Source organism: Streptomyces pseudovenezuelae (assembly GCF_029892565.1).
Classification (GTDB): domain Bacteria; phylum Actinomycetota; class Actinomycetes; order Streptomycetales; family Streptomycetaceae; genus Streptomyces; species Streptomyces pseudovenezuelae_A.
In genome coordinates, this window is the sequence record NZ_JARXVH010000009.1 from 225,523 (window position 1) to 283,193 (window position 57,671).

The 57,671-nt window shown below is 71.1% G+C and carries 51 protein-coding genes, 1 tRNA gene and 1 pseudogene (2 of these 53 only partly in view); 32 read left to right on the forward strand and 21 right to left on the reverse strand.

The features are described from left to right. Positions 1-1,646: the 5' portion of a diguanylate cyclase CdgB gene (gene cdgB, locus M2283_RS28600; RefSeq protein WP_280879290.1), read on the reverse strand. 46 nt of this gene lie to the left of the window's left edge; only the first 1,646 of its 1,692 coding nucleotides appear in the window; its start codon is at positions 1,644-1,646; its stop codon lies off the left edge, out of view. 327 nt (positions 1,647-1,973) lie between these two features. Here cdgB and M2283_RS28605 point away from each other — a divergent pair, with 327 nt between their 5' ends. Further along, a complete protein-coding gene (locus M2283_RS28605; protein WP_432423135.1) occupies positions 1,974-2,558 on the forward strand; it encodes a flavin reductase family protein in 585 nt (194 codons plus the stop codon). Positions 2,559-2,639: 81 nt separating this feature from the next. After that, a complete protein-coding gene (locus M2283_RS28610; protein ID WP_280879291.1) occupies positions 2,640-3,116 on the forward strand; it encodes a GNAT family N-acetyltransferase in 477 nt (158 codons plus the stop codon). Between the two features lie 11 nt (positions 3,117-3,127). Here the strand turns inward: M2283_RS28610 and M2283_RS28615 are convergent, their stop codons facing one another. Beyond that, complete coding sequence (locus M2283_RS28615; protein ID WP_280879292.1) at positions 3,128-4,015, reverse strand: sigma-70 family RNA polymerase sigma factor; 888 nt, start codon at positions 4,013-4,015, stop codon at positions 3,128-3,130. 121 nt (positions 4,016-4,136) lie between these two features. Continuing rightward, on the reverse strand, positions 4,137-4,565 hold the full coding sequence (arfB, locus tag M2283_RS28620) for an alternative ribosome rescue aminoacyl-tRNA hydrolase ArfB (RefSeq protein WP_280879293.1): 429 nt from the start codon (positions 4,563-4,565) through the stop codon (positions 4,137-4,139). A gap of 187 nt (positions 4,566-4,752) precedes the next feature. Between arfB and M2283_RS28625 the strand changes: the two genes are divergently transcribed. Continuing rightward, positions 4,753-5,328 carry a TerD family protein gene (locus M2283_RS28625; RefSeq protein ID WP_280879294.1) on the forward strand — a complete coding sequence of 192 codons (576 nt, stop codon included), beginning with the start codon at positions 4,753-4,755 and terminating at the stop codon, positions 5,326-5,328. A 412-nt stretch (positions 5,329-5,740) separates the two neighbouring features. Then, positions 5,741-6,613, forward strand: coding sequence for a helix-turn-helix domain-containing protein (locus M2283_RS28630; protein ID WP_280879295.1), 873 nt, complete (start codon positions 5,741-5,743; stop codon positions 6,611-6,613). On the opposite strand, the gene M2283_RS28635 is transcribed toward M2283_RS28630, so the two are convergent. Beyond that, positions 6,591-7,244, reverse strand: coding sequence for an ABC transporter substrate-binding protein (locus M2283_RS28635; RefSeq protein WP_280879296.1), 654 nt, complete (start codon positions 7,242-7,244; stop codon positions 6,591-6,593). The two genes, M2283_RS28630 and M2283_RS28635, sit on opposite strands and share 23 nt — an antisense overlap. Before the next feature lie 77 nt (positions 7,245-7,321). Further along, positions 7,322-7,633 carry a twin-arginine translocation signal domain-containing protein gene (locus M2283_RS28640; protein ID WP_280879297.1) on the reverse strand — a complete coding sequence of 104 codons (312 nt, stop codon included), beginning with the start codon at positions 7,631-7,633 and terminating at the stop codon, positions 7,322-7,324. A 195-nt stretch (positions 7,634-7,828) separates the two neighbouring features. Here M2283_RS28640 and M2283_RS28645 point away from each other — a divergent pair, with 195 nt between their 5' ends. Further along, entirely contained in the window at positions 7,829-8,356 is a 528-nt protein-coding gene (locus M2283_RS28645; RefSeq protein WP_280879298.1) for a GNAT family N-acetyltransferase, read from the forward strand. A 23-nt stretch (positions 8,357-8,379) separates the two neighbouring features. Here M2283_RS28645 and M2283_RS28650 read toward each other — a convergent pair whose 3' ends face one another. Further along, positions 8,380-9,825, reverse strand: a complete 1,446-nt coding sequence (locus M2283_RS28650) for a M1 family metallopeptidase (RefSeq protein WP_280879299.1) — start codon at positions 9,823-9,825, stop codon at positions 8,380-8,382. 53 nt (positions 9,826-9,878) lie between these two features. On the opposite strand from M2283_RS28650, the gene M2283_RS28655 reads away from it, so the two are divergent. Then, positions 9,879-10,379, forward strand: a complete 501-nt coding sequence (locus M2283_RS28655) for a hypothetical protein (protein WP_280879300.1) — start codon at positions 9,879-9,881, stop codon at positions 10,377-10,379. 118 nt (positions 10,380-10,497) lie between these two features. Beyond that, on the forward strand, positions 10,498-10,965 hold the full coding sequence (locus tag M2283_RS28660) for an SRPBCC family protein (RefSeq protein WP_280879301.1): 468 nt from the start codon (positions 10,498-10,500) through the stop codon (positions 10,963-10,965). Between the two features lie 40 nt (positions 10,966-11,005). Here M2283_RS28660 and M2283_RS28665 read toward each other — a convergent pair whose 3' ends face one another. Continuing rightward, on the reverse strand, positions 11,006-11,701 hold the full coding sequence (locus M2283_RS28665; RefSeq protein ID WP_280879302.1) for a pentapeptide repeat-containing protein: 696 nt from the start codon (positions 11,699-11,701) through the stop codon (positions 11,006-11,008). Between the two features lie 134 nt (positions 11,702-11,835). Here M2283_RS28665 and M2283_RS28670 point away from each other — a divergent pair, with 134 nt between their 5' ends. The 3 genes from M2283_RS28670 (at position 11,836) to M2283_RS28680 (ending at position 15,645) form a co-directional block, all read left to right on the forward strand. Then, a complete protein-coding gene (locus M2283_RS28670) occupies positions 11,836-13,005 on the forward strand; it encodes an FAD-dependent oxidoreductase (RefSeq protein WP_280879303.1) in 1,170 nt (389 codons plus the stop codon). 85 nt (positions 13,006-13,090) lie between these two features. Then, entirely contained in the window at positions 13,091-14,071 is a 981-nt protein-coding gene (locus M2283_RS28675; protein WP_280879304.1) for a zinc-binding dehydrogenase, read from the forward strand. A 71-nt stretch (positions 14,072-14,142) separates the two neighbouring features. Then, on the forward strand, positions 14,143-15,645 hold the full coding sequence (locus M2283_RS28680) for an MFS transporter (protein ID WP_280879305.1): 1,503 nt from the start codon (positions 14,143-14,145) through the stop codon (positions 15,643-15,645). 94 nt (positions 15,646-15,739) lie between these two features. On the opposite strand, the gene M2283_RS28685 is transcribed toward M2283_RS28680, so the two are convergent. From M2283_RS28685 to M2283_RS28695, 3 genes are all read right to left on the reverse strand, one after another. Next, positions 15,740-18,964: a Tat pathway signal protein gene (locus M2283_RS28685; protein ID WP_280879306.1), complete on the reverse strand. Its 3,225-nt coding sequence runs from the start codon at positions 18,962-18,964 to the stop codon at positions 15,740-15,742. Between the two features lie 90 nt (positions 18,965-19,054). Next, complete coding sequence (locus M2283_RS28690) at positions 19,055-20,473, reverse strand: NAD(P)/FAD-dependent oxidoreductase (RefSeq protein ID WP_280879307.1); 1,419 nt, start codon at positions 20,471-20,473, stop codon at positions 19,055-19,057. Between the two features lie 9 nt (positions 20,474-20,482). After that, positions 20,483-21,136: a rhomboid-like protein gene (locus M2283_RS28695; protein ID WP_280879308.1), complete on the reverse strand. Its 654-nt coding sequence runs from the start codon at positions 21,134-21,136 to the stop codon at positions 20,483-20,485. Here M2283_RS28695 and M2283_RS28700 point away from each other — a divergent pair. Beyond that, a complete protein-coding gene (locus M2283_RS28700; protein WP_432423136.1) occupies positions 21,135-22,061 on the forward strand; it encodes an aminoglycoside phosphotransferase family protein in 927 nt (308 codons plus the stop codon). The genes M2283_RS28695 and M2283_RS28700 overlap by 2 nt on opposite strands. Positions 22,062-22,123: 62 nt before the next feature. Here M2283_RS28700 and M2283_RS28705 read toward each other — a convergent pair whose 3' ends face one another. Further along, the gene (locus tag M2283_RS28705; RefSeq protein ID WP_280879310.1) at positions 22,124-22,672 is read right to left on the reverse strand and encodes a DUF1062 domain-containing protein; all 549 of its coding nucleotides are present in this window, start codon (positions 22,670-22,672) and stop codon (positions 22,124-22,126) included. A 218-nt stretch (positions 22,673-22,890) separates the two neighbouring features. On the opposite strand from M2283_RS28705, the gene M2283_RS28710 reads away from it, so the two are divergent. Beyond that, positions 22,891-23,379: a GNAT family N-acetyltransferase gene (locus tag M2283_RS28710; RefSeq protein WP_280879311.1), complete on the forward strand. Its 489-nt coding sequence runs from the start codon at positions 22,891-22,893 to the stop codon at positions 23,377-23,379. Positions 23,380-23,422: 43 nt separating this feature from the next. After that, complete coding sequence (locus M2283_RS28715; RefSeq protein ID WP_280879312.1) at positions 23,423-24,478, forward strand: DUF4037 domain-containing protein; 1,056 nt, start codon at positions 23,423-23,425, stop codon at positions 24,476-24,478. Here M2283_RS28715 and M2283_RS28720 read toward each other — a convergent pair. From M2283_RS28720 to M2283_RS28730, 3 genes are read right to left on the reverse strand one after another with little or no spacing between them, the layout of a single operon-like run. Continuing rightward, a complete protein-coding gene (locus M2283_RS28720; RefSeq protein ID WP_280879313.1) occupies positions 24,465-26,408 on the reverse strand; it encodes a glycoside hydrolase family 9 protein in 1,944 nt (647 codons plus the stop codon). The genes M2283_RS28715 and M2283_RS28720 overlap by 14 nt on opposite strands. 44 nt (positions 26,409-26,452) lie before the next feature. Next, positions 26,453-27,823, reverse strand: a complete 1,371-nt coding sequence (locus M2283_RS28725; protein ID WP_280879314.1) for a sensor histidine kinase — start codon at positions 27,821-27,823, stop codon at positions 26,453-26,455. Further along, positions 27,820-28,509, reverse strand: a complete 690-nt coding sequence (locus M2283_RS28730) for a response regulator transcription factor (protein WP_280879315.1) — start codon at positions 28,507-28,509, stop codon at positions 27,820-27,822. Before M2283_RS28730 ends, M2283_RS28725 begins: the two co-directional genes overlap by 4 nt. A 175-nt stretch (positions 28,510-28,684) precedes the next feature. Between M2283_RS28730 and M2283_RS28735 the strand changes: the two genes are divergently transcribed. Both M2283_RS28735 and M2283_RS28740 read left to right on the forward strand, forming a co-directional pair. Further along, complete coding sequence (locus tag M2283_RS28735) at positions 28,685-30,343, forward strand: sensor histidine kinase (protein ID WP_280879459.1); 1,659 nt, start codon at positions 28,685-28,687, stop codon at positions 30,341-30,343. A 24-nt stretch (positions 30,344-30,367) separates the two neighbouring features. After that, positions 30,368-31,024, forward strand: coding sequence for a response regulator transcription factor (locus M2283_RS28740; protein ID WP_280879316.1), 657 nt, complete (start codon positions 30,368-30,370; stop codon positions 31,022-31,024). Between the two features lie 37 nt (positions 31,025-31,061). On the opposite strand, the pseudogene M2283_RS28745 reads toward M2283_RS28740, so the two are convergent. Next, positions 31,062-31,943 (reverse strand): annotated as a pseudogene (locus M2283_RS28745) (iron-siderophore ABC transporter substrate-binding protein); the annotation flags it as partial. Between the two features lie 137 nt (positions 31,944-32,080). On the opposite strand from M2283_RS28745, the gene M2283_RS28750 reads away from it, so the two are divergent. Further along, positions 32,081-35,140 carry an AfsR/SARP family transcriptional regulator gene (locus M2283_RS28750; RefSeq protein WP_280879317.1) on the forward strand — a complete coding sequence of 1,020 codons (3,060 nt, stop codon included), beginning with the start codon at positions 32,081-32,083 and terminating at the stop codon, positions 35,138-35,140. Here M2283_RS28750 and M2283_RS28755 read toward each other — a convergent pair. The 3 genes from M2283_RS28755 to M2283_RS28765 form a co-directional block, all read right to left on the reverse strand. Continuing rightward, a complete protein-coding gene (locus M2283_RS28755) occupies positions 35,089-35,634 on the reverse strand; it encodes a sigma-70 family RNA polymerase sigma factor (protein ID WP_280879318.1) in 546 nt (181 codons plus the stop codon). The genes M2283_RS28750 and M2283_RS28755 overlap by 52 nt on opposite strands. Positions 35,635-35,799: 165 nt before the next feature. Next, entirely contained in the window at positions 35,800-36,573 is a 774-nt protein-coding gene (locus M2283_RS28760) for a hypothetical protein (protein WP_280879319.1), read from the reverse strand. 11 nt (positions 36,574-36,584) lie between these two features. Then, positions 36,585-37,394 carry a transglycosylase SLT domain-containing protein gene (locus M2283_RS28765; protein ID WP_280879320.1) on the reverse strand — a complete coding sequence of 270 codons (810 nt, stop codon included), beginning with the start codon at positions 37,392-37,394 and terminating at the stop codon, positions 36,585-36,587. Positions 37,395-37,712: 318 nt separating this feature from the next. On the opposite strand from M2283_RS28765, the gene M2283_RS28770 reads away from it, so the two are divergent. The 8 genes from M2283_RS28770 (at position 37,713) to M2283_RS28805 (ending at position 46,160) form a co-directional block, all read left to right on the forward strand. Then, complete coding sequence (locus tag M2283_RS28770) at positions 37,713-38,285, forward strand: hypothetical protein (protein WP_280879321.1); 573 nt, start codon at positions 37,713-37,715, stop codon at positions 38,283-38,285. Continuing rightward, complete coding sequence (locus M2283_RS28775) at positions 38,282-38,569, forward strand: hypothetical protein (protein WP_280879322.1); 288 nt, start codon at positions 38,282-38,284, stop codon at positions 38,567-38,569. Before M2283_RS28770 ends, M2283_RS28775 begins: the two co-directional genes overlap by 4 nt. A gap of 86 nt (positions 38,570-38,655) precedes the next feature. Further along, the gene (locus tag M2283_RS28780) at positions 38,656-38,970 is read left to right on the forward strand and encodes a hypothetical protein (protein WP_280879460.1); all 315 of its coding nucleotides are present in this window, start codon (positions 38,656-38,658) and stop codon (positions 38,968-38,970) included. 17 nt (positions 38,971-38,987) lie between these two features. Further along, positions 38,988-39,761: a hypothetical protein gene (locus M2283_RS28785; RefSeq protein ID WP_280879323.1), complete on the forward strand. Its 774-nt coding sequence runs from the start codon at positions 38,988-38,990 to the stop codon at positions 39,759-39,761. 1 nt (position 39,762) lies between these two features. Further along, positions 39,763-40,986 (forward strand): hypothetical protein, encoded by a 1,224-nt coding sequence (locus M2283_RS28790; protein WP_280879324.1) that lies wholly within the window; start codon positions 39,763-39,765, stop codon positions 40,984-40,986. Positions 40,987-41,188: 202 nt separating this feature from the next. Beyond that, positions 41,189-42,682, forward strand: coding sequence for an SCO6880 family protein (locus tag M2283_RS28795; protein WP_280879325.1), 1,494 nt, complete (start codon positions 41,189-41,191; stop codon positions 42,680-42,682). Positions 42,683-42,741: 59 nt separating this feature from the next. Beyond that, a complete protein-coding gene (locus tag M2283_RS28800; RefSeq protein WP_432423139.1) occupies positions 42,742-44,373 on the forward strand; it encodes an ATP/GTP-binding protein in 1,632 nt (543 codons plus the stop codon). Next, on the forward strand, positions 44,370-46,160 hold the full coding sequence (locus M2283_RS28805) for a TraM recognition domain-containing protein (protein ID WP_280879327.1): 1,791 nt from the start codon (positions 44,370-44,372) through the stop codon (positions 46,158-46,160). The genes M2283_RS28800 and M2283_RS28805 overlap by 4 nt, the downstream gene beginning before the upstream one ends. Here the strand turns inward: M2283_RS28805 and M2283_RS28810 are convergent. Both M2283_RS28810 and M2283_RS28815 read right to left on the reverse strand, forming a co-directional pair. Further along, on the reverse strand, positions 46,081-47,334 hold the full coding sequence (locus M2283_RS28810) for a DUF418 domain-containing protein (RefSeq protein WP_280879328.1): 1,254 nt from the start codon (positions 47,332-47,334) through the stop codon (positions 46,081-46,083). The genes M2283_RS28805 and M2283_RS28810 overlap by 80 nt on opposite strands. Further along, positions 47,331-47,723, reverse strand: a complete 393-nt coding sequence (locus M2283_RS28815; protein ID WP_280879329.1) for a hypothetical protein — start codon at positions 47,721-47,723, stop codon at positions 47,331-47,333. Before M2283_RS28815 ends, M2283_RS28810 begins: the two co-directional genes overlap by 4 nt. 166 nt (positions 47,724-47,889) lie before the next feature. Here M2283_RS28815 and M2283_RS28820 point away from each other — a divergent pair, with 166 nt between their 5' ends. The 5 genes from M2283_RS28820 (at position 47,890) to M2283_RS28840 (ending at position 55,249) form a co-directional block, all read left to right on the forward strand. Next, positions 47,890-48,924 (forward strand): C40 family peptidase, encoded by a 1,035-nt coding sequence (locus tag M2283_RS28820; RefSeq protein ID WP_280879330.1) that lies wholly within the window; start codon positions 47,890-47,892, stop codon positions 48,922-48,924. A gap of 29 nt (positions 48,925-48,953) precedes the next feature. Then, the gene (locus tag M2283_RS28825) at positions 48,954-49,427 is read left to right on the forward strand and encodes a DUF4913 domain-containing protein (RefSeq protein WP_280879331.1); all 474 of its coding nucleotides are present in this window, start codon (positions 48,954-48,956) and stop codon (positions 49,425-49,427) included. Between the two features lie 291 nt (positions 49,428-49,718). Then, entirely contained in the window at positions 49,719-50,912 is a 1,194-nt protein-coding gene (locus tag M2283_RS28830; RefSeq protein ID WP_280879332.1) for a hypothetical protein, read from the forward strand. 1,213 nt (positions 50,913-52,125) lie between these two features. Further along, entirely contained in the window at positions 52,126-53,778 is a 1,653-nt protein-coding gene (locus tag M2283_RS28835; protein ID WP_280879333.1) for a glycosyl hydrolase, read from the forward strand. Positions 53,779-53,821: 43 nt separating this feature from the next. Further along, complete coding sequence (locus tag M2283_RS28840) at positions 53,822-55,249, forward strand: hypothetical protein (protein WP_280879334.1); 1,428 nt, start codon at positions 53,822-53,824, stop codon at positions 55,247-55,249. Between the two features lie 31 nt (positions 55,250-55,280). Here the strand turns inward: M2283_RS28840 and M2283_RS28845 are convergent. Continuing rightward, positions 55,281-55,354, reverse strand: a tRNA-Thr gene (locus tag M2283_RS28845). Positions 55,355-55,575: 221 nt separating this feature from the next. Here M2283_RS28845 and M2283_RS28850 point away from each other — a divergent pair. From M2283_RS28850 to M2283_RS28860, 3 genes are all read left to right on the forward strand, one after another. Then, entirely contained in the window at positions 55,576-56,712 is a 1,137-nt protein-coding gene (locus M2283_RS28850; RefSeq protein WP_280879335.1) for an ABC transporter ATP-binding protein, read from the forward strand. 253 nt (positions 56,713-56,965) lie between these two features. Beyond that, positions 56,966-57,421, forward strand: a complete 456-nt coding sequence (locus M2283_RS28855; RefSeq protein WP_280879336.1) for a hypothetical protein — start codon at positions 56,966-56,968, stop codon at positions 57,419-57,421. 120 nt (positions 57,422-57,541) lie between these two features. After that, positions 57,542-57,671: the 5' end (the start) of a nucleotidyltransferase family protein gene (locus M2283_RS28860; RefSeq protein WP_280879337.1), read on the forward strand. Its footprint extends 614 nt past the window's final position; 130 of the gene's 744 nt are visible here — the first part of the coding sequence; its start codon is at positions 57,542-57,544; its stop codon lies off the right edge, out of view.

Here is a 57,671-nt window from a genome sequence, read left to right on the forward strand (position 1 = left end):
TACATCCGCTCGTCAGCGGACTTCAACACCTCGTCCGCGGTCATGCCGCAGTGCGCCCACCCGATGCCGAAGCTGGCACCCACGCGCATGGCGCGGCCGTCGACGCGGATGGGCTGGATGATCTCGTTGCGCAGCCGTACGGCCAGGTCCTGGGCGTCGGCGCGGCCGAGGCCGTCGGCCAGGACGACGAACTCGTCGCCGCCGAGCCGGGCCACGGTGTCGCCGTCGCGCACGCCCCGGGACAGCCGCCGGGCGACCTCGATGAGAACCGCGTCACCCGAGTTGTGCCCGAACCGGTCGTTGATCGACTTGAAGCCGTCGAGGTCGCAGAAGAGGACCGCGAGTCCCTTGCTGCCGTCGTCCCGATCGCCCTCGCCCTCGGGGGCGACGGTGTGCACGTGGTGGTCGAAACCGTCGAAACCGTCCAGTGCGGCGGACCCGCCGATGACCTCAAGGCCGCCGCCGGGCCGGTAGTCGAAGCCGTGCCCGTTGGCGTCGTAGGCCGGATGACCGTAGGCCGCGTCCAGGGTCTCCAGGGCGCCGGGTGTGGTGGCGCGCTGACAGAGGCGGCTGGAGAGGCGGGAGCGCAGCTCGGCCGAGTTCGGCAGGCCGGTGAGGGAGTCGTGGGAGGCGCGGTGGGCGAGCTGCAGCTCGCGGCGCTTGCGCTCCTCTATCTCCTCAACGTGGGTGAGCAGGAAGCGCGGGCCGTCGGCGGCGTCCGCGACGACCGAGTTGCGGAGGCTGGCCCAGACATAGGTGCCGTCACGGCGGCCGAGTCTCAGCTCGGCGCGACCGCCCTCGGCGGAGGTCCTCAGGAGCGTGCCGATGTCCTCGGGGTGGACCAGGTCGGAGAAGGCGTAGCGGCGCATCGCGGAGGCGGGGCGGCCCAGCAGGCGGCACAGGGCGTCGTTGGTGCGGAGGATCCGGCCGTGCTGGTCGCCGCCCATCTCGGCGATGGCCATGCCCGAGGGGGCGTACTCGAAGGCCTGCCGGAAGCTCTCCTCGCTGGCCCGCAGCGCCTGCTGCTCCCTTTCGAGCCTGACCAGCGCGCGCTGCATGTTGGCCCGCAGACGCGCGTTACTGATCGCTATCGCGGCCTGGAACGCGTACATCTGGAGCGCTTCGCGACCCCAGGCGCCCGGCCGGCGGCCGTTGCGCGGCCGGTCCACGGAGAGCACGCCGATCAGTTCGCCGCACGCGCCCCCGGGCACGCCCGGCGTGAACAGGGGCGCGAAGAGCCGGTCGGAGGGGTGCCACTCGTCCTCGAAGCGGGGCGCGGGCCCGTCCGTGTACCACTGCGGTACGTCGTCGTCGTCGAGGATCCAGCCCTCGGTGTGCGGGATGAAGACCAGGTCGCCCCAGTGCTCACCCATGCCCAGCCGGCGCTCCCAGGAGTCGCGCGAGCCGACCCGGCCGGTGATCAGCGCCTCGGCCGCGGGGTTGCCCGCGAAAGCGGCGACCACGAGGTCGCCGTCGGGGCGGACCAGGTTGACGCACGCCAGCTCGTAGCCGAGGCCGTTCACGACTCCGTCGGCCACGGTCTGCAGGGTGTCCGCCAGGCTGCGCGCGGTGTTCATGTCGGCCATGACCTGGTGAAGTTGTCGCAGGGACGCAAGGCGGACGTAGGGTTCCGACTCGGTTTCCATGATCGCCCTCCCCCCGAGTCCTCGCAGCGAATCAAGGGTGCTCATCGGCGTATCGGTCTGGCAGCTTTCCCCGCCACTGAATCACAGCGCGCTGCCCACTCGGTACACAGGGTCAACAATTAATACCCCTTGTGACTCAAGTCACAGCTAAACATGAACAATTGAGTGGGGTTTCTGCGTTTTCCCTGTGCGTTCGCTGAACGCAATGTTTGTACGTATGTGAAGGTCCCTGTCACTCATCCGTCGCCGGTGCGACATTGGTCCTAGGACCCGTCTCGGACCGAGGCCCGATGTGCCGCGCGCAGGGAGGACATTAGCGTTTCGTACGTGCCGAACACTCCCCCTGCCACGTCCCCGCCCGTCCCCCTGCCCGCCGCCCGGCATCCTGAGGGCGTGAGCAATGACGAGTTCCGCGCCGCCATGTCCCGGCTGACCGCGGGCGTGGTGCTGGTGACCGCACAGGAGCCTTCGCTGGACCCCGACGACCCGTCGGCGCCGCCGGGCGAGGACGTCGGCATGACGGCCACCGCGTTCCTGTCGGTGTCCCTGGAGCCGCCCCTGGTCCTGGTGAGCGTGCGCGAGGGCTCCCGCATGGACGACCTGCTCGCCGAGCAGGACCTGTGGGCGGTCTCGGTCCTCTCCGAGAGCCAGCGCCATATCGCCGGCCGGTTCGCCATGAAGGGCCGCATCAGCGACCGCCTGCTCTTCGAGGACATCCCCTACACCCGCGGCAAGGCCACCGACGCCCCCTTGGTGGGCGGCGCCCTGGCCACCTTGGAGTGCCGGACGGAACAGCGGATCACGTCCGGCGACCACACCCTGGTGATCGGCCGCGTCCTGACGGCGTCCGTACCGAGCGCGGACGGGGGCCCGCTGGCCTACTTCCGGGGGCGATACCGGCAGTTGGGGTGAGCGGCGCAGGCTTGTTCCGCAGCCGGGGTGAGCACGTAAATTCCATGGCACGCGCGCGTGGGGCCCGCCTAGGGTGCGCGCATGGCGACGACGACACCCGGACCGCACCTCGAAGAGATCACCCCGCGCACCTTCGGGGCCGCGACCGGCATCCGGGTCCGCCCCGACCAGGAGTTCGCCGTCTCCCCGGTGATGCAGTCGCTCGCCGAGGCGTACGTCCATCCCGCCGGGGTCGCCTGGCCGCGGCTGATCGTCGACGGCGAGCGCCCGGTCGGCTTCCTCATGGCGTTCTTCGACATCGACTGGCACACCGACGGCAGCCTCTTCCGCTCCGGCCTGTGGCGCCTGAACATCGCCGCAGACGAACAGGGCCGTGGATTCGGCCGGTTCGCCGTGGAGTCCGTCGCCGCCGAGATCCGCCGCCGGGACGGCAAGGAGCTGTACGTCACCTGGCACCCCGGCGAGAACGGCCCGGAGAACTTCTACCTCGGCCTCGGCTTCCGCCCCAACGGGGAGCTGTCCGAGGGCGAGACGGTGGGCGTGCTGGACCTCACCTAGCGGACTGCGGATCAGCGGAGCCTGACGTCGAGGCGGGCCACCCGGTCGGGGTCGGTCACGATGTCGATCACGGCGATCCGGTCCCGTACGAAGGTGAAGGTCAGCGCGCGTTCCACGTGGTCGTCGACGAACGCGGCGATGCCCGGGACGCCGTCGACCAGCGCGAGCCGCGTCACGCGTGCGTAGCGCCCGTAGCTCGTCGCGCCCTTGGCCACCGCCGCCGCACCCGTGGTCACCCCGGTGTCGGCACGCGCGATGACGTCGGGGTCGAGCAGTTCGACCAGCGCCTCGAAGTCGCCCTCCCGCGTGGCCGCCAGGAACGCGTCCACGACCTGCCACTGCCGGGCCCGGCGGGCCTGTTCGGCACCGGGAGCCTCGGCGCCCCGCACCCGGCGCCGGGCCCTGCTGGCCAGCTGCCGCGCCGCCACCGGGGAGCGCCCCACGATGGTCCCGATCTCCTCGTACGACACCCCGAACAGGTCGTGCAGCACGAACGCGAGCCGCTCGGGCGGGGTCAGCGTCTCCAGTACGACGAGCAGCGCGACGCCCACCGAGTCGGCGAGCAGTGTGTCCTGCTCGGGGTCGGCGGCCACGGCCGGCATAGGCGCGTCGGCCTCCAGCGGCTCCTCCGCGCGGGACCTGCGCGAGCGCAGCATGTCCAGGCAGACCCGGCCCACGACGGTCGTCAGCCAGCCCCCGAGGTTCTCCACCTGCCGGGCATCGGTACGCCCGAGCCGGAACCACGCCTCCTGCACCGCGTCGTCGGCCTCGGCGAGCGAGCCGAGCATGCGGTGGGCGACCGCGCGCAGATGATTTCGGTGTGACTCGAATCTCAGGGCGAGGAATTCTCTTTCCGCCGCGTTTCTGTCGGGTCCACCAAGAGATTCATTCGCGTCCATAGCCACAGCCCCTTGCCCCCGGTCGGGTATCCGTCGTCGTCATCGACATGACGGACGGGACGCGGGCGATGTGACAAAGGACGTTCTACGACTTCGGCTTACGGGGGCCGCGCCGGAGCCGTCAGCCCCAGTTCCGCCCGGTGCGGCCCTGCTTGGTGTCGGAGCGCTGCTTCTTCTCGCGCAGGCGGCGTTCGTTGATCCCGCGCGGGATACGGGTGGCCCGGCGCGGCTTGGGCGGCGGGGCGGTGGCCTCGGCGAGCAGCGCGGCCAGCCGTACGGCAGCGGTCTCGCGGTTGCGCCACTGGGACCGGTGCTCGGAGGAACGGACGCTGATCACACCGTCGACGAGCCGCCCGGCCAGCCGCTCCAGCGCGCGTGCCTTCCACACCTCGGGCAGCGACTCGGTCTTGGCGAGGTCGAACCGGAGCTCCACCTGGGAGTCGCTGGTGTTGACGTGCTGCCCGCCGGGTCCGGAGGAGCGCGAGAAACGCCAGATGAGCTCGGCCTCGGGGAGCGAGACGGAGCCGCGGATGGCATAGGGACCGGACATGACTCCATGGTCGCGGCTCTGTCCGGTCCACGTCACCCGGTTTTCACGGACAGGCCGCCGAACGGTTGGTAAAAAAGGTAAAGGGGTGCGGAACCTTGGGGACCCCCCGCGGCGTTCATACGGGTGACGGTAGCTTCGTCCACAGTGCGAAGCCCGTACGACGTAACGAGGGAAGGGACTCCCAACAATGGCTGTAAGCCTGTCCAAGGGTGGCAACGTCTCGCTCACCAAGGAGGCCCCGGGCCTGACGGCCGTCACCGTGGGCCTCGGCTGGGACGTCCGCACCACCACCGGCACGGACTTCGACCTCGACGCCTCGGCGATCGCGGTCAACCCGCAGGGCAAGGTCTACTCGGACGGTCACTTCGTCTTCTTCAACAACAAGCAGACCCCGGACCAGACCATCGTCCACACCGGCGACAACCGCACGGGTGAGGGCGACGGCGACGACGAGGCGATCAACGTCAACCTGGCGGGCCTCCCGGCCGACGTCGAGAAGATCGTCTTCCCGGTCTCCATCTACGACGCCGAGAACCGCTCGCAGAACTTCGGCCAGGTCCGCAACGCCTACATTCGCATCATCAACCAGGCAGGCGGCGTCGAGATCGCCCGCTACGACCTCTCGGAGGACGCGGCCACGGAGACGGCCATGGTCTTCGGCGAGCTCTACCGCAGCGGCGCCGAGTGGAAGTTCCGCGCCGTCGGCCAGGGCTACGCCTCGGGCCTGGTGGGCATCGCGCAGGACTTCGGCGTCAGCGTCTGACACCCTTCGCCGCCGCTGAGCCGCGCCGCCTCTCAGCTGCGCAGGCTTTGAGCTGAGTTGAACCGGAGCCCCCTGGTCACCATGACCGGGGGCTCCGGTCGTTTTCCGTGCCCTTGGGGGAGGCTGGGCCACCTCCACCGGAACCCGGCGGACCGTGCTCCGGTGGAACCGTGCTCCGGTGCGACGGGACGCCTTTCCCAAGGAACACATGATTGAAAGAACCCTCACCAAGCCCCACCCAAGGCCCCAAGGTGCAGGTCACCCGCGCGAGTGAACATCACCAACTCAGCTGGATTCGGGGCCGGTTGCCTGCCTTACAGCCGGCGCAACACCACCGCAGACATGCGACGGCCCTCGCCGGGACTGCAATCCCATGCGAGGGCCTGACCACCGAGGAAGAAAAGGCTTCCCGATGGACACCCAAAACCCTAGCGCGCCGCCGCACGCCCAGTCCCGTATCACGGGCAACAACCACCCGATCCGGCACCCTCACACCGGCGGGGGTTTGATCCACGACCACACCCGCCACAACACCCGTTTCACGGTGATCGGCAACCACCTCACCCAGCACGAGAAGCTGTCGCTCCTGGCCATCGGCCTGGGCGCACACATCCAGTCGCTGCCACCAGGTGCCCGAGCCGACATCAAGACCCTCACCGCCCACTTCCCCGAGGGCTCGACCCGCATCGCCGCCGCACTACGGGAGTTGGAAACCCACGGCTACCTCCGCCGCACCCGCGAACTCGTCCCCGACGGCCGCATCATCACCCGCACCATCTCCTGCAACCAACCCCGCCACCACGCCACTTCCCACACCCCCCAGGCGACCCCACCCCACAAGAAACGAGCACCCCGCAAGGCACTCCCACCCGTACCGCACCCGGCCTACCCCGCCCCCACCCTCATCCAACAGGCCACGGACCTCCTCGCCGACCTCCACCGCCACGACCCCCGCCTCCTCCTCTCCACCTGCGACACAGCCCACCTGGCCCAAGGCGTCGCCGCCTGGCTCCAACGCGACATCACCCCAACCGCCCTACGCCACACCCTCACCACCGACCTGCCACCCGAAGCACTACGACGCCCCGCCGCCCTCCTCGCCCACCGCCTCACCGCCCAACTCCCACCCCCACCCCCCTTCCGCGCCCCAGCGCCCGGCCGCTGCCGCCACTGCCGATCAGATCTCCTCCGGACGATCTCCACGGACAATCTGCCGCGCTACCGGGACACCGAAAAACGCGGCCTCATGAATTCCCACAGCCCTATGGGGCGACGAAGGTTTTGATCAACGCCCGGAAGCGTTCGACCTCCTCGCGGTCGCGCAGGAATTCGCGGAATCCGTTCAGTGAGGTGTTGTATTCGGTAATTCGCTGCCGGCCGCCGGGAGGCGTGACGTCGCGGCGAGTGGGCCACTGGAATCCCGTGCTCTGTCGTTCCACGGTCAGCTGCCACGCGATATAGAGCTTCGCGGCCGCCGGGTGGCTCGCCTTTCGGAAGATCGCCGCCGTTTGCGGCCAGCTCATGAACTGGTCCGTCCGCGGTACGACGTAGCGAAGGGGCTGCCCCGGGACGGGTAGGAACGGCGCGAGGCTGGAGAGACTCGCGGTGCGCCGGCCGCTGACCGTCGACGCTATGGCCACCCCTCCGTTCGCGACGATCAGCGGGTTCTGCTCCATGAACTGCTCCATGTACCGCAGCCCGTACTTCTGCGTCACCAGGTAGAACGCGAACAGGATGGCGTCTTCCGAGGTGGGGTCCGGAACCGCGATCTTGTCGCGGAACGCGGACGCCAGAAAGTCACTGGCGTCTCTGGGCGCCTCGGCCTCGGTGAGGAGGTCGCTGTTGCTGACGCGGCCGAAGGAACGGCCCAGGAGGCCGATGTAGGCGTAGTCGGAGTCCCGGTACTGCGAGAACACCGCTCGTACAGGGTCTGCAGCTGAGCGACGTCCGGCTCCAGACCGCCGAGGGCCAACTGCCGATTGATCAGAGCGCTTTACACAGGGCTGTAGCGGACGGTGAAGACGGCGTCGATTCCGGGAAAGGCGGTGACGAACGCCTGGCGGGTCGCGGCCTCCTGATTGGGAGAACTACCGCCCGCCCACACGACAAGCTTGCCGCCCTCGTCGAGCGCGTCCTGGTACAGCTGCTGCAGATACTCAGCCGAATCACCGCTCACCGCGGCCGGCGCCGCGAAAGCGCCGTTCTGCGTGAATGCCGCGACGCCCACGCCCACCGCGCCGGCCGCAGCGTATTTGAGGATGCCACGTCGGCCTATACCACGCGTCACCGAATCAGAAATGTTCAATGTGCGCTCCGTTGGGTTGGGCGTCTTCGTTGACGTGAATACCCTGACACGGCATCGCCGACCTGAGAGCCGATGACAGGTTATTGACAGCCAGCCCATTCACCTCTGCCCGTTCGGGCACCGATATCAATATTCCGTAAGGGCTTTCCCGGAACGGATGCCCGCCGGCCCCCGCCCACCGATAAATTGCCACCCATGCACCTGACCCCTCTCGCCCTGACCTCCGACCACGACATCCCCGCTCCCCTCCTCACCGAGCTCACCGCCCTCTACGCCTCCAACCGGGAGTTCCACGCGCTCAGCGGTGACTTCCCGGATCCGGACGACATTCGGCCCGAGCAGGTGGCGGTCGCGTTGGCGGACGAGTTGGCGAATCCGGGGGTGGAGGCGCTATTGGCTCGGAGCGAGGGGCGGCTGGTGGGGGTTGTGATCACGCTCGCTCGGCATCCTGACCCGGCTGATCCCGATCCTTGGATCGGGCTGTTGCTGATCGATGCCGGTGCTCAACGGCGGGGGTACGGGCGGCAGTTGGCCGGGCTTGTCGAGGAGCGGTTCCGGGCGGCCGGGCGTGCCGCCGTGCGGCTTGCCGTGCTCGATGCGAATCCGAAGGGGCTCGCCTTCTGGACGGCCCTGGGGTACGAGGTGATCGGGCATCGGGCCGATCTCCAACTGGGCCGACCGTGTGCCGTGTTGCGGAAGGAGTTGGGCGAGCCGCCAGCGTGAGCCGCAGGCCTGAGCCGCCGCCGTCAGGGGTGGCTCGGCTTGCCGTTGCCATACAGCCAGTCCTTCCAGATCTCCTCGAAGTCCTTGGCCGGCGCCATCTTCTCCACGTACGCCGTGAAGTCCGCCGTGTCCGCGTTGCCGTGGCGGTGGGTGGCTGCCCAGCCCTGCACGATGTCGTAGAAGGTGTCGTCGCCCACCGCCTGGCGGATCTTGTGGAGGACCATCGCGCCGCGTAGGTAGACGGGGGTGTCGGAGATGTGGCCGGGGCCGCTCGGGCGCGCGGGTGGGAAGGCCCACAGGTCGGCGTAGTCGTCCTCGCCGTCCGAGTAGAGGTGGCTGAAGGTCTCTTCGGCCGTGTCGCCTTCGTGGTCCTCGTCCCACAGCCACTCCGCGTAGGTCGCGAAGCCCTCGTTCAGCCACATGTCTCGCCAGGTCTTCGGGGTGACGGAGTCGCCGTACCACTGGTGGGCCAGTTCGTGGACGAGGGTCTCGGTGTCGGGCGAGCCGGGGAAGACAGGGCGGTTCTGGGTTTCCAGGGCGTATTCGGCGTCGGACGGGCGGTCGACGATCGCGCCGGTGGAGGAGAAGGGGTACGGGCCGAAGTTGTACTGCGCCCAGTCCATGATCTCGGGGAGCCGGGCCAGTACCTTGCGGCTCGCCGCTGTCTGGGTCGGGTCCACGGCCGTGTAGACCGGCAGGCCGTCGGATGTCGTGGAGCGGGTGATGTCGTAGTGGCCTACGGCGATCGTGGCGACGTAGCTCGCCATGGGTTCGGCCGTGTGCCAGGTGAACGTCGTGCGGCTCTTGGTGGTCGTCTCGCCCTTCAACTCACCGTTGGAGATTGCCTGCAGGCCCTTGGGGACGGTTACCGCGATGTCGTACGTCGCCTTGTCCGACGGGTGGTGGCTGCCGGGGAACCACGTCGTCGAGCCGATCGGCTCGCCCAGGGCCAGTGCGCCGTCGGTCGTGGAGAGCCAGCCCTCCTTGGAGCCGTCCGGGTCGGTGATCGTCTGTGGGGTGCCGGAGTAGTGGACGGTGGTCCGGAAGGTCTCGCCCTTGTCGAGGTCGTCGTGGGGGCGGACGGTGAGTTCCTGGCCTGCGCGGTTCCAGCGGGCGGGGCGGCCGTCGACGGTGACGTCCGTCACGTCCAGGCCCCTGAGGTCGAGGTCGAAGGCGGAGAGGTCCCGGGTGGCTCGGGCGGTGACGGTCGCCGTGCCGGTGAGGGGGGTGGCGGGGGTGGAGCCGTCGCCGGTGGCCGGGGTGTACGCGATCTTCAGGTCGTAATGCGTGACGTCGTAGCCGCCGTTGCCCGCTTTGGGGAAGTACGGGTCCCTTACGCCGGAGCCGCCCGGGGTGCCCTGGACTCCGCCGGAGCATGCGGTGAGGGTCAGGGCGAGGAGGGCGGAGAGGGTGGTGGTCACGGCCGGGACAGGGCGGACGACCGGGACAAGCGGCGCGGATCGGGGCACGTCCGTGATCCTAGGCGGAGGGGCGACCGGCACGGCGTGACACCATCGCATACGTGCTCGACATCGGCTACGCCCTCTCCAACCGCTTCCCCGACCCGCCCCAGACGGACTACCGCCGCGTGGACGTCCACGCCCTGCGGCACGACCTGTTCTGCGGAGACGTCTATCTCGCCGACACCGAGACCGACCGGGAACTGTCCACAGCCTGGGGATGGGTACCGGTGCTCGACTTCGCGTGGGCGTTGTGCGACATCGTGGAACGGCTGGACAAGGACCCGGCGGGATCGCGTGCGGCGCGGCCGCAGCGGGAGGAGCTGGACTTCACGGAGACCACCGACCGCATGCTCTTCGAGCGGCGGTTCGGGTGGGTGGACGTCGAGTCGGACTGGATGCCGGCCGACGAGACTCCGCTGTCCTTCTCCCACTCCGAACTGCGGCGCGAGGCACGGGACTTCCTGCAGGACCTGATCGCCGACCTGGTGGACATGCACGAGGACCTCGGCGAGAACCCTGCGGTCTGGGCGCTGCAGGCCAAGTTCCCCCGGGTGAAGTGAGGACGGCTCCTTCGCACGCACGAGGAGCGGGGGCAGAGTCCCGCCGATAGGCTGAAGTCGCTCGGAAAACCAGTGCGCACTCCGCAGAGGCTTCAGCGATCGCAGCACAGGAGGAACCGTGGCCGGTCAGTTCGAGGCGACAACCGAGATCAACCGCTCCATCGAGGACGTCTTCGCCTTTCTCGCCGACGGCACGAACGACCCCAAGTTCAGTCCTCGGGTCCAGTCGATCAAGAAGACGCCGGAGGGACCGACGGCCGTCGGCACGGTCTTCACGAGCACGGTCAAGGACGCCGGCATGAAGACGGGCCGGACGTTCCGGATCACCGAGTTCGAGGCACCCCACCGGATCCGGTGGGCGGAGACCTCCAAGAACGCCGTGACGGCGGACGAGGGTGGCTACGACCTGGAGTCCACCGGTCCCGACACGACCCGGGTGCGGATCTTCAACGTCCTCGAAGGCCACGGCATCGGAAAACTGCTGGTCGGCTTCGCGGCGGCTGCGGCCCGCAAGGACGGGCCCGCGTTCGGGCAGCGGATCAAGGCCGCGGTGGAGGCGGAGACGAAGCCCTCCCAAGGGGCCTGAGGCTCCCAAGAGTCCTAGGGGGTCCTAGGAGTCCTCGCCGTCACCCCTCCACCCTGATCCCCAGCTCCCCCGCCAACACCGCCGCCAGATCGACCAGTTGGGCCGGGCTGATCGTCGACCCCGCCAGTCGGTCCACCCCGCGTGCGATGTCGACTTCCGCCGCGCCTCTGAGGTCCACGTCCTTCAGGACCGCGCCCGTGAGGTCCGCCTGTCTCAGTGCGCAGTCCACGAACTCCACGCGCTCCAGGCGGGCGCCGCCGAAGTCCGGTTCCACCAGGACGCAGGACTCGAAGACGACGTCCTTGAGCTTCGCCGTGCGCAGGTTGAGGTAGTCGATCTTGCCGCCGCGGATCACCACCCGCTCCAGTACGGCGCCGTGCAACTGGGTTCCGCCCAGGCGGGCGTCGATCAGCTCGACGTCACGGAAGGTGGACTCGGCGAGGTCGGTGCCGACTCCTCGTAGGCCGGTCAGGACCGAGTCCAGGAAGCGGGCGTGACCCAGTTTCGTCTCGTCCAGCGCGCACCCCGTCAGCGCGCAGTCCATGAAGCGGGCGCCCCCGCCGTCCTGCCCGACGAAGTCCAACTCCCGGAACTCCAGGCCGTCGTAGTCCCCGTCCGGCGCCAACTCCCCGCCTCCGAAGGGCTCCAGCGCGGGCAGACGGATCTCCGGACGCCGGGCCGCCTTCACCCCCGTAGCACCCGTTCCGCCCGCACCACTCGTCGCTCTCCTCGCCATGCCCCCCATCCTGCACCCCGCCACTGACAATCCCCCGCCCAGCCCCTGACCGGCCACAACACCCTCATGTCACATTTCCGGGCTCCGATCAGTCGTAGATACAGAAAGGCACCCGAGCCGAGGGAGACCCACCCATGCACCGCATCACCGTCATCGGCGGCGGATTCGCCGGACTGACCGCGGCCGTCACCGCTGCCGAGGCGGGCACCAAGGTGACCGTGTACGAAGCCCATCACACCCTCGGCGGGCGGGCGCGGACCGCCGAGGGGCCGTATCGGACGAACGACGGACCGCATGCGCTCTACAGCGGCGGCCCGCACTGGACCTGGCTCAGGCAGCGGGATCTGATCGGGCCAATGGCGCCGGTGCCGCCGTTGGAGGCGGCCCGGATGCGGCTGCGGCATCAGGGCGTGCTGCGCCGTACCCCGCCGTTCGCGATGCTCAAGCTGTTGCGTCCCGGGATCCAACAGGCGCCCGTGGACGTCGACTTCCGCACCTGGGCCACCGGTATCGCGGGCGAGGAGGGGGCCCGGGCCGCCGCCAACTACTCCGCCGTGGCGCTGTTCCATCACGATCCCGGCGTGCTGTCCGCCGCGTTCGTGCAGGAGCGGTTGCGCCGGGCGACCAGGCTGCCGCCGGAGGCGCACTATCCGCGCGGCGGCTGGGCAAGCGTCATCGACCGGATGGCCGCCCGGGCCTGGAATCTGGGCGTGCGGATGGAGACGCTGGCGCGCGTCGACACCCTGCCGACCGATACGCCGGTGGTGGTGGCCACCTCTCTCGACGCCGCCCGTCGGCTGCTCGGGGACGACTCGCTGACCTGGCCGAGCGGCCGTACGGCGCTGCTCGACCTCGCCCTGCGGACCCGGCGCGGGGACGCCTTCGCGGTGTCCGACCTGGACTCCCCCGGCTGGATCGAGCGGTTCACCGCGCAGGACCGGTCCCTCGCGCCGGCCGGCGAGCAGCTCCTCCAGGGACAGATCCCGCTCGCTCCGCACGAACGCCGGGCCGACGGTGTCGCCCGCGCCGAGCAGCTCCTCGACCTCGGTTTCGACGGCTGGCGCGAGCGCGTGACCTGGCGGCGGGAGGCCACGGCCAACGGTCGTACGGGAGCCGTGGACCTGCCCGGCACCAGCTGGCGGGACCGGCCGGCCGTCGACCGGGGCGACGGCGTCTATCTCGCGGGCGACCAGGTCGCGGTGCCCGGCGTCCTGTCGGAGGTCTCCTTCAACAGCGCCCTCACCGCCGTCTCCCTCGCCCTCGGCGCGCGCGGCCGTGACGCCCTTGACCTCAAGCATGCCTGAGGTTGGAGGGTGGGGCCCACGAGCCAGCGGCCTCCCGGACAGTCCGCCCGGACCGGGGGCCTCACCGACACCTGGGGGAACCACCATGCACGCCATCCGTCTGCACGCCTTCGGCCCGGCCGAGAACCTCACCTACGAGGAGGTCGCCGACCCCCTGCCGGGCCCCGGCCAGGTCCGTATCGCCGTCGAGGCCGCCGGAGTGCACCTGCTGGACACCGCCCTGCGCGAGGGCGACCAGGGGCCGTTGCCCCGGCCGACCGCGCTGCCCACCATCCCCGGCCGCGAGGTCGCCGGGGTCGTCGAGTCGCTCGGCGAGGGAGTCGCCGGGCTCTGGCTCGGCCTCCGGGTGGTGGCCCATCTCGGCTTCGCGCCGGGCGGGTACGCCGAACTCGCCGTCACCGATGTCGACCGGGTGCACGAGATCCCGGCGAACCTGGACTTCGGCGAGGCCGTCGCCATGATCGGGACCGGGCGTACGGCGATGGGGATCCTGCAGTTCGCCGAGCTCGGCCCGGACTCGGTGGTCGTGATCCCGGCCGCCGCGGGCGGGATCGGGACCCTGCTCGTGCAGTACGCCAGGCACGCCGGTGCCGTCGTCGTGGGTCTGGCCGGCGGACCCGAGAAGGTCGCGCGCGTGCAGGCCAACGGCGCCGATCTCGCCGTCGACTACACGGACCCCGGATGGCCGGACAAGGTGCGCGCCTTCCTCGGCGGGCGGCCCGCCACCGTCGTCTTCGACGGGGTGGGCGGGGACATCGCGCGCGAAGCCGTCGGGCTCCTCGGTCCGGACGGCAAGCACCTCGTCTTCGGCTGGTCCGCCGAAGGCATCCGGGGCGGCGAGCCCTACCTCGTGGAAGGCGTCTCCGAGCGGGTCCTGGGTCCCGTGATGATGCAGCGGGCCGGCGGCCCCAACCCCGTACGCACTCTCGAACTGCGTGCCCTCGCCGAAGCGGCCGAAGGCCGGCTGACCCCTGCCGTGCGGCGGTTCCCGCTCGCCGAGGCGGCCGCCGCGCACCGCGCGCTCCAGACGCGCGCGACGACCGGAAAGGTGGTACTGGAGCCATGACCAGCAAGTCCGCACCCGACGATGCGATACCCGAAGATGCGATACGGCCTGATTCATGGTCTTCTGGCCGAATGAGTGTCACCCGGACAGGTGAAACCGGCCCGCCCGTGGACGCCGATCCCCGTCGCTGGTGGGGTCTGGTGATCATCGCGCTGGCGCAGTTGATGGTGGTGCTCGACGCGACCATCGTGAACATCGCGCTCCCGTCCGCCCAGACCGATCTGCACATGTCCGACGGCAACCGTCAGTGGGTCATCACCGCCTACACGTTGGCCTTCGGCGGTCTGCTTCTGCTCGGCGGCCGGATCGCGGACCTGGTGGGCCGCAAACGGACGTTCATCTTCGGCCTGATCGGCTTCGCCGCGGCCTCCGCGCTGGGCGGCGCGGCCACCGGCTCGGGCATGCTCTTCGGCGCCCGCGCGCTGCAGGGCGTCTTCGCCGCCGTACTCGCACCCTCCGCGCTCTCCCTGCTGACGACGACCTTCACCGACCCCAAGGAACGCGGCAAGGCCTTCGGCATCTACGGCGCGCTGGCGGGCAGCGGGTCGGCGATCGGGTTCATCGTCGGCGGGCTGCTCACCGAGTACCTGGACTGGCGCTGGTGCCTGTACGTGAACGTGCCGATCGCGGTCGTCGCCGTCTTCGGCGCCTTCGCGCTGCTGCACGACCGGCCGGGACACAGCGGCGCCCGGCTCGACGTTCCCGGTGTGCTGCTGGGCTGCGGCGGTCTGGTCGCGATCGTCTACGGCTTCAGCGAGGCCGAGCCCCGGGGCTGGAGCGACCCGTTGGTGCTGGGGCTGATCCTCGGCGGGGTCGCACTCCTCGTCACGTTCGTGTGGTGGCAGACCCGGTCGCCGTCGCCCCTGCTGCCGCTGCACATCGTCAAGGACCGCAACCGCGCCGGCTGCTTCCTGACCATGGGGCTCGCCGTCATCGGCATGTTCGGCCTGTTCCTGTTCATGACCTACTACCTCCAGGTCATCCTCGGCTACTCGCCCGTGAAGACCGGCCTGGCCTTCCTGCCGCTGACCGTCGCGATCATCATCGGCTCCACGCAGATCTCGGCCCGGCTGCTGACCCATGTCGCGCCGCGCGTCCTGATGGTGCCCGGCATGGTCCTGGCGGCGGGCGGCATGCTGATCCTCACCCAGATGACGGTGAACTCCGACTACACCACCGAGATCCTGCCCGCCCTGCTCCTCATGGGGCTCGGCATGGGCCTCACCTTCATGCCGGTGTTCTCCACGGCCACCGCCGGTGTCGCCCCGCAGGACGCGGGCGTGACCTCGGCGACCGTCAACACCTCGCAGCAGGTGGGTGGTTCGATCGGTACGGCGCTGCTCAACACCATCGCCACCACCAGCGGCGCGACCTACATCGCCGCCCACCTCCACAACCCCGCCCAACGCGCCCTGGTCACCAGGGAGGGCGTGGTCCACGGCTACACGGTCGCCATCTGGTGCGCCGTCGGCATCATGCTCCTGGCCGGCCTGGTCGCGGGCCTGATGGTCACGGCGAAGGCCCCCAAGCACGGGGCGCCTGCCGAGGCGGCGGTGCCCGAGTCGGTGGCCTGACCGTAACTCTGCGAGTCCCGGCAGGAGTTGGGCCGGGAGACGGAGAGGGGGCCGCGATCCACGCGGCCCCCTCCTCCAACCCCACTTACCGCGCTCAGCCGGCGACCGTCTTCGTCGCCTTGCTCACCGCCGAGCCGTCCTTGTGACCGGTGCGGTGCGCGACGACCTTCACGGTGATCTTCTTGCCCTTCTGGGCCGCCTTGAGCACCAGCGAGGTCTTGGTGGCACCGCTGATCGCCTTGCCGTTGGCGTACCACTGGTACGAGTACGTCGTCGGGCTCGGACTCCACGTGCCCTTGGTCGTCTTCAGCGTCTTGCCGACCTTCGCCGTCCCGCTGATCACCGGCACCTTGCTCGCCTTGGGCGCGTCCCCCTTGGCCACGGTCACCGCGGCCGAGGTCGCCGTGCCGCTCAACCAGCCGCTCCTGAGCGCGCTGACGGTCACGCTCAGCTTCTTGCCGACGACCGAGGCGGGGACGGTGTACGTCGACGCGGTCGCCCCGCTGATCGTCGTGCCGTCGGCCTTCCACTGATAGGTGTACGACGACGGCGCGGCCGACCAACTGCCGGGCGCCGCCGTCACCTTGGCGCCGACCTTGGCCGTACCCGTGATCTTGGGTGCGGCGGTGTTGGTCAGTTGGGGCTGGGTGACGGTGAAGGTGCCGCGCTGGAACTCGCAGCACCCGGCGAACACGCTGACGTTCCAGGTGCCGGGCGCGACGCCGGTCAGGTCGAGGGTCGCGGTCAGCGTGCGGTTGTCCGCGGAGACCGAGTCGGTCCTGGCGGTGAGGGTCGTGCCGTTCTGGTACAGCCGGACCGTGGCGGTCGGGGGGAGCGCGGTGCCGGTCACGGTGAGCGTGGCCTTGGTGCCGGCTACGCCGGTGGTGGGGCTCACCGCGGTGACGGCCACCTTGTCCGGGCCGCAGAGCGTGGACTTGCAGGTCAGTTGGGCGCTGTAGGAGGTGGTGGACACCTTCTCGGGCAGGCCGAGCACGAACAGCGAGGGCGCTGATCCGCTGGTCGAACCGCCCGCCGAGCACTCCCAGCCGGTCGGGATGTACAGCAGACAACCGTTGTTCCAGGCGCTGTTGTAGAGGGCGGGCACCGCCGTGTTCGTGGCGCCGGTGGTGTCCGTGACCGGGACGGAGAAGCGGTCGTACCCGGCCGTCGGCAGCACCGCGCACACCGCGCTGTGCTGCTCGTCGAGCGTGCCGGTGATCGGCCCGTAGCCGTAGGACACCGACGGGACCTTGGTGCACTCCGGCGCCGGACCGGCCGCGGTCGCGATGCGCAGGGCGTCCAGGTGGTACTCGGGAGCCGCCTTCAAGGTGACCGGGGTCTGCGCGAGGACCTGGTGGGTGGTGGACCCGGTCACCGCGCAGGAGCGGTTGCGGAAGGAGCACTCGGCGCCGCCGTCGCCGCCGAACACGGCGATGTTGGCGGTGCCCAGCGCGTCCCGTACGTCCATGTGCAGGACGTCGGTGGCCGCGTCGGTGGTGATCTGACGGCAGCTGACGGTGCCCGGCTCGCCCTGGGCGACGGTCGTGGACGGGCCGCCGACCTTCGTCGCCGCACTCTGCACGCAGCCCGCCGAGGAGGCGCTCGCGGTCACGTCACGCCGGGTCAGGGTGTACGTGGCGGGCAGGTCGCGGCCGGTGACCAGCACGGTGTGGGCGACGCCCGGGGTCAGTGCGCAGACCGTCCAGCCGTTGGTGGTGGAGGTGCGGTCGCAGACCTTCTTGCCGGTGGCGTCCAGCACGGAGAACTTCGCCGGTACGCCGCCGGAGGTGCCGATCAGCTGGAAGAGCTCCGCGCCCGTTTGGGCGTCGGCGGGAATCGTCAGGCACTGCGAGAAGACACCGTCGCCGGTGGCGAAGGCGGCCTTGGCCCCGTCGGCGGTGAAGCTTCCGGCGGGCAGGACCGGGCAGTCGCTGACCGCGTCGGTGCGGTGGAAGGCGATCGTGTAGGGGCCGGTGGCGTCCTCGCCCTCGTCGTCGGTGTGCACCAGCGCCCGGTAGGGGGCCCTTCCGGTCAGCGTGCAGTCGCCGTCCGACAGCTCCGTCGCGTCACATTGCGGGAGGCCGTCCGCGTCGTGGACCGCCACCTCGGTGTCGACAGCGGACCCGCCGAGCGGGGTGAGCGCGGCGATGGAGGCGCCCTGCGGGGCGTCCAGCGCCAGGCAGTCGTACTCGCCGACCGTGCTCAGTTCACCCTTGTACACACCGGCCCCGGTCGCCACGCATCCGGCGTCGGAGGCCTGGTCGAGGACGACCACGTCGTCACCGGTGTCGGAGACACGGTCGATGACGGCGGTGTAGGTGCCCGCGGCCGGCAGCCGGCACGGGTCGGTCTCCCGGCAGGCGATCTTCCCGGCCGCGTCGTACACGAGGACGGGGTTCGCGGAGTCGTCGTCGACCTCGTGGACCAGGTACCGGCCGGCCTGGCCGACGGTGAAGGTGAAGCAGGGGTTGGCCTGGAAGTCCAGGCCCGCCAGGGTTCCGAAGGGGCGTACGGACGCGGTCCGGCAGCCCTGCGGGTCGCTCAGCGAGCGTGCGCCGACCGTGTACTGGGCGGGGAAGCCGTTCTCCGCGTAGCTCACCCTGGAGATCACCCGGTAGGGGCCCTGGCCGGGCAGGACGCAGCTGAGGGTGTTCTCGTCGTCCTCGGTGACGCGCGGGCAGATACGGGCCCCGGTCGAGTCGGTGATCCACGCGACGATGTCGCCGTACACCTTGGTGGCCCGGCTGAGCAGGACACGCTCGCCCGGCTCGCCCTCGAAGGCCTGGCAGTCGATCTCCAGCCGGCTCGCCGAGGTCCGGACGGGCACGGGCACGTCCCAGGCGGTGGAGACCGGAGCGTGGCAGCCCTCGGTGGCCGAGCTCAGCGGGACGACGGTGAACTGGATCTCCCGCTCCTCCCAACCGCTGTTGACGACCTGGACGGTGTAGTCGCCGGCCGCGGGCACATCGCACCGGCCGCTCTCGCCGAACTGCTCCTCGTAGCAGTCGACTTCGGTGCCGTCCGCGGCGAACAGGCGCGCGTAGGCGCTGCTGCTCTCGTCGACGGTCACCAGGTAGCGTCCGGCCGCCGGGGCCGTCATGGTGAAGCAGGCACTCCCATCGGCCGGGACGGTCGCCTTGTTGACGGCATCCCCCGGGTCGCCGAACGGCGCGAGCGCGAGCGGCGCGCACGTGGGATCGGCGGCGCTGGCGGTACCCGCGCCGGTCAGCGACAGCAGTCCGGCGAGCAGCGCGACAAGGGCGGCGAGAGCGGTGAACCGTCTGTGCCCAGGTCTCAGACAGGAAGCGGCGTCGGACATGAATTCCCCCCAGGATCAACGGCCGTTGAGGGGATGATCGCACACGGGTACGACAGCGCACCCGCGGGATTCGGGAGGTCCGCGCCTGGCTCAGTGGCGGCCGGACACCCGGTCCGCCGCCCGGGCCAGCCGCGACGACCGCGCGCCGTTCGTTGCCGACTCCCGCCGGTCCGCCGTGCGATAGGTGGCGTACATGCCCTGCACGCCCAGCCAGCGCAGCGGTTCCGGCTCCCATCTGCGCACCCGGTGGTTCACCCAGGGCAGTCGGGTCAGCTCGGTCGGGCCGCCCTGGCCGGAGTCGGACTGGACCAGGTCCCGGAGCGTGCGGGCCGCGAGGTTGGTGGTGGCGACGCCCGAGCCGACGTAGCCGCCCGCCCAGCCGAGCCCCGTCGAGCGGTCCAGGGTGACCGTCGCGCACCAGTCGCGCGGCACCCCGAGGACGCCGGACCAGGCGTGCGTGACGGCGACGCCGGCGAGGGAGGGGAAGAAGCGGACGAGGAGTTCGCGCAGCGCCTCGATCGTCGCGTCCTGCGTGCGCCCGTCGTTGTCGGTGCGGGATCCGAAGCGGTACGGCACCCCGCGTCCGCCGAGCGCGATCCGGCCGTCGGCGGTGCGCTGGGCGTACATGTACGCGTGCGCCATGTCGCCGAGCGTCTCGCGCCCCGCCCAGCCGATGGCCGCCCACTGCTCGTCCGTGAGCGGTTCGGTGGCGATCATCGAGGAGTTCATGGGCAGCCAAGTGCGCTTCTGGCCCTTGAGGTTGGCGGTGAAGCCCTCGGTGCAGCGCAGGACGTAGGGCGCGCGAACGGTCCCGTACGGCGTCACCGCGTGCTTGGGCCGGATCTCCGTGACCGGCGTCGACTCGTGGATCGTCACGCCGAGGGCCTCGACGACCGCCGCGAGCCCCTTCGCGAGCTTCGCCGGGTGCAGCCGGGCGCCGTGCGGGGTCCAGGACGAGCCGACCGCGTCCGCGACCGTGATCCGCTCGGCGGTCTCCGTCGCGCCGTACAGCTCGCGGTCCTGCTCCCCGTAGGCCAGCTCGTGCGTGTGGAAGTCCTTCAGCCGGGCCAACTGCGCGGGCGTACGGGCGACTTCGAGCACCCCGCCCTTGTGGATGTCGGCCTCGATGCCCTCGGCCCCGGCGACGGCGATGACCTCGTCGACGGTGTCGTTCATGGCCCGCTGGAGCCGTACGGCGGCCTCGTGGCCGTGCAGTTTCGCGTACCGGTCGCGGCCCGCGATGCCGTTGTAGAGCCAGCCGCCGTTGCGCCCGGAGGCGCCGTAGCCGCAGAACTTCCGCTCCAGCACGGTGACACGGAGCGAGGGCGCCGCCTTCCTCAGGTAGTACGCGGTCCACAGTCCCGTGTACCCGCCCCCGACGATCACCGCGTCCGCGGTCGCGTCCCCGGCGAGCGGCGCGCGCACCGCGGGGAGTCCGTCGTCCGCGTACCAGAAGGAGATGCCGCCGTTGACGACACCGCCCGCCGAACCACCTGCCGAGCCGCTCATACCGGGACGCTAACGCCTGAGGGCGGCCACTGTCTCCTTCGGATTCCATTGTCTTCCACGACCTCTGACCAGCGGATAACACCCCAGCCCGATGAGTACGGAGACGAAGTGCCCGAGATCGGTGAAGGTGGGCGTGGAGGTCAGCGGGAGGCAGTAGACGCCGAGGACGACCGCCAGATACAGGTAGCGCCAGGGCTCCGCGATCCGGTACGTCAGCACCGCGACGACCCCGGCCAGCGCGTAACTCACGCCGATGTCCAGGGTGTTGAGCGCCGAGTGCGGGGCCATCCCCTCGTTGACCGCCCGCAGCAGCGCGCCCTCGCTGATCAGCGTCGCGAGCACATGCGCGGCCACGCACACCGTCAGCCACCGAAGGGTGCCGAGCCAGCGCTCGGCCTGCGCGTGGAAGACCGTGTAGAGGACGGCGTACGGCAGCCAGTGCGCGCCGTCGATCCACATCGCGCTCTGCACCAGCACCCGCACCGGGTTGTTCGACAGCTCGTGGATGTTGGTGGACCGCTGCCGCAGGAACTCCTGCTCGAACTCCGGCGACATGTGGTGCATGGCGACGGTCGTGAAGAACAAAATGGCCAGCCAGGCGTACGTCCCGGGTGCGCTGCGGACGTACGCGCCCACCCTCCTCAGCCCCCGGTCAATTCGCATGAGGCGATTCACGCACGCAAGTATCGTCCCGAGGGTGATCGACATTCCGGGCGGGCTGACGGCGGCGCAGGAGAAGTACAACGGGGCGGCGGGGCGGGACTTCATCGCCGCGCTGCCGGGCCTGGCGGCCTCGTTCCTGGACCGGTGGGGGCTGCGCCTGGACGGCCCGGCCATGCACGGGGTGTCGGCGCTGGTGCTGCCGGTGGTGCGGGCGGACGGCGTCCCGGCCGTTCTCAAACTGCAACTCCTCGACGAGGAGAGCGTGGGCGAGCCGGTCGCGCTGCGGGTGTGGGACGGCGACGGAGCGGTACGGCTGCTCGACCACGACGAGCCCACCGGCACGATGCTGCTCGAACGCCTCGACCCGGCCCGCATGCTGTCCCACCTGCCGGACTCGCGTGAGGCCGTCCTGGTCATCGCCCGTCTGCTGGCCCACCTGACGGCCGGCCCGGCCCCGGCCGACCTGCGCCGTCTGGGCGACATCGCGGGGGACATGCTGGAGCAGACACCCCAGGCCCTTGCCCGGATCCCGGACTCCGCCGCCCGCCGCCTGGTCGCCGACTGCGCCGCCGCCGTACGCGAGGTGTCCGACACCTCCGGCGACCGGCTCCTGCACTGGGACCTCCACTTCGAGAACGTCCTCGGCGCCGACCGCGCCTCCTGGCTCGCCATCGACCCCAAGCCCCTCGCCGGCGACCCCGGCTTCGAACTCCTCCCGGCCCTCTACAACCGCTTCGACCCGGCCGAGGTCCGCTGGCGCTTCGACGCGATGACGGACGTACTGGGGCTGGACCGCGAGCGGGCTCGGGCCTGGACGCTGGGGCGCGTGCTGCAGAACTGCCTGTGGGAGGTGGAGGACGGGCGGCCGTTGGAGGAGGAGCAGCTGGAGATCGGGCGCCGACTGCTGGAGGGTGGCGCAGGCTAGGGCCTGCCCGGCGGGTCCTGCCGGACAGGCCCTGGCCACCGGTCACCGGTTCCGAGGCGGGCTCAGCGTTTGAGCGTGAAGGTGAAGTCGCCGGTGAGCCTGCCGCTCAGCCGGACCGCCGAGACGAGCTTCCCCTCCTCGATCAGCCGCTCGACCTCGGCCCGCGAGAGACCGCACCCTTCGGCGATCAGCCGCACCGGCCGGACCGGGATCCGGGCCGCGAAGCGGACCGAGATGTCGACCACCTCGCGGTCCAGACAGTCCGATCCGCCGGTGTCGAGACGCCAGGCGTCGGCCCAGTCCAGGGCGATGCGGTTACGGCGCAGCACAGCCGGATCCTGGAGCAACTCGGCTGCCAGGGCAGGGTCGTTGGCGTGCAGCCGGTCCAGCAGCTCGGGTCGTACGGAGCGCACGTGCGTCCGCTCCAGGACCGTGAGCTTCGTGGTTTCCCCGCAGCCGATGCAGAGCGCGAGGAGCCAGACGTCGATGAGTTTGTGATGGGCGTTGACGCGAAATTTTCCGCTCGTCCGGAAGCTCTCGGACGCGCACGCGTGGCAACGGCGGAGAACGAGCGGGAGGCAGGTGGGCATGACCACCCAGGTTTCGAGCACGGAGGTACACCGTCTCTGTGAGAAGTCCGCAGCAAAAAGGAGCGCGGCGCGGATGCGCGACGCGCGACGATTCAGCGTTCGGGGGGTCTCACACGGTGTACAACGGCACGTCCTTGCCCAGATGACTCGGTCCGGCAGCACGGTAGGGGCGTACGGCGGCGGTGGTCCACAGGTTTTCGAGCACCTCGTCGCCGGATGACAGGCTCTAGCCTTCAGACATGATCCGTACCGCCACCCCCGCCGACATCCCCGTCATCCACACGCTGGTCCGCGAACTCGCCGAGTACGAGAAGGTCCCGCACGAGGCGAAGGCGACCGAGGAGCAGCTCCACGAGGCCCTGTTCGGCGAACGGCCCGCCGCGTACGCGCATATCGCCGTCGACGACACGAGCGGCGAACCGGTCGGCTTCGCGCTCTGGTTCCTGAACTTCTCCACCTGGCGCGGCGTCCACGGCATCTACCTGGAGGACCTCTACGTCCGCCCCACCGCCCGCGGCGCCGGCCACGGCAAGGCCCTGCTGACCGAACTGGCCCGCATCTGCGTCCGACGCGGCTACCAGCGCCTGGAGTGGTCCGTCCTGAACTGGAACGCCCCGTCGATCGCCTTCTACGAGTCCCTCGGCGCGCGACCGCAGGACGAGTGGACGGTGTACCGGCTGACGGACGGGGCGTTGGCGGGGCTCGGGGCGCCGGGCACGACTATGTGAAGGTTCCGCATGACCCCTCACCGAATGGGCACGGCTCCCTGACATGAGCAACACGAATATGCCGCCGTTCCTTTCGGGTCTTGAGCTCTCCCGGCGCTTATACATCGAAGTCGTACGCCCGTTACTTGAGGAAGCCGCCCCGGGGATACCCCACTCCGCCGCCCGTCTGGGCAGCGGCTCCGACGTGCTCGGCTTCGACACGACCGGTCCCGCCGGCACCGCCGATCACTCCACCGCGCACTCCACCGACGACCACTCCGCCGACCGCGCCCGCACCCTCCGCCTGCAGCTCTTCCTCCACCGCCACGACGTCCCCCGCAACGCCGGCCGCATCAGACACGTCCTCGCCGAGCACCTCCCCGACACCTTCCACGGCCGCCCGGTCCGCGGCGGGGTCGAAGTCACGCACACCGCCCCCTGGTTCACCGCGACGCTCGGTTTCGACCCGTCGCACATCACCCCGCAGGACTGGCTGGCCGCGCCCACCCAACTGCTCGCCGAGGTCACCGGAGGTGCCGTCTTCCACGACGGCCTCGGTGAACTCGCCCGCGCCCGCGCCGCGTTGCGCTGGTACCCCCACGACATCTGGCTGCACGTACTGGCCTGCCAGTGGCAGCGCGTCTCCCGCGAGGAGGCGCTCGTCGGCCGTTGCGGCGAGGTCGGCGACGAGATCGGTTCCGCGGTCGCGGCGGCCCGGCTGGTACGGGACTTGATGCGCCTGTGCCTCCTGATGGACCGCCGCTATCCGCCGTACGGCAAATGGCTCGGTACCGCCTTCGCCCACACCTCCGCAGGGCACCGCCTCACCCCGGTCCTGACCGCCGCCGTCACGGCCGGCGACCGGCACGGCCGCGAGAAACACCTGGCCCACGCCTACGAGACCGTCGCCGGCCTGCACAACCAACTCGGCCTGACCGACCGCGTCGAACCCACCGCACCGCCCCACCGGTTCACCCGCGCCCTCACCTCCCGCATCGCCGACCCGGCCCTCAAGCGGCTGCAACTCGTCGGCTCGGTCGACCAGTTCGTCGACAGCGCGGAGGTGCTGACCCGGCCGGAACTGGCGCGGGCGGTGTACGCGTCGGTCACGTCAGCGTGAAGGCCAGCAGTGCCGTCGTCGTGAAGTCCAGCGACGGCTCCACCGTCTGCCAGGCGCCCACGTCGTCCACGTACCGCGCGCCCTTGCCGTCGAAGTCGGTCCACGCTCCGGCCGGCGGGGCGGCGGCGCACTTCTTCATGGTGGGGAAGCCGTTCAAGTCGGCGAGTTCGTCGGCCGCGTTGGGTCCGTTGACCACCGCGCCCCGCAGGATGGCGCCCTTGCCGTCGAGACTGCCACGGAGGTTGGCCAACTGGTGTTCCGGGCAGTGCGGATAGACCTCACCCGCACCGATCATGAAGCTGGTGCCCCAGGCGTTGGCGCCGAGGGCCCACCCCCGCTGCTGCCCGGCGAAGGCCGCGTAACGGGTGTCCCCGGTGGCCTTGGCGTAGAGGCGGGCGGTGGCCACAAGACCGAAGGTGTGCGGCACGGCGTCGAAGTCGTCGTAGACCGCGCCCGCGCCGAACGGGTCGTGCCCGGCGCGGTCGACGCCGTCCTCCAGTTGGCGGCGCAGGTCCTTGTAGAGGTCCCCTTCCCCGATGTCGTTGCTGCGGGCGCCGTCCAGCGCGGTGGCCAGGTCGACGTGGGCCAGCGCGCTGACGTCGGCGACGTTGAGGGTGCCCTTGACGTCGGAGTCCAGGTAGGCGCGGGCCCAGCGGGCCGCGTCGGACGTCCAGTCGCCCTCCCGGTCGTCACCCAACTTCCCTGCAGCCAGGGCCAGTTCCGCACCGGCGAACTCCATGTCGTCCTGCCAGGAGTCCTCGGGGTAGAACGCGCTGGGGAACGCGGTGACGAGCGGTTCGTCGGGGTCGTGGTCGGTGTCGGCCAGGTCGTAGACGGCGGCGGCCTTGTCCAGCCACTCCCGCGCCCGGTCCGGGTCGGTGCCTGCCATGCGCTGCGCGGCGAGGGCGAAGACCGCGGCCACGCGTCCGGCCAGACTGGGGGTGATCGGCTCGCCCGGGTCGTTCGCGCGGAAGACCGGGCGGTGCTTGATCGTGTAGTCCGGGTCACCGGGTGACACGTCGAGTCGGTCGTCGGCCTCCGGCAGCCGCCACACGTCGTGATCGGTCCGCACGGCGTCGTTGCCCGCGCCGATGCCGACCTGGGCGTAGAGCGTCCCGCTGTCCCCGTCCCACATCTTGTCCAGCCAGTCCAGGCCGTGCGTGGCCTCGGCGGACAGTTCCTTCATGTCCGGCAAGTCCCGCTGGGCGAGCAGGAGTTCGGCGACCGAGTAGGAGGTGGTGCCGGTGAACTTGAGGAAGTCCCCCGCGTCGAACCAGCCACCGGAGACGTCGACCTGGTCGCCGGTCGGGGTCAGCCGCTCGTCGAGCAGCTCGTCGCCCTCCTCGTCGTACTCCGGGTCGGCGTAGACGGTCGCGTCCTCGTCGGCGAGATGGGACGGGCCGTGCCTGAGGGCACCACCGGGAAGCGCGCCATCGGGAATCACGTCGGCTCCATCGCGCTGGGCTTGTAGGAAGCGGACGTTGTCCCGGACCAGCGAGGTCATCAACTCGTGGGCGTCGGCCACCCGGAAGGCGGGCGAGCGGCCGGCGGCGCTGCCGGTGAGGACGATCCGGTAGATGCCGGGGGTGTTCAGCGCGGAGAGGTCGGCGGTGCGCACCGAGGGGTACTTGGCATTCCAACGGCCGGTCACGGCACCGAGCCGGCCCGCCGCGACCACGTCGTCCTCGTCCTCGGCGTCGACGACCTTGAAACGGGCGCCCGCGAGGGCCTTCGCGGGCCCCATGACGTAGGCCTGCTTCGTCTCGCCGCGCAGATAGCCGACCTGGTCGACGCGGACGGCCACGTCGGTCGCGGGCGACGTGCGGGAGCCGTCGAAGGGCATGCCGAGCAGGTTCACGGCGACGAGCAGAGTGCCCAGGCCCGTAATGCCTGCGGTGACCAGCAGGCCGGGGGTGCGCAGAGAGTTCATGCGCTCACGGTGCCGGGGGCTTCATGAGATGACGATGAGGACGCCTAGGTCGGGGGCGGCGGCGTCGGGGTCGGGGGCGTGGGCAACCGCAGCTCGGCGAGCAGCCCAGCCCCGGGAGCGTCGGTGAGGCGAGCGGTCCCGTGATGCAGCTCGGCGACCCAACGGACGATGGCGAGCCCGGCCCCCGTACCCGCACCCGCACCCGCACCCGCGGCAGACCCCACACCCGTACCCCAGCCAGACCCCGTACCCGAAGCGGTCCCGTCCCCCCGAGCGACCGTAACCCCCCGCCCGAACACCCGCTCCCGATCCCCGACCGGCACCCCGGCCCCGTGGTCCCGCACCGTCACCAGCCCCGGCCCGACCGTGACCTCCACCGGCGCCCCCGCCGGCCCTCCATGCCTCTGCGCGTTCTCCACCAGGTTCCGTACCGCCTGCGCCAGCAGGTCCGGATCCCCGAGGACCACCACCGGCTCGGACGTCACCGTCACGCTCTCGTGGTCCGGCAACTCCTCCACCGTGGTCTCCACCAACTGATCCAGACGCAACGGCACCAGCTCCACCCGCTGCGCACCGGACTCCAGCCGGGCCCTGGCCAACAACCCCGTGACGAGTCGGCTCAGCCGGTCCACCAGCCGTAGCGCCTCGTCGGAGGAACCGCCCCGCTCCACCACGAGCCTCAACGTCGCCAGCGGCGTACGCAGTTCGTGTGCCGCCTCGGCCAGGAACTGCTCCTGCTGCCCGAGCCCGCGCAGCGCGGGCCGCATCGCCCGGCCGGACAGCAGATGCCCGACGGCCGCCGCGCAGCAGACCAACGCCGTGCAGCCGAGCGCCAACCAGCGTACGAGGACGTCGTGATCGTGTTCGCTGCGCGCCAGTTCCGTGCCGACCAGCACGGCCGCGCCGATCCGGTCGTCGTCCCAGACCGGAGCCGCCGCCCACCTCAACCGCGCGCCGTGTGCGGAAGGGGCGCTGACGACGACGGTCTCCTGTCCGTCCAGGACGCTCCGCCAGACCTCGTCCAACCGGTCCGCAGCCGGCAGCGCCGAGCGCGAGGGGACGACGTTCCGCACCGACGGCGCCTTCCCCGGCTCCGCCTGCAGAACGGCCAACACCTGGGCACCCCGGGCGAGTTCGTCCTCCCGCAGCGGCTCCAGGTGCAGCACCCCCGCGTCGAACCACACCGCCCGCGACAGACCGGCGGCGCGGCTGTCCACCTCGTGGTCGAGGCCGGAACTGCGGGATCCGGCATCGATGCGGATCGCGACCGTGGCGAGTACGACGAGACAGGCGGCGGTGGTCGAGGCGAACAGGAGCGTCATCAGCCGACGGGTCCGCCGCAGCCGGGCCACGGCGGGCGACGGGGCGGGAGAAGGGGCGGAGGGCTGGGCGGACGCCGGGCCGCGACGCTTCACGCCTCGCCACCCGCACCCGCACCCGCACCCGCATTCAGGAAGTAGCCGACCCCCCGCACCGTCCGGATCACATCAGGTGGCCCGAGTCGGCGGCGCAGTTGGCCGATCAGGACGTCCACCACGTTGGACATCGGCTCGCTCGCCTCGTCCCAGCAGCTCTCGATCAGCTCGCTGCGCGTGACCACTTCACCGGCGCGCAGCATCAGGACCTCCAGCACCGCGAACTCCTTGGCGGACAGGCTGAGCAGCACCCCCGCCCTGGACACGCGGCGCCGTGGGAGATCGACCTCCAGGTCGCCCGCCCGCAGGACCGGCGGTCGCGCGGGTTGCTCCCTGCGGCACAACGCCCGTACGCGCAGGACGAGTTCGACGAAGGCGAAGGGCTTGACCAGGTAGTCGTCCGCGCCGTGCTCGAAACCGGCCACCCGGTCGCTCACCGCGTCCAGCGCGGTCAGGAGCAGGAAGGGCAGCACCGACCCCGCCCGCCGTTGCGCGGCGAGCAGGGTGAGCGAGTCGCCGTCCGGTACCGAGCGGTCGGCCACGACACAGTCGTAACCGTTGACGGAGAGCTTGAGATCCGCCTCGGCCAGAGTCCGCGCGAGGTCCACCGCGAACCCCGCGTCCCGCAGCTGAGCTGCGACGACGAGCCCCAGCTCGGGATCGTCCTCCAAGACCAATACGCGCATGGCCGGAGCTTAGACGCAACAAGCGCCCGTATCGCCCGCCCCCGAGCGGCGCGACTTTCGTCGTTCTCGGGTGCGACGAACGGATGCTGTGCGCCCGGGCGGGGATGCCTACCGTGGGCGCGTGAACGTGACGACGAAGGCCCTCGATGTCCGGCGGCGACTGGGCGCGGCCGGCATGTGGCCCCGGCGGCGGATAGTCGGCGAGACGGTGCTGGCCCTCGTCCTTGCGCTGCTCGCGGGGGCGAGCGTGCTGGGCGAGGGCGTGGCGTGGATGGCCGGCGTGGCGGTGGCCGCCGCGGTGGCCTCGCTGTCGCGGCGGGCGTTCCCGGGGAGCGTGCTGGTGCTCGTCGGCGCGGCCGACGGCGTGTTCGGTGGGTTCTGGGCCGTGCTGATGGTCGCGAGCTGGTCGGCGGGGTCGAGGATCGAGGCACCGCGCCGGGCGCTCGCGGTGTTCGCGGCCTCGTACGTCCTGTGTGCGGGAGTCTCCGTCCAGCAGGCGCACTTCGCGCTGTCCGCGCCGCAGACGCTGCTGTTCACCACGCTCTCGTTCCTGGCGACGGCGGTCGTGCCCGGCCTCGCCAGCCGCTACCGCTCCCAGCGCCGGCGGCTGCTGCGCGCGCTGCACGAGCACAACGCCCAACTGCTGCGCGAACGCGAGATCATCGCGTCCCACGCCCGCCTGCGGGAGCGCCAGCGCATCGCGCAGGACATGCACGACAGCCTCGGCCACCAACTCGCCCTGATCGCCGTCCACACGGGCGCGCTCGAAGTGGACCGGGACCTGACGGACGGGCAGCGGCAGGCGGTCGGTGTCCTGCGGGAGGCGTCCGTGGCCGCGATGCACGAACTGCGCGAGGCGGTCGGCATCCTGCACGACGGTACGCCCGACCGGGCACGGGAGCGCGAGGGCGAGGGCGAGCCCGCGGGCCGGGGTGTCTCGGGGATCGACGGCCTGGTGACGGCCTCGCGGGGCACGCGGGCGGTCGTGGAGCTACGGCGTACGGGCGAGGTACGGCCACTGGCCCCCGCCGCCGACCACGCGGCGTACCGGATCGTGCAGGAGGCGCTGACCAACGCCCTCAAGCACGCGCCGGGCGCCCCGATCGCCGTCGAGCTGCGCTACGAGCCGGACTCCCTGGTGGTCGAGGTCGCCAACGGGCCGGTGCCGACCAACGAGGGTCGCCGGCCCGCCGTCAGCGGTGGGCAGGGGCTCACCGGGCTGCAGGAACGGGCCCGGCTGGTCGGCGGCATGGTGCATGCGGGGGCCGGGGCCGACGGCGGGTTCCGGGTCGCGGGCGTACTGCCCTACCCGGGGCGGGAGATGACGACCTTCGGCGATACGACGGACGACTTCCGGGGGCAGAGCGGAGGGACGGTCCCCGGCGACGGTGGCGAGGTCATCGACTGGTCCGGTCCGCCGGACAGGCAGAAGGAGTTCGACATCGCCATGGGAAGCAAGAAGAAGGGCGTCGTGATCGGATGTGGCGCCGCGGTGCTGGCCTTCGTCGTTCTCGGGGTCGTGGCCGTCGTGTTCGTCGTCAAACTGGTGGGCAGCGAGGCCGACAAGCTCATGGTCGACCCGTCGGTCTACCACTCGGTGCAGGTCGGCGACACCGAGGCGGTCGTCCGGGACAAGCTGCCGCACGGCAAGTCGTTCCTGGCCGGTGCGCTGAACGACGACGCCGGCGCTCCCCCCGCACCGAAGGGCGCGACCTGCTCGTCCTACCTGTCGACCGGGGACTGGCCGGACGAGGGGAGCAAGGCACCCGCCTACCGCTTCTGCTTCCGGGACGGCAAACTGATCGAGAAGCGGGCCTTCATGAGCACGTCGTAACCACGACCACCTTGCAGGAGAACTGTGATCAGGGTCCTCGTCGCGGACGACGAACCGCTCATCCGGGCGGGCATCAGGATGATCCTCACCTCCGCCGACGACATCGACGTCGTCGCGGAGGCGGCCAACGGCCGTGAAGCGGTCGAGCTGGTCCGCGCGCACGCCGTCGACGTGGCCCTGCTCGACATCCAGATGCCCGTGCTGGACGACCTGTCCGCGCTGGCCGAACTGCGGCGGGCGGCGCCGTCCGTACGTCCCCTGATCCTGACGACGTTCGGCGAGCGGGAGAACGTACTGCGCGCGCTGAGCCACGGCGGCGCCGGGTTCCTGCTGAAGGACTCGGCACCGGCCGAACTGATCCAGGCGGTACGGGCGGCGGCGGCCGGCGACGCGTATCTCTCGCCCGCCGCCACCCGCCACGTCGTCGACTCGCTCGCCTCGGGCCCGGCCGCGGCGCGCGGCGAGGACGCCCGGCGACGCCTGGAGGCGCTGAGCGAACGGGAGTTGGAGGTCCTCGCCCTCCTCGGCGAGGGCCTGTCGAACGCCGACGCGGGCGCCCGGATCCATGTCAGCGAGGCGACGGTGAAGACGTACGTCAGCCGCATCCTGACGAAGCTGCGCTGCGAGAACCGGGTCCAGGCGGCGCTGTTGGCACGGGACGCGGGGCTGGGGCCCGGCTGACCGCTGCTTCAGCGCCTCCACTACTTCAGCGCCTCCGCTACTTCAGCGCCTCCGCGAACAGCGGTACGACCTGCTCCACCGCGTACCCCACCGACAGCACCGAGTTCGTAGCGAAGGCCTGGCTCACGTTCGGGTCGTCGAAGACGACCGAGTGGCCCGCCTTCACCGCGGGCAGGGACTTGTACAGCGGATCGGAGCTGATCTTGGCGGCCTTGACGCCGATCGGTGCCATCACGATCAGGTCGGCGTCCAGCATCTCCAGGTTCTCCTCGGAGACCGGTACGGAGAACGCGGATCCGGCCTTGGCGTCGACCTTCGGGTTGTTGCGGAAGCCGAGCGCCTGGACGAAGTCGATCCGGGCCGTGCCCTTGACGTAGGCGCCCCAGCCGCTGGAGGTGCGGGACCCGACCGTGATGGTCCTGTCCTTGAACTCGGGGTGGGCTTTGGCGGCGGCCGCGGACTTGGCCTCCGTACCGCTGATCAGCTTCTTGCCCTCGGCGGCGAGACCCAGCGCCTGCGCGACCATCGTGGTCCGCTGCTGCCACGAGATCTTGTACTGGTCGCCGCCCTTCGGCACCCCGATGGTCGGCGCGATCCTGCTCAGGGTGTCGTAACGCGTCTGGTCGCCACTGGACTTGACGTCGAGGATGAGGTCGGGCTTGAGCGCCGCGATCTTCTCGTACTCGGGCTCCAGCGTGCCGATCTTCTCCGGGCTCTTGTCGTACAGCCCCTTGGCCCACGGGCCCACGCCGTCCCCGCCGAAGGCGAGCCAGTCGCTCTCCCCGACCGGCTGCACGCCAAGCGCGAGGGCGGTCTCGGCGTCACCCCAGCCCAGCGCCACCACGCGCTTGGGCTGCGAACTCACCGTGACCGTACCGAACTTGGTGGCGACCTTCGCGGGGAAGGCCCCGGCGGACGAGGACGCCGGTCAGCTCACGCCACGTTCTGCGCGCGCGGAGGGCGGCCCGTGTCCGGAACCCCGGCCGGTGGGAGCGCCGGGCGGGAAATGCCTGTTCCAGCTGTGGTTCGCCGAGGGGGCCGCTACTGTGTTCGACCGTGGAGGAAACGGGACCAGAGCAGCTCAGGTTCTCCCTTCTCGGTCCGATGCGCGCCTGGCGCGGCACCGCGGAACTGGAGCTCGGCTCCCCCCAGCAGCGCGCCGTCCTCGCGATGCTGCTGCTGCGCCGAGGACACGCGGTCGGCGTGGCCGACCTCGTCGACGGGATATGGGGGACGGAACCGCCGCCGGGCGCGGTCTCGGTGCTGCGCACGTACATCTCCCGGCTCCGCAGGCTGCTGGAGCCCGAGCGGGCGCCCGGACAGCCGTCCCACCTCCTCCTGTCCGTGCGGGAGGGCTACGCCCTGCGCACCGACGGCGTCTCCAGCGATGTGGCCGAATGCAAGGAGGCGGTGACGCTGGCGGAGCGCCACCGGGCCGCCGGCGAGGTGGCGGCAGCCCTCCGGCTGCTGAGCACCGCGCTGGCCGCCTGGGAGAGCCCCGCGCTGGCCGGAGTGCCCGGCCCGTACGCCGAGATCTCGCGGACAGAGCTGGCCGAACGGCACCTCGGCGCCCTGGAGTTCAGGCTGCGCCTGGAGCTGGAGCTCGGCCGGCACAAGGCGGCGGTGCCGGAGCTGCTGGCCCTGCGCGACGCGCACCCGCTGCGCGAGACCCTGAGCGAGCTGCTGCTCGTCGCCCTGTACCGGTCCGGGCGGCAGGCCGAGGCGCTGGAGGCCTACGCGCGCACCCGCCGCACCCTGGTCGACGAACTGGGCGTCGAACCGGGGCCGTCCTTACGCGCCCTGCACGCCCGTCTCCTGGCCGGCGACCCCGACCTGTTACGGCCGCCCCCGCGCGGACCAGGGGTCGAAGACGAGCGGGAGAGACCGGGCGGGCCGGACGAGGCGGCCTCCGCGGACGAGGTGGACACGGCCGCCCCGCACCGCACCGGCACCCTGCCCGGACCGACGCCCGGCGACGGGGCACCGGCCCGCCGCGGCGCCACCGTGCGCCCCTCCCAACTCCCCGCGGACCTGGCCACGTTCACCGGCCGCCGCGCCGAACTCGCCCAGGCCTCCGCCCTGCCGGCCGACGGCGACCGAGCGGGGACCGCCGCGTCCGCCATCGGCGTCATCGACGGAATGGCCGGCGCCGGCAAGAGCACCCTCGCCGTGCACTGGGCCCACCGGGTCGCCCACCGCTTTCCCGACGGCAGCCTCTACGTCGACCTCCACGGCTACGACCCCGGCGGCGCCCGGATGGATCCCGGCGAGGCGATCGCGACGTTCCTGGTGGCCCTCGGCGTGGCCCCGCACGACGTCCCCGAGGGGCTGGACGCGCAGGCCGCCCTGTACCGCAGCGTCCTGGCCGACCGCCGGGTGCTGATCGTGCTGGACAACGCCCGCGACACCGAGCAGGTACGGCCGCTGCTGCCGGGTGCGTCCGGCTGTCTCGTCATCGTCACCAGCCGCAGCCGGCTCACCGGCCTGGTGGCCCAGCACGGGGCGTATCCGCTCACGCTGGGACTGCTGAGCGCCGAGGACGCGCGCGAACTGCTCGTCCAGCGGCTCGGCGGTGACCGCGTCGACGCCGAGCCGGAGGCGGCCGACGCCATCGTCGACCTGTGCGCCCGGCTGCCGCTGGCCCTGGCGATCGTGGCGGCGCGGGCCGCGCACCACCCCGGCTTCCGGCTCGCCGACATCGCCGCCGAGCTGCGCCGCGACCACGGCAGCCTCGACGCGTTCGCCGGCCAGGAGACCGGCTCGGACGTCCGCGCCGTCTTCTCCTGGTCCTACCGCGCCCTGTCGCCCGAGGCCGCCGGGCTGTTCCGGCGGCTCACCCTGCACCCCGGCCCGGCCATCGCCGCCGCGACCGCGGCGGCGCCGGCGGGTGTGCCCCGGCGCCGGGTCCGCGCGCTGCTGAGCGAGCTGACCGGGGCGAACCTGCTCATCGAACGGGTCCCCGGCCGGTTCGTCCTGCACGACCTGCTGCGCGCCTACGCCCGCGAACTCATCGCGAAGGAGGACAGCCCGCAGGAACGGGAAGCGGCGCAGCTGCGGCTGCTCGACCACTGTCTGCACACCGCCGACCACGCCTCCGCCGTCCTCGGCCCGTTCGACGAGCGGATCCCCCTGCCGCCGTGCACCCCGGGCAGCGAGCCGCTGCGGTTCGACGACGGCAGACAGGCGACCGCCTGGCTGCGCACCGAACGTCATGTGCTGCGCGCGATCGTCGAGTACGCGGCCGACCAGGGCCACTACGACCACGCCTGGCGCATCGCGTTCACCCTGGACCCGCACTTCGATCGGCTCGGCTACCGGCACGACCTGATGGAGATCAACAAGGCCGCGCTGCACGCCGCCCGCGCCCTGGGCGACCCCATCGGCCAGGCGCACGCCCTGCGGGGCCTGGGTTTCTGCCACACCCGCTTCGACCATCCGGACGAGGCGGTCCGGCTCATGGACCAGGCCCTGGAGCTCTTCCGGCAGGCCGGCGACGCCCTCGGCCAGGCCCGCACCCACCGCTGCCTCGCCCACCAGGCCGACCGGCTGGGACGCTACGACGACTCGCTCGACCACTACGTACAGGCCGGCGAGCTGTACCAGTCCCTCGGCCACCGCAGCGGCGAGGCCGGCATCCTCAACGACATCGGCTGGACGTACATCCGGCTCGACGCGCCCGAACACGCCCTGGAACACTGCGCGAAGTCCGTCTCGCTGCTCCAACAGGCCGGCGACCTCAACGGCGAGGCCGCCGCGCAGGACAGCATCGGCTGGGCGCAGCACCTGCTCGGCAGGTACGACGCGGCCGTCGAGCGGTTCGAGGCGGCCATCGGGCTGTACCGGGAACTCGACAACCGCTACATGGAGGCCGACACCCTGCGCCACCTCGGGGACTCCCACCGTGCGGTCGGCGACCACGAGTCGGCCCGCACGGCCTGGGCCGCAGCGCTGGCCCTGCTGGCGGAGGGCGGCCACGCGGAGGCGGACGAGGTCCGGCAGGACCTGCGCGAACTGGACGCGGGCGAGCGGGGGCCGGGCGCCGCCGACGCGCGGGACCGTACCGGCTACCGCAGGCCCCGCTCCGCCAACGCCACCTTCAGGCTGCGCAGGGCGTAGAACACCCGGGACTTCACGGTGCCCTGCGGGATGCCCAGGGTCTCGGCCGCCTGCTGGGTGGTGCGGTCCGCGAAGAACGTCGCCAGGAGCACCTCGCGGTGCGCGGGTGTCAGCGCTTCCAGCGCGTCGCGCACCACCATGGACGACAGCATCCGTTCGATGTCGTCCGCCTCGGTGCCCAGCTCGGTCAGCCAGGAGTCGCCGCCGATCTCCAACGGCCGCGCCATCCTCGTACGATGCCCGTCGATGACCAGGTTGCGGGCGACCCGGAATATCCACGGACGCACCGCCATCCCGTCGTCGTCGATCAGGTTCCGCTTGTTCCAGCAGCGCAGCAGCGCCTCCTGGACCACGTCCTCGGCGCGGTGGGTGTCTCCGTCCAGCATGCGCAGCACGTACGAGTGCAGCGCCGGGCCGTGTTCCAGGTAGAGGTCGCGCAGTGCTCGTTCCTCGGCGGACAACGAGCTCGCCGAACCGATGACCGTCATGTTCATGGTGTGCTCCTGCTCCTCGGGACGGGATCGGAGTGTTCCGAGGCGCGGTCCACGTTCCGTTGACACCGCGTGTACGCGTCGGTTGACGCGCTGGCCGGGGCCGTTGGAACGGAGAGGCAGCGGGAGGAGACGGAGAAAGGGGGAGAGGGAGGAGAGGGGCGGCGGTCAGGCGTACACCGTCAGTGCCTCCACCTCCCCGCGGATCAGGTCGGCGAGTTCCGCGTCGCCCGGCGGCAGCAGGCCGCCGCGGTCCAACGCGTCCCACATGTGCAGCAGTTCGCGGCCGTGGACGGCGAGGGCCCGCTCGTCGTCGAGCTGTTGCCAGGCCGCCGCCGCCCGCGCCACGTCCGCGGGTGCCCGCCCGTCCATGGCCCCGCACCGGATCCGGGCCACGGCCAGCGCCAGCACGACGGCCTCCCTGTGGTCGCCGCGCAGATGCGCGAGGTACGCCTCCAACGCCCTGGCCTCCACCGCGTAGGGGTGGCCCGCGCCGGTCGAGCCGGTCAGGTCCTCGCGCAGCGCGGTCGCGCGGGCGAACGCCTCGTCCAGCCGGCCGGCGGCGGCCGACGCCTTGATCCGGCCGACCTGTTCGGCGAGTTCGGCGGGCACGTCGGTGACGGCGGCGGTCGTGGCGCGGGCCCGGGCCCGGGCGACCGCGGTGGCGACGGCGGAAGCGGGCTCGGCTGCCGGGGCCGGTGTCTCCTCGGGCACGGGCACGAGGACGCTGCTGGAGCCGTCCGGCGACACCGACAGGACGAAGTGGGCGGCGCCGGGGCCGTCGTGCACCGTCGCCTCCACGACGGCGGCGCACTCCTCGGCGCGGCGCTGCAACTCGTCCAGCACGGCCTCGTGCACGGACTCGCCGGGTGCGGGCACGAGCGGGGCGCCGTCGATCTCGGCGAACCCCTCGTCGGAGATGCGGACTTCGAAGCGGGCCATGGTGGTCCTCCTCACGGGTCGACCGGGGCGGTGGGGGTGACTCCGGGCGTGGCGCCCTCGGGCGGGGCGGCGACGCCCTGGTACTTGGCGAACTGGGTGCGCACGGCGATGACATAGCCCAGGGCGCTGTTCGTCTTCGGTACGCCCCGGGCCGCGCGGACGGCGTCCATCCCGACGTCGTAGCCGGCCAGGGCGAGGTCCAGGACGCTGTTGGTGATCCCTGCGTCGTCGGTGACCGTGTCGATCCCGTTGCCGTCGATCAACTGCTGGGCCTGGTCGGCCAGATCGCACATGTAGCGGCCCTGCGCCATGATCGAGTCCTCGGCGTCCAGGGCGGAGGACTCGCCGGAGTCGTCGTCGTCCTCGCCGTACCGCGCGAAGATCTCCGGCGGCAGCTGGGAGATGCCCTGCTCGCCGTTCGGGCCGACCAGCGCGGCGTTGAAGCCGGACTCCTTCTCCAGCTGCGAGGCGATGACGATCGGGCCGATCGCGTCACAGAGTTCGCCGGCCTGCTGGATGGGGTCCAGCAGATCCTCGGGGACCGTGGTGGTGTCCAACTCGCCCTTCCCGTCGCCCTGAAGGATGTCGAGCGACTGGTTGGCTATCTGCTCGTTGGAACCGTCGCTGCCGCCGCCCCCGCCGAAGAGCAGGATCAGCGTGATCAGCGGTGCCAGGAGCACCCCGAACCCGCCGATCACCACAGTGATGATCACCCCGCCGACCAGGACGACCGGCGCCAGCAGGCAGCCGCAGCCGGAGCCGACGATCGCGGTGTTCCTGGCGGCGTTCGAGCCGCCGCCCCCTCCGCTACCCGCGCTCATGGGCGCATGCCTTCTTCCTCTCGTCTTGAACCGCCGTGCCCGCACGGCCCGTTGTGCTGTCCGCCGGACTCGAAAGGTCCAAACGGGGCCGGGAGCAAAGAAGTTCAAACCAGCTGAAAACACACGAACCAGAACAGCGGAAGACCCAGTCAAGAAGGGGGCGAGACGCACATGGGCACTCCTACGGCAATGCCGTCGGGCCCACAGTCGTGGGAACGGGGCCCGAGGACCCCACGGCCCGCTCCCGGCGGCGACCCGAGCGGTCCGCCGACGGGAACGGACGGGCCCACCACCGGCCCGGCGACGAGGCCAGCGGACGTGGCATCCGGCGGCCGGACCGCCGTTCGGACCGCGGCCCCGGCCGCCCGCGCACGCCGTGCCGCCCCCGCGCGGACCGCCACGCGGGCCCCCGAGACGGCCCAGGGGCGCCCACGGCGACCCAAGGGGGCGCGGTCGCGGGACGAGGTCGGCTGGGTCCAGGCGCACGGCGGCGCCGGGACGACCTCGCTGGTCGAGGCCCTCGGCGGAGTGGACGTAGGAGCCCGCTGGCCGGAGCCCGCCAAGGGCGAGCCGCACCGGATCGTGCTGGTCGGCCGGACCAGCGCGCGCGGACTGCGTGCCGTCTCCTGGGCGCTCGGCGCGCTGAACGAGGGGAAGGCCCCGCGCGGGCTCGACCTGCTGGCCGTGGTCCTCGTCGCGGACGCCCCCGGACGGCTGCCGCTCTCGCTGCTGCGCCGGATCCGGGTGCTGCGCTCCGTCGCCCGCGTGCACCGGGTGCCGTGGATCCCGGCCTGGCGTACGGGCGGCCACCCGAAGTCCCCGCCCCGGCAACTCGTCAGGCTCGCCGGCCTGGTGGGGAGCGAGCGCCTCAGCCAGGGAGCCGGGTCGTGAACCCCCGCCGGGCCGGTGTCCGGTTCCTCGCCGAGGACACCTACACCCCGCCCGTGGAAGCGCACGATCTCATCAACCTGCTCGCCTGGTGCGCCACCGCCTGCGGTGTCGCCGGACTGATCATCGTCGGCATCCAGATGTCGATCCAGCTCAACCGCGGCGAACCGGGCGAGGGCGCCTCGCACTTCCGCGGCTTCTTCTTCGTCACCCTCGGCTGCCTGGTCGCCTCGACGGCCGGTCCGCTCGTCGAGTCCCTCGGCGACCTGCGGCTCCTCGGCCCGTGACACCGGGCCGCCCGCACGCCCTCCGGAACCACCCGCCACCCGCACGCCCGCAGCCCCTGCCGGACGCCAACTTCTCGGAGATCACCATGTCCTCGCTGCTGTTCGAAGTCTCCCATCTGCTCGCCGCCGCCCCCGTCCCCGGCGGTGGTGACACCGCCGTGCCCTCACCGGCGGCCAACGCTCCCACCGAACTGACCGGCAAGGTCAACACGGTCCTCGGCATAGCCGCCTGGGCCGGCACCGCCGCCGGTGTCGCCGGCGTCCTGATCACCGGCGCGATGATGGCCATCTCCGTCAAGCGGGGCGAGAGCTCCGAGCACATGAGCCGGCTCGGCATGGTGCTCGGCGGCTGTGTCCTGGTGTCCACCGCCGGCCCGCTGATCAGCTTCGTCTTCGCGTGAGCCGGGGGGCGACGGAGATGTTCACACGCAGGGAACGACAGGCCGGGCGGAGCGCCGGGCAGAGCGAGGAACCGGGGCCGTACTGGAAGCAGCGCTCCTGGCAGGTGTCGGCCGGGTTCCTCGGCATCGTGTTCGTGGTGGGCGGGATCGCCGCGCTCACCTCCGGTCCGGGCGACCAGGACGACCGGGGGAGCCAGGTGACCGTCGAGGGGCCGCTGTCCGGGGACCCGGCGCCGGCGAACGGCCGGCCACGGGGCTGCCGTACCGACGACAGCGCGGGCGACGCGCTGCCCGAGGCCGCGCCGAAGGACGTTGAGTGGCGCCCGCTCGGCGTCTCGCGCGTGCCCGTGTCCGGCACGGCCGGACCCACCCGGATCGAGAAGAACCTGTGGTGGTGCTTCGCGCACACACCCACCGGCGCCGCGCTGGCCGCCCACGTCATCCCCTCCCAGATGAGCGGGTCCGGCTGGCGCACGGTCGCCGGGCAGCAGGTCGTCGCCGGGCGGGGACGCGATCTGTTCGAGTTCACCCGCGCCACCGTCCAGGACACCGACGTACCCGACGGCAGCACGCCGGTCGCCTCGTACGCGGGCTTCACCGTCACCTCGTACACGACCGAGGCGGCGACCGTGCGGCTGCTCATGAAGACCGACCAGGGCTATGCGGCGACCGCCATCGCGCTGCGCTGGAGCGGCGGCGACTGGAAGGTACTGCCGGGCGAGGACGGCTCCCTGCACTCGAAGGTGTCCACCGTCCAGGGCCCCGGCGGCTTCGTCCTGTGGGGGAGCTGACATGGCCTGCTCGTCCGGCAACCCCGCCGTCGACCTGGCGCTGAGCTTCTTCAGTTTTCTCGGCGACCCCATCGGGACCATCATCAACCTGATCGCGAAGACCATCCTCGCGGGCGCGGTCGCCGCGTTCGCGGCACTGGCCGAGGGCGTCCCTAGCCTGGACAACACGGACTCCTCGAAGCAGATCGGCGACCAGACCTACTGGCTCGTGGTCTATCTCGCGGTCGGCTCGCTGCTGTTCGCCGCCGCCCGCATGGCCATCGAGCGCAGGGGCGACGCGGGCAGGACCGCGCTGAAGGGCATCCTGCGGGTCATTCTCGTCTCGGGCGCCGCCACCACGGTCTTCACGGCGGCCATCGCCGTGGCGGACGGCTTCTCCGAGCACCTGCTGAACCTGGGGGTGAAGGCCAACCTGGAGAACGTCGGCGCCTGTTCGGGTGGCGGCGACATCGAGTCCTTCCTGTTGCTGGTCCTCGCCTTCCTGCTGCTGATCTCCGGGATCCTGCACACGGTCCTGATGTACATCCGGCTCGGCGTCATGATCCTGCTTCTCGGCACCCTCCCGCTGGCCGCCGCGGCCTCGATGACGGACTGGGGGGCCGGCTGGTGGCGCAAGCACGTCGGCTGGCTGATCGCCTGGGTCCTCTACAAACCCGCGGTCGGTCTCGTGCTGTACGCGGGCTCGGCTTTGCTCACCAGTCAGGACGACAAGCACGGCAACACGGCGGGCGAACGCATCGCCGGCATCGGCCTGATGCTGCTGTCAGCCGTCGCGCTGCCCGCACTGCTGAAGGTCATCGTGCCCGCCACCGCGGCCATCGGCACCGGCGACGGCATGTCCGCCCTGGGCGGGGCAGCGAGCAGCTTCGCGACCGGAGCGGTCCAGTTCGCCGCCATGAGCGGCGGCTCCGGCGGGGGCATGGGCCCGCGGGGCGCGTCCGGATCGGGCGGTGCCTCCGGTTCCGGCGGCTCCGCCGGCGCGGGCGGACAGCCGGGCTCGACCGGACAGGGCGGCACGAACGGCGGTGCCGCGGGAGGCGGCCGGACCGGTGCCGGGGCCGGGGCGGGCGCCGGAGCCGCCGGTGCCGGGACCGAGGCCGCCGCGGCCATGGGCGGACCCGCCGGTATCGCCATCCTCGCGGCGGTGGCCGTGTCACAGGCAGCCGCCGGAACCATCAGCGGCGCCGTCGAGGGCGCCGACGGCGAGAAGGGCAACAACACCTGACCCGGGGGCGGTGAGTCATCCGCCGGGCGGTGAGCCATCTGCCGGGGCGGTGAGCCACCTGCCACGCGCCCGCCCCCTGTCACGCACCCACCGCCCGCCCCACCCGGAGCCGCCGCCGAACTCCCCCCTCCCCTCCCGGGAGTTCGGCGGCCTCCCCCGCTCCTCGCACACCTCAAGCCACTCAGGAAGGGAACCGGACCTCATGTCCACGCAAGCCGTCACTCATCCGACCTACGGGAACTGGCGCCGGCCACGCCGGGCGGGGCTCGGTCCGCTCGGTCTGGTCGGCACCTTCGTCGTCTTCGGCGGACTCGTCATCACCCTGCTCGCGTCGCTGATCTCGCTGTACGCCGCGCTGACCGTGCTCGTGCCGGTCGTGCTGTTCCTGATCCCGCTGGCCATCCGCACCCAGGACGGCCGCAACGTCTACCAGCTGCTCACCCTGCGCATCGGCTGGTGGCGCCGGAAGGCGAAGGGCGCCCACCTCTACGTCTCGGGGCCGCTGTCCGCCCGCCCCGGTGGCCGCTTCCGCCCGCCGGGCCTGCTGAACAAGGTCACCGCGACCGAGGGCCGGGACGCCTACGACCGGCCCTTCGGCGTCCTGCACCACCCCAACCGCAACCTGTACACGATCGTCCTCGGCTGCGATCCCGACGGCGGTTCCCTCATCGACCCGGACCAGGTCGACATCTGGGTCGCGCTGTGGGGCGAGTGGCTGGCCCGGCTGGCCCACGAACCCGGCCTGCGCGGCGCCTCCGTGATCGTGGAGACCGCCCCCGACACGGGCACCCGGCTCGCCAACGAGGTGCTCCCCCGCATCCACGCCGACGCCCCGCCCGCCGCCCGCGCGGTCATGGAGGAGGTCGTCGAGCGCTATCCGACCGCCTCCTCCGAGATGCACACCTACGTCTCCCTCACCTACGGCGTCCCGGCCGGCCAGAAGCGCAAGCGGGACGACGTGATCACCGACCTCGCCATCCGCATCCCGGGCCTGCTCAGCGGGCTCGTCGCGGCCGGCGGCGGCTCCGCGTATCCGCTGACGGCCGAGCGGATCGCCGAGGTGGTCCGGGTCGCCTACGATCCCTCGGTCGCCGCCGACGTCCTCAACGCCCGTGCCCAGCACGGCGGAACGGGCCTGGAGTGGGACGACGCGGGCCCCGCCGCCGCCGTCGAGACCGTGAGCAGCTACCAGCACGACTCGGGGGTGTCCCGGACCTGGCTGATGACCCTGGCGCCCCGCGGCACCGTACGGTCCTCGGTGCTGCGGGGCATGCTGGAGGCGGCTCCCGGCACCCGCCGCAAGCGGGTCGCGCTGGTCTACCGGACCATCGACCCGGCCACCTCGGCCCGGATCGTCGAGGCGGACCGGCGCAGCGCCCAGTTCATGGCGACCTCCGGCAAGGGCATGGTGCAGGCGCGCGCGGCCTCCGAGGTGCGGGCGGCGGAACAGACCGCGACGGAGGAGGCGGCGGGCGCGGGGCTCGTGGAGTTCTCGCTGATGCTGACGGTCACCGTCGACACGGCACAGGAACTCGCCGACGCGAGTGTCGCCGTACGGAATCTGACCGCGGCCTCCCGGGTGCTGATGCGGCCCGCGGACCGGATGCAGGCGGCGGCTTTCAGCTGCACCCTGCCCGCCGGGATCCTCCCGTGGGAACAGACCCTCGTCCCGCACGAGTTGCAGGAGGCACTGTGAGCCGGCGGAGCCAGGAGCGGAAGGCGGAGCTGGCCGACCGGCTGGCCGAGGCGGGGAAGGTGTCCGCGAAGAAGCCGGGGAGACCCGCGAAGGCCGGCCGGCCCAAGGAGCTGTTCGTCCCGCCCCGCGGCTGGGTGGGCGCGGGCGGCGGCCGGGTCGGCTATCTGGATCCGCCGACCATGTGGCGGGCCACCACCGTGCAGGCCTGCGGCATGTGGCCGTTCGCCGCCGGTTCGGGCTCGCCGATGACCGGAGTGCCGCTCGGGCAGCACCTCTTCACCGGCGCCACGGTCTGCGGCGACCCGCTGAACTGGTTCACCCGGGCCCGCTACATCTCCAACCCCTCCCTGTTCATGCTCGGCATGCCGGGCCTCGGCAAGTCCACCCTCGTCAACCGGATGCTGATCGGGCTCGCCGCGACCGGTGTCGTCCCGCTGGTGCTCGGCGACCTCAAGCCCGACTACGCCGACACCGTCCGCGCGCTCGGCGGCCAGGTCATCTCCATCGGGCGCGGCCGGGGCGGCATCAACGTCCTGGACCCGGGCGCGATGGGCGCGGCGGCGGCGAGGATCGGCGGCCAGGCCGGCGACGTACTGATGGCCGAGGCGCACGGCCGGGTGCTGAACATGGTCGCCGCCCTCATCACCATCGTGCGCGGCCGGCCCATGGACGACCACGAGCAGTCCGTGCTCTCCGCCGTCCTGCACCACCTGCGCGAACGCACCGTCGCCGGCCGTCCCGTGCTGCTGCCCGACGTGCTGCGGGTCCTCACCGAGGGCCCCGACCGGGTGCGCGCGGTCACCCTCGACCGCGGCGACGACACCCGCTACCGGGACGCCGTCGACCCGCTGCACCGCTCGCTGCTCGGCATCCTCGACGGCCCGCTCGGCGACACCTTCGCCTCCGAGACGTCCACCCACATCGACCCGGACGCGCCCGCCGTGTGCATCGACATCTCCGGCATCGGCGAGGCCGACACCCAGCTGACCGCCGCCGCGATGCTCGCCGCCTGGTCCGACGGGCTCGGCACGGTGGCCGCCTCGCACGCCCTCGCGGACGCGGGCCTCGCCCCCCGGCGCTGGTTCTTCACCGTGCTCGACGAGCTGTGGCGCCCGCTGCGCGCCGCCACCGGCATCGTCGACCGCATCGACGCGCTCACCCGCCTCAACCGCTCCCTCGGCCTCGGCGACGCCAAGATCACCCACACCCTCAAGGACGCCGAGGCCCTCGGCACCGACGCCGACCGCGCCAAGGCGCGCGGCTTCGTGGAGCGGGCCGGGATGGTCGTGTGCGCGGGTCTGCCCAAGGCGGAGATGGAGGACCTGGGCAAGATCGTGGGCCTGTCCAGGCGCGAGATCGAACTCGTGTCGTCGTGGTCCTCGCCCCCGGGCTGGGGTGTCAACGGCGACAACGAGGAACCGCCCGGCCGCGGCCGCTTCCTCATCAAGGTCGGCGGCCGCCCCGGCATCCCCATCAAGGTCGCGATCACCGAGGCCGAGCGTCACCTGCACAACACCAACCTCCGCTGGACGACCAACGAGGAAGCCGTCGAACGGGCCACGGCCCTCGCCGCGGGACAGGTCGCACGGGCTTCCCAGGAGGGGGCGTACGTCCTTCCCGCCCAGGAGGAGGCTTACGACCGTCCCGGCGCCGCCGATCCGGAGGCCGCGGCGGGAAGGCGGACCGCATGAGCGCCCCGCGCGGCGGCGACATCAACGAGCAGTTGCCCTGGGCGCTCACCGCGATCGCCTGCGGTGGCCTGGTCCTGTTCCTCGGCGCCTGGTCCGGCGGCACCCTCGGCGCCGGAATCGCCGGGTACGGCTGGGACGCCCCGCCGTTCGCCCTGTCCACCCTCGTCCGGCTGACCTCCGACGGGCCGGACGCCCTGTGGCCCGGGGTGCCGGCCGCCGTCGTCTACGCCGGCATGCTCGGCCTGCTGGCGCTCTTCTCGATCCCCGTCGGACTCGTCCTGGCCGTCCTCCTGAGGCGCGCCGACCGCCCCAAGGGCCTCGCCGGCCGCCGCGAACTCGCCGCCATGTGTCCCAGGGGCATCGCGGCCCGGGCCCGCGAGCTGCGCCCGACCCTCAAGGGCCGCGAGCGGCTGCACCCGGACGAGACCGGCAACCTCCTCGGCGATCTCGCCCCCAACGGCCCTGAGCTGCGCAGCAGTTACGAGGACGTGGAGCTCGACCTGATGGCGCCCCGGGCCGGCAAGTCCACCGGCATCGCCGTCCCCCGGGTGCTGCGCGCCCAGGGCGCCGTGCTGCTCACCTCGAACAAGTCCGACGTGTACGCCGTCACCCGCGCCGAGCGCGAAAAGGCGGGCACGGTATGGACGTTCGACCCGCAAGGCATCGCGCACAGCCCGCGCGCCATGTGGTGGGACCTGCTCAGCGAGTGCCACACCACCGAGGGCGCCCGCCGGCTGGCCGGCCACTTCGTGGCGTCCGTCAACGACGACACCGCGAAGAAGGACTTCTGGATCTCGGCCGCCCAGAACACCCTCACCGCCCTCTTCCTGGCCGCCGCCCGCAGCGGCTCCGCGGTCACCGACCTGCTCGGCTGGCTGGCCGACCCCGCCGACCGCACGCCGGTCGACCTGCTGCGCGACCACGGACTGGTCGCGATGGCCGAGCAGTTGCAGGGCACGGTCCGTGGCGCGGTGGAGACCCGGGACGGCATCTTCGAGACCGCCCGCCAGACCGTCTCCTGCCTGCTCGACCCGGAGATCCTCGCCTGGGTCACCCCCGACCCCGCGCTGCCCGAGTTCCGCCCCGAGCGGCACGTCCTGGGCACGGACACCCTCTATCTGCTGTCCAAGGACGGCGGCGGCTCCGCGGCCGGCGTCATCGCGGGCATCGCCGACGCGACGATGCGGGCGGGCGTGGTCGCCGCCGAACGGATGGGCGGCCGCCTGGACCCGCCTCTCACAGCCGTCCTCGACGAGGCCGCCAACGTATGCCGCATCTCCGATCTGCCCGACCTCTACTCGCACTTCGGCTCGCGTGGCATCAACGTCGTGACGCTGCTGCAGAGTTACCGCCAGGGCGCCCGGGCGTGGGGCGAGCTGGGCATGGACGCGCTGTGGAGCGCGGCGACCGTCAAGCTCCTGGGCGCGGGCCTGGACGACGCCGACTTCGTCCAGAAGATCTCCACGCTGGTCGGCCAGCACGACGTGCGGACCCCGAGCATCTCCCGTGGCAGGGACGGCACTTCACGCTCGTACTCCTACCGCCAGGAGGCCGTCCTGCCGCCCGACAGGATCCGCGCCCTGCCCAAGGGCACCGCGCTCCTGCTGGCAACCGGTGTCAAACCCGCCCTGATCCGGCTGCGCCCCTGGTACAAGGAGCCCGGCGCGGGCGCCATCTCGGCGGCGGCGAAGGCGGAGTCGGCGGCCATCACCGAACGGGCGGCACGCCGTCATCCGCGGGGCGTACAGCTGTCCAAGCCGGCGTTCGCGGAGGAGTTCCGAGCGTGACGGTGCGCAGCAGCAGCTCGACGGGCCCGTACCGGACTCGCCCCATCAGTCGTGCGCCGAGGGCGAGTTGGGCGGCGTACAGCAGCACGCAGCCCGCACTGACGAGGGCGGTGCCGACCCGGCCGTAGAGCCCGAGTCCGTACCCGGTGAACACGCACGCGAGGACGAGCGACTGGGTGAGGTAGTGGGTGAGCGACATCCGCCCGGCGGCAGCGAGCAGACGGGCGGCCCGGCCACGGGTGTCGAGCAGCAGAAGCAGAGCACAGGCGTACGCCGCCGTCAGCGCGGGCGAGGTGAGTGTCGCCACCGCCTGCCCGACCATGAACCACCGGCCGTCCAGCGGGCCTTCGGCACAGCACGCGGTGAACACGCTGCCGACCAGACCGACCGGCAGCCACCGTACGACGACCCGCCGCAGCCAGGCCCGGTCCCGGCCCCGCCGCTCCATGAGCCCCGCCTTCGCCGCCGCGAGCCCGGCCAGGAACGCGGCCAGGATGTCGGGCGCGTAGAGCAGGTCGGCGCCGAGGTGCGCGGGGAGTTCGCCGAGGTGGGCGCCGACGACGGAGCGGAATCCGCCGCGGTACGCGTGCACGATCGGGGGCACGTGGGAGACCGGCGCGCGCGGGGTTGCCGGCACTGCCGGGTCGGTGAAGGCGAGGACGAGCAGCCCGTATCCGAGCAGCAGCACGGCCAGGGCCACGACCAGGCAGCCCGCGATCCTCAGCGCGGCCCGCGGCCCAAGACCCCGCAGCCCGTACAGCACCAGCCCCAGGACGGCGTACGTCATCAGGATGTCGCCGGGGAAGAGCAGCACGGCGTGCGCGACGCCGAGCGCGAACAGGGCGAGCGTGCGCCGCAGATGAAGCGACGCGAAGGCGGTGCCCGCCCGCCGGGCGGCCCGCTCCTGGAGCACGAAGCTGTAGCCGAACAGGAAGGAGAACGGCAGATAGAACTCGGTGGAGACCAGCGCGGTCACCAGCCAGACGACCCCCCGGTCGAGGCCCGAGCCCCCGGCACCGCCCACCTCCCCCGCGTAAGTCCCGGCGATCATCGGGGCGTTGACCAGCAGGATGCCGAACAGGGCGAACCCGCGCAGCATGTCGACCTCGTGGACGCGCGGGGCGAGGCCGATCTCGCCCCGCCCCTGGAGGCCGCCCTCGTCCGGCGACGTCATGGCGACACCACCACCGAGGTGCCGAAGGCCACGGTGGACGACAGGAACCACCCGAACGCGGGCGCCAGCAGATGCCGTACGTCCCAAAGCCGGGCCGAGGCGGGCCGGTTGCGCACGTAGACCACAGGGACTCGCTCACCGACCGGCGGCAGCCCGCACAGCGACCCGTACCTCCCGGGATCCAGGACGGCGGCGCGCCCGAGGTGATCGCAGAACACCACGACCCCGCCGAGCCGCCCGTCGACCGGCACCCACGCCGTCACGACCCCGATCGCCCGCAGCCCGCGCACGCGCAGCCGCAGCGCCGTCACGCCGGCCCGCAGCCCCATCCACAGAAACCCCAGCCCCAGCCCGGCGAACAGCGCAGGCAGCACCGACCACGCCTCCATAAAGCCAAACCCCCTTCAGCGGGCTTCATCGGGCGTACGCCCGTCCCGCGCACAACGGCTGCCGGGCACCGCGTGGTTCACACCCGCGCTTGAACCGCCGTACGCAGCAGGCCCGTTGTGTGAGCGCACCGACCGGGAGTCACCTTCGAAGGGAGCTTCGGCCCAGATGAGACAGCCCCTGCGCACACACGGGTACCGGACGGCGGCCGCGGTCGCCCTGGCCTGCGCCCTGACGGCGGCGACCCAGCAGCCCGCCCGAGCCGCCCCCGAGACCCTCACCGAGGTACGCGCCCAACTCCAGCGCCTCTACCACGACGCCGAGGTCGCCACGGACAAGTACAACGCCGTCGATGTGAAGGTGACGCGACAGAAGAAGCGGGTCCGCGCGCTGGACGCCCAGATCCACGCGACGGAGCAAAAACTGGACCGTCTCACCTCTCGGGCCGGTTCGGCGGCAGCGGCCCAGTACCGCACGGGCGGCCTACCGGCCGAATTCCAACTGGCCTTGGCCTCCGATCCCGAAAACGCCCTGGACAACGCGTCGTTGGCAACCCAGGCGCAGCAATCGACCCAGAACCTCCTCTCCTCCCTGACCACCACCCGCGAGGAGCTGCGCACCCGCACCGAGGACGCCTCCGACGAACTGTCCCGCCTCCGGAAGAACCGCCGCGCCATGGACACCGAGCGCCGGACGATCGAGCAGCACATCGCCGAGGCGAAGAGGCTGGAGTCGAGCCTGGCGGCGGAGGAGCGCCGGCGCCTGGCGGCCCTGGAGGCGAAGGAGGCGGCGAAGTCCCAGGCGAAATGGGAGGCAACGGGCGCCGTCACTCAGACGAGCACCAAGGCAACCCCGGCCGCCCGCAAGGCCATCGCCTACGCCGAACGCCAACTCGGCAAGCCCTACGTCTGGGGCGCCGAGGGACCCAACTCCTTCGACTGCTCGGGCCTGACCTCAGCGTCCTGGCTGGCAGCGGGCGTCACCATCCCCCGCACCTCAGAACTCCAGTGGTCCCAACTCCCCCACGTCCCAACCTCCCAGATGCGCCCCGGCGACCTCGTCATCTACTTCTCCGACGCGAGCCATGTGGCCCTGTACATAGGCAACGGCAAGATCATCTCGGCACCTCGGCCGGGGCGGGTGATCTATATATCGCCCGTGGCGTCGATGGAGATTTTGGGGGTGGTGCGGCCGGAGGCGTGAGCTCCGCCCGCAGCGACAGCAGGAGGACCATGTCAGCCATATCGACAGAGAAGCCTGAGGCCTCCGAAACCAAGAACCCCGAGGCCGAAGAGAAACTCCCCTCACCACCGCTGTTCATCCTCTACATGGAAGGACCCGCCTACGGACAGACACTGCGCCAACTGACCCTGTGGACCCACCACGTGCTCCTGCCGGTCTACGGCAGAGAGGTCACCTCCACGTCCCCCTGGTGCCCCCGCTGGTGGGACCACCCCGAGGCGGTAGCCCAACTCCACGGCCTGTGGCTCGCCTGGGGCCACCTGACGGGCCCGGACTCGGAGATGACGGGGCCGGCGAGCTGGCACCGCGACTACCTGTCCTCGGTCATGGACACCCTGCGCGACCCCCGAGGCCCGTTCGCCGGCTGCAAGCCGGGCATGCACCGCCCGAAGGAGAAGCCCATGGTCGAGGCCATCGACCCGTTCGGGCCTCGAAATACTGGCACCGAGGATGACCAGCAATGAACCGGATACCCCCGCGGAAACGTTGTGTGTGGCGACCGGAGTACGTATCCGGTCGACGGCGCTGAGACAGATGCCGTAACAGGCTCCACACGGAGCAGCCATTCATCCATCAGGAAGGGTGAAATGCCAGGAACAAACTCACCAATCAGCGACGACTCCAACGCCAGTTCCTACTACTCCGTCGAGATGTACCCGGACAGGATCCGCCCGTCGACGACTCCCGTCCCGGAACAAGCGGCACCCCCGCTTCCGCCGGGAGCCGACCGCGGGTGGTACGACTCACAAGGGGGTGTGTTCTACGCCGACACCTCCGGCAAAAGGACAAGGCCGCCAGAGGGAAAGGTTTCGGTTTACCACGCGGCCAAGGAAAGGTGGAGGGATCTCCCGCAGAACTACAAGCATTTCGCGAGGGCTTTCCTCGATTTCCTTCCCAACGCCGCGCAGGGTCTCTCGCCCCTGGTCGGAGGAAAAGCCGGGGTGGGTCTGAATGCGGCGGGAATCATCGGTCAGACCGTCCTCGGCAGCTCAGGCCTCAGGGAAGAGTACAAGAACTACCAGGTCGGCGGCGCAGGGAATGTCGACAGGATAAACCTGGCTGCGGACGCGGCCCGGATCGCCGCCGCAGTGGGAAGCACGGTAGCCACTGTCGGCGGGGACGGCAAAGTCCCCAGCAGGATCGGCGGGGCATCGACCTTCGTGGCTGGTGCCGCAGTCACGGCGAGAGAGGTACATAGCCACCACACGGAGGAGCGGAAGAAGCGCGAAGAGAAAACCGCAGACAACGACGGCGACTACGAAATGGGTCCCCTCGCGGGGAGTCGCAAGCGGCCCGATCTGGAGTCCCACGGACGCGGCGGCTATCACCCCACCTCGTCCTATCAGACGTCAAGGCAGCCGCTCGCGAATGAGCACCGGGAGGCCATCTCCTACGCGCTCAACGCCACCGGCTCGTCGCGGTCGGACCAAGGGGCCCTCAGCAGGGCGGCCCGGGACTACACTCCGGCGCCCTCCATGTCACGACACGGAGACGTAAAACCCCGCGACAACAACGCAGGGCACGCAGCCGCACTCAAGAAGGCCAGGGACGGCAAGAAGGCGGAGCACACTCCGGGGGGCCGCGGGTATCAGGAGCCGACCTCGCAGCACACGGGGTCGCAGCGACGCGACGCCGATGACCTAACTGCACGCGAGCGCAGGCACAAGGAGGCAAGGGGGACAGAGCAGCCTCTCCCGGCCAGCTATCAGGAGCAGGCCTCGCGGCACGCTGGGGCGCAGCGGCCCGAGTCCGCTGGACCTTACGGCATGCCTACGACGAGGATCTCCGCAAGCTCTCACACGCCACAGACGTCCGTCCCGGGGTTCAATCCCAGCGCCTACAATCCGCCCCCGCGCTCATCGCAGAGCAGGGCAACGCTCAACGACGAATCTGCACACGCGCGCAGGCACAAGGAGACAAGGATGGAAGAGCAGAAGGTCAGGCGGTAATCGCGCCCTCCAACTCCACTCACACGGCCGCGCCCTTGAGGCGCGGCCGTGTGCCTTTGCATTCAGTCTCCTCGCCGTACTGAACCAGCCGCCGTGCGCGATCCGTTGTGCCTCTCGAACCACCACGGATCACAGTCCACAGGTTGGGGAGGTACGCACATGCCCGCTGCCAAAACGTGGAGGCTCGCGCCACACGGTCTCCTGAAGCGGCGCCGGTCCTCGTCGCACTCGGAAGCGTGTTATCCCAGTCAGCCCCCACCAAGACCGGCAGCCGGCACCACCCCACCACCCCCCGAGTCCCCGCTACCTCCCGGCCTGCTCCCCTTGCCGCCGGGATTCGAGTTGTCGACCACCCTGCGCTGAACCTGAAAGAGGGGCAACGTGGCGGACGAGAGTACGGCTGCCTCGACCAGGAGGCGGTCGCCCAGGAAGCAGCAGAGCCAGGGCCAGGAAGCCAAGACGGCACCAAAGGTGCTGCTCAAGCCCGCGAACCGCCTACGCGCCCGACCCCGCGGCAGGGCAGGATTCCGGAAGCGGCTCCGGACCCGGCTCGCGGACGAATGGCGCCTTCTCATCGACAGCCTCATAGAAGCCGCCATAGGCGCGTCGGCGATACCAAGCCCGCCCCCCTCCCATCAGCCGGTGAGCCCGAGGGAACCGGGCATCCAAGAGACGGTCCGTCAGCTTCTGGCTCTCGAACCCGAAGCCTTCGAGGACGCGATTCTGCATCTGGTCAGAACCGACGAGAAGTTGAAGCGCACGTATGACAGAGCCCCGATAGACATTCCGGACATCGCGCACTACGCCAACAACGCGTACTTAAGGGAGTTACAGCGAGAGGCTGCCAACAGCACCGCCGTTCCCGGGAACGCTCCGCATCCGACCGCCTCCCCGGGATCGGTGTACCCAGAACCGGCGTCCCCCGGGCAATCCCTGATCAGCCCCGAAGGACTCAGCGCCATTCACAACTCACAGGCCCTCCAGCAGGATCGAGGTGCCTCGCCCAGCCCGAGACCTGCTCCGCCCCTTGCCTCCAACAACCCATATCGCAATATGCCCAACAGCGCTCCGCCGACGCCAAGAGGCCGATAACGACATCCCACCACCGCTGAACCCTCCACCACCCCCCATCCGTCGTGCCTACGCAAGCGACAACTACCCACCGAATCCCGCAAGTCGTCGCCCCCGTAGACCCGACGGAAAGGCACACCCAATGCGCACCTCGCGCCTCCCACGCTTTCCGCACCTCCCACGCCCCACAAGCAGACGCACCTCCTTCCTCCTAGCCCTCCTCCTCGTCATCGTCGGCATAACAGCCACCGCCGTAACGATCCAGTCCCTCCCCTCCGACGCCACCGGCATCAACGAAAAACCGGCCGCCGACACCGCCACCCCCGACCACACAGTCACCCTCTGGAACAACACCACCGAACGCATCTGGATCGGCAGCACAGTCAATGCCGACGGCTCGCTCAACCTCACCGGCCTCCCGACCCTCGACCCCGGCCAGCCCGCCACCGTCACCGTCCCCGAGACCCAAGGAGGCCACTGGCGGGGCAAGTTCTTCGCCCGCCAGGGCTGCACCGGCGAGGAAGGCAGCACGTTCCACTGCACGGTGGGCGACTGCGGCCCCTACGCCGACCACTGCACCCTCACCGAAGAACCCACCGGCCTGGCCGAGTTCAACTTCGACCCGGCCGACGCCGCAGCCCCCTGGTACGACGTCAGTTACGTCAACGCCGTAGCGACGCCCATCACCATCACCCCGAACGACGTGACACCCCCCGAGACCGGCGAGTGCGCGGTGGCGGGCTGCCCCGAGGATCTGCTCTCCGCCTGCCCGGCCGACAACCTCACCAAGGACCCGGCATCCGGACAGCCGTTGGTGTGCGTCAACCCGAACCGGGACGCGAAGACCCCGTACAGCGACATGGTCAACCAGAAGTGCCCGACCGCGTACGCCTGGTCCAAGCAGGACGCCGAACCCGGCAACAAGGTCATGTACCAGTGCACCCGCTGCTCCGGCCTGACCGTCGTCTTCGGAAACGCCGGCACCATCCCCGCGGACACCGCCACCACCCCCACCACGACCGCGACCGCCACCAGCACCGACACCACCATCCCGTCCTCCGACACCCCCCTCAAGGGCGTCAGCCTCAACCCCTTCGACGGCATCTCCCAGGCCCTGTCCGACTCCGGCGCCTCCTGGTACTACAACTGGGCCTCCTCCACCGGCCCCGTCACCAAGCCGGACGGCGTCGAGTACGTCCCGATGATCTGGGGCCGCGACTCGGTGACCGACGCCGATCTCGCCCAAGCCGCAAGCCAGGGAAAGGAGTTGCTCGGCTTCAACGAACCCGACCTCCCCGGACAGGCCGACCTCACCCCCGAGGACGCCCTCGACCTGTGGCCCCAACTGGAGTCCACCGGCCTGCGCCTGGGCGCCCCGGCGGTCGCCTCCGGCGCCGACGTGATCGGCGGCTGGCTGGACCGCTTCATGGAGGGCGCCAAGACCCGCGGCCTGCGCGTCGACTTCATCCCCCTGCACTGGTACGGGAAGGACTTCGGCCCCGACGCCGTCGACCAACTGCGCACCTACATAGAGGCCGTTCACGCCCGCTACCCCGACAAGCCGATCTGGCTGACCGAGTACGGCCTCATCGACTTCTCCCACGGCACCCCTCGCTACCCCGACAACGAGCAGCAGCAGATCGACTTCATCAACGCCTCCACGACGATGCTGGACGGCCTGGACTACGTGGAGCGCTACGCCTGGTTCACCCTCTCCACCCAGACCAGCCCGACCGGCCTCTACAACGGCACGACCCCGAACGCGAGCGGCCAGGCCTACCGCGCCGCGGGCTGAGCGGACACCGTCAGGAAGGAATCAGAAGGGAAAGGGAATGGACATGAGCCGGGGCGAAGAGGCAGACGAGTCGAGCACCGAGGGCACCCACTTCGAGGTGGTCATCGCCGGCGACGGCTCCGCCGCCATCGACGGCAGCCCCGTACCGGCGGCCCGGGGCGAGACCGTCGACGCCGCGATCCTCGACACGCTGCACGCATACGCACGCGACCGGAACACCACCGTGACGGCGGACATCTCCGACCCCTCGGCGGACTACGTCGCCCACGTCGAGGTCGCCCCCGACGGTTCGAGCAGACTCCTGGAGGAACACCGGCAGGACGCGCCCGAGCCCACCGAGGCAACGCTCGTCCCCATCGCCGAAGACGACGAGGACGACGACTTCGACGACGCCCACGACCCGGACGACCCTGACGACCTCCACGACGACCCCGACGACGACCTCACCGACTTCGACGACGACCTCACCGAGGAGTCGGAGTCGGAGTCGGAGTCGTACACCCTCCCGGACCCCACCGAACCCCCACCACCGCTCACCCCCTCCACCTCCTCCACCACCCCCGGCCCGACCGTCCCCCGCCCCCTGATCACCCGCGGGAACCACCCGCGCCAGTCGGACGACGAGTACGAGGGACCGGGGCTGCTCCACAGGCCCCTGGTCGTCGGACCGGTGGCACTCAGCGTGGCCGCCCTGGTCGTCGTACCCCTGGTGATCCTGGGCAGCAAGGCACCGGCCGACGGCGGCAACGAGACCCAGGCCGCCCGCACGAAGCCCGACTCGACCGCGACCGGCACCCCGCTGCCCCCACGACCGTCACCGACCTACTCCACGATCCCCACCGCGGTGCCCACGTCCCCCAACGCGACGGCCACGACGCGCAAACCCGGGCCGAAGAAGACCTCGACCCCGAACGGCGGCGGAGGCATCGTCACCGTGACGGCGAGGCCGCCGCAGGTCACCGTGACCGCGAAGCCCCCAAAGCCGGTCACCGCCGCCACCGCCGTACAGCGCCTCGCCCGGAACGACCCGCACGGACGGCACATCTGCTACCGCGCCTACGTCAGCGGACAGGGCTGGCAGAAACCGGTGTGCGACGGCGCGACGGCCGGAAGGCCGGGCAAGAAGAAGCCGATCAAGGCCCTGAACATCGCGGTGTCCAACGCCGGCGGCTCGGCCGCGAACGCCTTCGTCCACGACCCCGCCTCGACCAACGGCGAGGGCAAGTGGAAGCCGGAGTGGACGGACCTCGTCGCCGACGGCGGAAGCAACTACATCGGCAGCGCGAAGAAGTCCGCCCCGAACCTCCTGGCCTTCGCCATCAACATAGGCAGCGGTCGGATCTGCCAGTCCGGCAAGGTCCACGGCAGCGGCTGGAGCGCCCGGAGCTGCGCGGGCGCCCGCCCCGACCTGCTCACCGTCGGCACCTTCACCAACAACAGTTACCTGGAAGCCGTAAAGCTCACGGTCTGAACCACTCGTACGGCGCGAACCGCTTCGTCGGAGCCCCCTGTCGGATTCGAACCGACGACCTACGCATTACAAGTGCGTTGCTCTGGCCATCTGAGCTAAGGAGGCCTGCACGCGCGCGTGACGTGCGCGGCGGGCGTGCCCGTGCAGTGTACCCAGCTCACAGTGGGCCCCTGTCGAATATTTCCGCGAAGTTCACATGCCCACGGGTACTGACAGACCAGGCGAACGCGAGGTACCGTCCGAAGCCAGTTCACTCCTGTGGACTACACCACCTTCCTACAACGGATCGTCCGGCACGTTCCTGCCGGTAGAAGGGGGCCTTCACCATGGCCACTGTCTCGTTCGACAAGGCGACCCGGATCTACCCGGGCACCGAGAAGCCCGCCGTCGATGGACTGGAGATCGAGGTCGGGGACGGCGAGTTCCTCGTCCTCGTCGGTCCCTCCGGCTGCGGCAAGTCCACCTCGCTCCGCATGCTCGCGGGGCTCGAGGACGTGAACGCCGGCTCCATCCGCATCGGTGAGCGCGACGTCACGCACCTGCCGCCCAAGGACCGGGACATCGCCATGGTGTTCCAGAACTACGCGCTGTACCCGCACATGAGCGTCGCCGACAACATGGGCTTCGCCCTCAAGATCGCCGGCATCAACAAGGCGGAGATCCGCAAGAAGGTCGAAGAGGCCGCGAAGATCCTCGACCTCAGCGACTACCTGGACCGCAAGCCGAAGGCCCTGTCCGGCGGTCAGCGCCAGCGTGTCGCGATGGGCCGCGCCATCGTGCGTGAGCCCCAGGTCTTCCTCATGGACGAGCCGCTGTCCAACCTGGACGCCAAGCTCCGCGTCTCCACCCGTACGCAGATCGCCTCGCTGCAGCGCCGCCTCGGCATCACCACCGTCTACGTCACCCACGACCAGGTCGAGGCCATGACGATGGGCGACCGCGTGGCCGTCCTCAAGGACGGGCTGCTCCAGCAGGTCGACTCCCCGCGCAACATGTACGACCGCCCCGCCAACCTCTTCGTCGCCGGCTTCATCGGCTCCCCGGCCATGAACCTGGTCGCGGTCCCGATCATCGACGGCGGTGTGAAGTTCGGCAACAGCGTCGTCCCGGTCAACCGTGACGCCCTGAAGGCCGCCGCCGACAAGGGCGACACCACGGTGACCGTCGGTGTCCGTCCGGAGCACTTCGACATCGTCGAGGAAGGCGGCGAGGTCGCCTCGTCCCTGACGAAGCACTCCGAGGACGCCCCGGCCGGTCTCGCGGTCTCCGTGAACGTCGTCGAGGAGCTGGGCGCCGACGGTTACGTCTACGGCAGCGCCGAGGTCGGCGGCGAGACCAAGGACCTCGTCGTCCGCGTCGAGGGCCGCCGCGTCCCGGAGAAGGGCTCCACGCTGCACGTGGTGCCGCGGCCGGGCGAGACCCACGTGTTCTCGACCTCCACGGGCGAGCGCCTCACCGACTGACCAGGCATAAGTCACTTCCGGCGGCCGCGCAACCGGCAACTTCGGAAACGCCCAAGCCGGAAAATTCACCCAGGTTGACGAAGAGGGCCCCGCAAACCGCTGCGGGGCCCTTTTCCATGTCGACAAATACCCCGGCAGACCGGTCATTTCGAGCAGCGTGCGTCAACCCCGTACCCAATAAAAGGCACCACTTCATCCCCCGAACCGGTGACTAAATGTCGCCAAATCATTACCGGGCGCTACCCTCACGAGCGTGAAGCACTCCACTAACCAACAGACGCGACGCGGCCGGGGCCCCGCCCGCCGGATCGGCCGCACGCTCGCCCTTGTCCTGCCCGTCGTCCTGGTGCTCTCCGGGACCCTCGCGGTCACCCGAGTCAACTGGTCGGGGAACTCCTCGTCCTCGGTGCTCACCGCCTCCGACGCGATCGACGACGCCAAGGGCGCCGCGGCGGTCCACCGCGCCCCCCAGGACGTACTGCGCGACCAACTCCTCGCCGAGCTCCAGGAGGAGAACCCGGGCGAGGTCCTCACGCACCTCCAGCAGGCGGTCACAGAGCGCCCCTCGCTCGCCGAGCACTGCGTGTCCATCGCGCGGGCCCTCGGCAAGGCGGCGGTGCGCGTGTACGGGCCCTCACGGGCGCAGTCGTACGCCCGCCCCGTCTGCGACACGTCCTTCGCCTCGGGGGTCGCCGCGGTCCACAGCTGAGGCACACACGAGGGTTCCCGGCCCTCCTCCGGACCGGTCAGGTGCGGAGGAGGGCAACGGCTCATCACGGATCGGTTGCCGACTCCGGCCGCCCGCTGGGCGCGTCGTACAGTTCGAGGCATGACCGATCCGAACGCCGCCGCACGCCCTGTTCAAGCCGTCGTCCTGGCCGGTGGCCAGGGTTCCCGGCTGCGTCCGTACACCGACGACCGGCCCAAGCCGATGGTCGAGATCCCCGGCACGGGGACGC

Excerpts from the sequence above, each read along its gene's own strand:
- M2283_RS28700 (WP_432423136.1), top strand. The coding sequence starts at position 21,135 with ATGAGGCGATTCACGCACGCAAGTATCGTCCCGAGGGTGATCGACATT.
- M2283_RS28720 (WP_280879313.1), bottom strand. The coding sequence starts at position 26,408 with ATGAACTCTCTGCGCACCCCCGGCCTGCTGGTCACCGCAGGCATTACG.
- M2283_RS28680 (WP_280879305.1), top strand. The coding sequence starts at position 14,143 with ATGAGTGTCACCCGGACAGGTGAAACCGGCCCGCCCGTGGACGCCGAT.
- M2283_RS28815 (WP_280879329.1), bottom strand. The coding sequence starts at position 47,723 with ATGGAGGCGTGGTCGGTGCTGCCTGCGCTGTTCGCCGGGCTGGGGCTG.
- M2283_RS28625 (WP_280879294.1), top strand. The coding sequence starts at position 4,753 with ATGGCTGTAAGCCTGTCCAAGGGTGGCAACGTCTCGCTCACCAAGGAG.
- M2283_RS28610 (WP_280879291.1), top strand. The coding sequence starts at position 2,640 with ATGGCGACGACGACACCCGGACCGCACCTCGAAGAGATCACCCCGCGC.
- M2283_RS28690 (WP_280879307.1), bottom strand. The coding sequence starts at position 20,473 with ATGAGCGGCTCGGCAGGTGGTTCGGCGGGCGGTGTCGTCAACGGCGGC.
- arfB (WP_280879293.1), bottom strand. The coding sequence starts at position 4,565 with ATGTCCGGTCCCTATGCCATCCGCGGCTCCGTCTCGCTCCCCGAGGCC.
- M2283_RS28755 (WP_280879318.1), bottom strand. The coding sequence starts at position 35,634 with ATGAACATGACGGTCATCGGTTCGGCGAGCTCGTTGTCCGCCGAGGAA.
- M2283_RS28835 (WP_280879333.1), top strand. The coding sequence starts at position 52,126 with ATGCGCACCTCGCGCCTCCCACGCTTTCCGCACCTCCCACGCCCCACA.
- M2283_RS28685 (WP_280879306.1), bottom strand. The coding sequence starts at position 18,964 with ATGTCCGACGCCGCTTCCTGTCTGAGACCTGGGCACAGACGGTTCACC.
- M2283_RS28730 (WP_280879315.1), bottom strand. The coding sequence starts at position 28,509 with ATGCGCGTATTGGTCTTGGAGGACGATCCCGAGCTGGGGCTCGTCGTC.
- M2283_RS28615 (WP_280879292.1), bottom strand. The coding sequence starts at position 4,015 with ATGGACGCGAATGAATCTCTTGGTGGACCCGACAGAAACGCGGCGGAA.
- M2283_RS28805 (WP_280879327.1), top strand. The coding sequence starts at position 44,370 with ATGAGCGCCCCGCGCGGCGGCGACATCAACGAGCAGTTGCCCTGGGCG.
- M2283_RS28670 (WP_280879303.1), top strand. The coding sequence starts at position 11,836 with ATGCACCGCATCACCGTCATCGGCGGCGGATTCGCCGGACTGACCGCG.
- M2283_RS28780 (WP_280879460.1), top strand. The coding sequence starts at position 38,656 with ATGTCCTCGCTGCTGTTCGAAGTCTCCCATCTGCTCGCCGCCGCCCCC.
- M2283_RS28820 (WP_280879330.1), top strand. The coding sequence starts at position 47,890 with ATGAGACAGCCCCTGCGCACACACGGGTACCGGACGGCGGCCGCGGTC.
- M2283_RS28735 (WP_280879459.1), top strand. The coding sequence starts at position 28,685 with ATGTGGCCCCGGCGGCGGATAGTCGGCGAGACGGTGCTGGCCCTCGTC.
- M2283_RS28630 (WP_280879295.1), top strand. The coding sequence starts at position 5,741 with ATGGACACCCAAAACCCTAGCGCGCCGCCGCACGCCCAGTCCCGTATC.
- M2283_RS28710 (WP_280879311.1), top strand. The coding sequence starts at position 22,891 with ATGATCCGTACCGCCACCCCCGCCGACATCCCCGTCATCCACACGCTG.
- M2283_RS28825 (WP_280879331.1), top strand. The coding sequence starts at position 48,954 with ATGTCAGCCATATCGACAGAGAAGCCTGAGGCCTCCGAAACCAAGAAC.
- M2283_RS28715 (WP_280879312.1), top strand. The coding sequence starts at position 23,423 with ATGAGCAACACGAATATGCCGCCGTTCCTTTCGGGTCTTGAGCTCTCC.
- M2283_RS28785 (WP_280879323.1), top strand. The coding sequence starts at position 38,988 with ATGTTCACACGCAGGGAACGACAGGCCGGGCGGAGCGCCGGGCAGAGC.
- M2283_RS28850 (WP_280879335.1), top strand. The coding sequence starts at position 55,576 with ATGGCCACTGTCTCGTTCGACAAGGCGACCCGGATCTACCCGGGCACC.
- M2283_RS28645 (WP_280879298.1), top strand. The coding sequence starts at position 7,829 with ATGCACCTGACCCCTCTCGCCCTGACCTCCGACCACGACATCCCCGCT.
- M2283_RS28665 (WP_280879302.1), bottom strand. The coding sequence starts at position 11,701 with ATGGCGAGGAGAGCGACGAGTGGTGCGGGCGGAACGGGTGCTACGGGG.
- M2283_RS28795 (WP_280879325.1), top strand. The coding sequence starts at position 41,189 with ATGTCCACGCAAGCCGTCACTCATCCGACCTACGGGAACTGGCGCCGG.
- M2283_RS28675 (WP_280879304.1), top strand. The coding sequence starts at position 13,091 with ATGCACGCCATCCGTCTGCACGCCTTCGGCCCGGCCGAGAACCTCACC.
- M2283_RS28765 (WP_280879320.1), bottom strand. The coding sequence starts at position 37,394 with ATGAGCGCGGGTAGCGGAGGGGGCGGCGGCTCGAACGCCGCCAGGAAC.
- M2283_RS28760 (WP_280879319.1), bottom strand. The coding sequence starts at position 36,573 with ATGGCCCGCTTCGAAGTCCGCATCTCCGACGAGGGGTTCGCCGAGATC.
- M2283_RS28810 (WP_280879328.1), bottom strand. The coding sequence starts at position 47,334 with ATGACGTCGCCGGACGAGGGCGGCCTCCAGGGGCGGGGCGAGATCGGC.
- M2283_RS28840 (WP_280879334.1), top strand. The coding sequence starts at position 53,822 with ATGAGCCGGGGCGAAGAGGCAGACGAGTCGAGCACCGAGGGCACCCAC.
- M2283_RS28695 (WP_280879308.1), bottom strand. The coding sequence starts at position 21,136 with ATGCGAATTGACCGGGGGCTGAGGAGGGTGGGCGCGTACGTCCGCAGC.
- M2283_RS28790 (WP_280879324.1), top strand. The coding sequence starts at position 39,763 with ATGGCCTGCTCGTCCGGCAACCCCGCCGTCGACCTGGCGCTGAGCTTC.